We start from the raw sequence: 57053 nt of genomic DNA, 5'->3' as shown, positions 1-57053 counted from the left end.
GACACACCGGCTTTGCGGGCGGTCACTGACGATGTGGGTGCGCATGTCTCGGAGATGACAGTCGGCGACATGGGCATCCGGACCACTTCGGGGTCGGGCGACCTCGGTGATCTATACCTGGCCGCCGTCGAACGAAACACGCGTCTCACAGCGCTCCTCACCGGCGAGGAGCTGAACTCTCGGCGAGCTGCACCGATGGACAGGGCATCGTTCCCGCTGGTGGCGGACCAGTACGGAGGCGGATTCGAACACCGATACCGGCGAAGTGCCGACCTGCTGGTCGCCGCCTTCGCCGAAGTCCTCGACACGCAACGGGTCGTCGACCTCGACGGCACCCACACAACTGTGCAAGCTCTCTACGATCACGCGGTCCGCGATGCCTTCCTGCTCACGTGGAACATCGCGACCGCAATCGACATCCGGTACCAGCCGCGACCCGACATCGTCCGAGGGGTCGTACAGACAATGCTCTCGGACCTCGAGGATGCCGATCTGGCAACGGCAGTCGACGTCCTCGTCCAACTGACGGGTCCACACCGGGACCAGTGAGCAGTCGCGGTTGGACTGCGATGAGCCGCGTCCGTTGGGTGTCGCGGTCCGCTCAGCCTCTTCTCAGGGGTCGGAATCGGCCGCTCGAGCCGCAGGCGTAACGTCGCGCGGATGAGCGATTCCGCGGTCCGCAACATCGACCACCCCGATCAGGCGCCGGTACCCCGCAGCCGCATCGTGGTCGCGTCGATGATCGGGACGAGCATCGAGTTCTTCGACTTCTACATCTATGCCACGGCCGCGGTCCTCGTGTTCCCGGTGCTGTTCTTCCCCAAGGGGGACGACACCGCGGCGCTGCTGTCGTCGTTCGCGACCTTCGGCCTCGCGTTCGTGGCGCGGCCCATCCGCTCGATCCTGTTCGGGCACTTCGGCGATCGCATCGGACGTAAGGCGACGCTCGTCGGTTCGCTGCTCACCATGGGCATCGCGACCTTCGTCATCGGCCTGCTGCCCACCTACGATTCCGTCGGCTATCTCGCGCCCGCGCTGCTTGCGCTGATGCGGTTCTGCCAGGGCCTCGGGCTCGGCGGGGAGTGGTCGGGCGCAGCGCTTCTCGCCACCGAGACGGCCGAGAAGGGCAAACGGGCGTGGGCCGCGATGTGGCCGCAGCTGGGTGCGCCGATCGGGTTCTTCTTCGCCAACGGCACCTTTCTGCTGCTGATGCTCGCCCTCGATTTCGATGCCGCGACCGCCGACCCCGACCACGCCTTCATGACCTGGGGCTGGCGAATCCCGTTCCTGGCCAGTGCGATCATGGTGGCCGTCGGGCTGTACGTGCGTCTGAAGCTCACCGAGACACCGGTGTTCGCGAAGGCCGTCGCGGACGGCAAGAAGGTCAAGGCGCCGCTGGCAGAGGTCGTCAAGACCAGCTGGCGTCCGCTCATCGCGGGCACGTTCATCATGGTCGCGACGTACACGCTGTTCTACATCGTGACCACCTGGGTGATTTCCTACGGCACCGGCAAGGTGACCGACGAATCGGGTGTGAAGCTCTCCATCAGCTACGTCGACTTCCTGCAGCTGCAGCTCGTCGCGGTCCTGTTCTTCGCCGCGTGCGTGCCGATCTCGGGTCGCCTCGCCGACCGGTACGGCCGCCGCGCCTTCCTCATCGTGATCACCGCGGCGATCATCGTCTTCGGTCTGTGCTTCCAGTGGCTGCTCGACCCGGCGTCGATGACCGACGGCATGATGCTGTTCTTCCTGATCCTCGGAATGACGCTGATGGGTCTCACCTTCGGGCCGATGAGCGCGATCCTGCCCGAGCTGTTCCCGACCAACGTGCGCTACACGGGTTCGGGCGTGGCCTACAACGTGGCGTCCATCCTCGGCGCCGCCGTGGCCCCGTTCATCGCGACGTGGATCGTCGCCGACTACGGCGTCGGCTGGGTGGGCGTGTATCTCGCGGTCGCCGCCTGCGCCACGATGATCGCCCTGCTCAGCGTCAAGGAGACCAAGACCGTCGACCTCACCGAGGTCTGAGTCAGCCGCGCTGCCGACCGGGATTGTCGGCGGCACGGCGTACCGTCGAACGGGTGAATGCCCGTCCGGTTGCAGGTGAGGCGACATGAAGCTGACCGACGTCGTCCAGACCTCCGCGGATGTCGCGCGTGACCGGTCGCGAACCCGCAAGACAGCGGTGCTCGCGGAGGCGCTCTCGGCGACGACGGACGCGGAACTGCCGATCGTCGTCGCATGGCTTTCCGGCGAGATCCCCCAAGGGCGTCTCGGCGTCGGATGGCGGTCGTTGTCGAAACTGATTGCGGCACCCGCGGAGTCGCCGACTCTGGAGGTCGCGGCCGTCGATGCCGCACTTGGTGAGCTCGCGTCGGCGTCGGGTCCCGGTTCGACGAAGCGCCGCGGCGAGATCATCGCGTCCCTGTTCGCGGCGTCGACCGAAGCCGAGCAGAAGTTCCTCGTGGCACTGCTCACCGGCGAACTGCGGCAGGGAGCACTCGCCGGGGTCATGACCGACGCCATCGCCAAGGTCACCGGCCAGGATCTGGTGCTGGTGCGTCGGGCGAACATGCTGACCGGTTCGCTGCCGGAGACCGCGGCGCTGGCCCGGTTCGGGGCCGAAGCGTTGGCCGCGGTGGGCCTCGAGGTCGGTCGTGCCGTCGAACCCATGCTCGCGACCCCCGCTGACGATCTCGATTCCGCTCTCGCGCTCCTCGGGCCCGACCTCATCGTCGACTACAAACTCGACGGAGCGCGGATCCAGGTTCACCGCAAGGGAACCGAGGTCTCGGTGTTCACCCGCACATTGCGGAACGTGACGGCCAACGTGCCCGACCTCGTCTCGGTGATCGCCGCGCTACCGTGCGACTCGGTCATCCTCGACGGGGAGACGTTGATGCTGTCCGACGACGGCCGACCGCGGTCGTTCCAGGACACCATGAGCCGCTTCGGTTCCGGGCCCACGGCGGCGGGTGAACCCGAACGCCTGCTCAAGCCGTTCTTCTTCGACTGCCTGCATCTCGACGGCACCGACCTGATCGACCGCCCGCTGTCCGAGCGGCTCGCCGCCATCGACTCGATCGCCCCGCAGCTGCGTATCCCGGCCGTGACGCGGCCGAGTGTCGAGGAGGCGCGCAACCACTTCGACGCCGCGATGGCCGACGGTCACGAGGGTGTGATGGTCAAATCGCTCGACGGCCTGTACGTGGCCGGCCGTCGTGGAAAGGCATGGCAGAAGGTCAAACCGACGCACACCTTCGACCTCGTCGTGCTGGGTGCCGAGTGGGGGTCGGGGCGTCGCTCGGGCTGGCTGTCGAACCTGCATCTCGGCGCCCGCGATCCGGAGACGGGGGAACTCGTGATGGTCGGCAAGACGTTCAAGGGCCTGACCGACGAGCTGCTGCGCTGGCAAACCGAGGAGTTCCCGAAACACGAGACGCACCGGGACTCGTACACGATCCACCTGCGCCCCGAGATCGTCGTCGAAATCGAACTCGATGGTGCGCAACGGAGTTCGCGCTACCCGGGTGGTGTCGCGCTGCGCTTCGCGCGCGTGGTCCGATATCGGCCGGACAAGACCGCGGCCCAAGCCGACAGCATCGAGGCGATCCGCGCGTTGTTGAAGTGAGCTCTGGAAGCCACCCGTGGAAACCGGACAGCCGCCGATATATGCCGCCGGCCCGGCTCCACGGGGTGGTTTCCAGGAAACGGCCCGGTCAGGTCAGCGACAACTGCGCCACCGGAGTGGTGGTGGGCCGGTCCGAACCGCCGGGTGGTTCGACGGTGAACGCCAGCGTCGAGGCGGAGTTGATCCCGGACAAGACGGCGGTGGTGACCGGTTCGACGTCCTTGTCGGTCATCGTGCCGGCCGAGCGGGCGCCGTCCGGCCCGATGAGCCACATCTGATACACCGTCCCCGGTTGAGGCGGCGGGACCGAATCCATGACCAGTACGCCGGTGTCCGCAGACTTCGCGAGGTAGACGGTGACGTTCCCGGTCGCGACCGGACCGCCGGTCGATCGCAGGTCCTCCGCGGAGAAGACCTGCTCGGCCGGTGAAGCAAGCGGGCGCACCTCCGGTTCCGGGGAACTCGACTGTCCGATGACCCACCCGGCGGCGCCGATGGCGACGGCGAGGACCGCCGCGGCGGCGAGATATGTCCAACGGCGAGACCTGCGTCGGTCATCGGCCCCGGTCGCCGGGGAGCCGGCGGCGGATTCCGGTTGCCCGACGTCGGTGCCGGCTGATGCGGGGTCCTGCGGGGGCATCGGATGATCCGACGCGCCGGACACGACCGGCCCGGACGCGGACGCGCCCGCCGGTTCGGCGACGTCCGGCGCGTCGAGACCCGCGTCGGCGCGCGCGGCGGACAGGATGCGGTCGCGGAGCGTCGGCGGAGGTGGCGTGGCGGTCGTCTTGCTCATCGCGGCCAGCGCCTCGCGGGTCGCGCGGACCTGCTTGTCGAACAGGGCGCGGACATCGTGCGGCGCCGCCGCGACGCGCGCCTGGACGTCGCGCAGTTCGACATCGGAGAGTGCGTCGAGCGCGACCAGCGGTGCCATCTCCAGCAATTCGGCAGCGTCGGGATCGAGATGATCAGCCATCACGTGCCTCCTGCCGTCGTCGAACGATCTGTTGCTGTCCCTCCGAACGCCGCTCTCGGCGGGCGGGCGTCACGTTTCCGCGTGGGCCCGGAGGCAACGAGGCTGCGGCAAGAAGTATGACGTGCGCGGATGGTGTCCGGGGTACTCGGGCCGTCGGCTGAACGACTCCTGGTGGAGTCGGGCGCCGGTCGCGTACAGCGAGAGACAGGCCGTCGCTACCGGCGGCAGCGTCGCGTCCGTGCCGGGCCACGCGCTCGCGACGTCAGTCTGGGACCCGAGTGTCATGCCACCTGTTCGGACCCATCGGCGTCCCGGATGGGTTGGTGACGGATGGGTCGGGGGAGGTCAGCGACGTTCGGTGGATCACATCCGCACCGGCGTACCGCCGGGCATCCGCTGATCGGTCGGGACGATCTCGGCGCCGAGGGGCAGAAGCGACACCGGCACCATCTTGAAACTCGCGATGCCGAGGGGGATGCCGATGATCGTGAGGCACATCGCGATGCCGGTGGTGATGTGCCCGATCGCGAGCCACAACCCGGCCACGATGATCCAGATGACGTTGCCGATGGTCGACGCGACGCCCGCGGTCGGCTTGCGGATGACAGTTCGTCCGAAGGGCCAGAGCGCGTAGCTCGCCATCCGGAACGAGGCGATGCCGAACGGGATCGTGATGATCAGGATGCAGCAGATGATGCCGGCGACGACGTAGCCGATCGCCATCCACAGTCCGCACAGGACGAGCCAGATGACGTTGAGGATGGTCTTCATCCCACCATTGTCCATGCGGCGCCGACCGGTGGGGATGAATGCGAGACGCGCGAGGCCTGCCCGCGGCCCGGCCCGACATTACGATGACCGACGTGGCGGGAAGTCCGGGGCGGGCGCGAGAGGCGGTGTGGGCGGTGCTCGCCACGGTCGTGCTCGTGATCCGCATTCTGGCGACCATCGCGCTCGTGCTGTTCGTGATCGGATGGGCCGTCGCGGCGGTCCGCGATTCGCTCGACAACGCGTTCCTCTGGCCGTCGATCGGTGCCGGCATCGCACTGCTCGCGAGCACCTACGTCTACGGCCACCTCCGCGCGCGCTACCCGCGGCACAACGGCTGGATTCCGTGAGTTCTGCGCACCGCCGCTCCCTCGGTGCGTGCGGCGCCCGCCCTCGCTCCCTCAGCGCTGAGCGAGGCCCCGCTCAGCGCTGTTGAGTTGCGGGCTAGGCCCGCCCCCGCTCCCTGAGGAGCGGCCGGAGCTTGCGGAGGACGCGTCACGAAGGGTCCTGGCGAGGCACGCTCACCAGGCCCTTCGAGGCTCGTCGCTATCGCTCCTCGCACCTCAGGGAGCAAGAGGACACTCGCACCGCAAGGAGCATGGGGAGGCTCGCACCTCGGCGAGCATGGGGAGGCCCGCTCCTCTGGGGGTAGAGGGGGGCGTCTGGTCCCCGCAGGGACCTCAGGACGCGACGCGACCCAAACGGGCGAGCAGCGTCGTCTGACGATCGGCGCCGGCCGGGATCTCGACCTTGCGACACACGCCTTCGGAGTAGATCGCGTCGCCGAAACCGTCGACAGCGGCTTCCATCTCGGACAGGTCGTCGTCGGAGAACCGATGGTCGGCGCCGGCTGCGCGGGCGATGTCCCAGCGGTGGGCGACCATGTCGAAACCGTAGAAGCGGATGAGGGTGTCGCCGATCGTGGTCGGTCCGAAGTGTCCGTCGAAGGTGCGCTGGCCGACGGTCGGGTCGGCGAGTAGTCCGGCGACGGTGTCGCGGTGGGTGTGCCAGGCGGCGGCCGGGTCGTCGAGCGAGGGTGCCGGTCCGGCATCGATGTCGTGGCGGGAGAAGAACTCGCGCTGGGTGTCGATGACGTGGCCGACGACGTCGCGTCCGGTCCATCCCTCGCACGGCGAGTCCGCGGTCCAGGTGCCGGCGGGCGCGGCATCGAGGACGGTGGCGAAGCCGTCGGCGAGGCGGACGTAGTGGGCGAGCAATGGTGAGGTGTCGTTGATTGCGGTCATGATGAGAGTCAACCGCGAGACCACGGGACGGTGATTGATGAAACCCGACAATCCGGCGCGGCTCGACGACGTCGAGCGCGCGCACCTCATCGACCCGTCGGACGCGAGCTTCCGCATCGGACGGTGGGCGCCGAGCCCCGATCTGGACGAACTGGTGCGCCGCTTCTGGGTGCCGGTGTGGTGGGTCCCGCCCGGGGCGGAGGCGCCGCAGCGCGTCCTGCAGTACCCCGTCTGCCTCATCGTCGTCAGCAACACCTACGCCCGCTTCTACGGCGTGGTGACCGGGTTGTCGGAGACGGTGCTGACCGGCGACGGCTGGGCAGTCGGGGTGATGCTCACGCCGGGCGCCGGGGGAGTGCTGACCGGTGACGTCGGGAAATGGACCGATCGGCATGCCGAACTGTCCGAGGTCTTCGGCGACCGGGGCACCGACCTCGAGCGGTCGGTGCGGTCGGTGATGGCCGTCGAACCCGGCGTCGAGGCAACCCAGCGTTCTGCGACCGACCGCGTCGAGGACTGGCTGCGGTCGTATCTCCCGCTCGACGACGACGGCCGGCTGATCAACGCCATCGTGGAGTACGTGGAAACCGATTCGTCGGTGGTGGCGGTCGCACAGATCTGCGAGCGATTTCACCTCACCGAACGCAGCCTGCAGCGGCTGACCCGGCGTCGTCTCGGTCTCACCCCGAAGTGGCTCATCCAACGTCGACGGCTCCACGAGGCGGCCGAGCGACTGCGCGACCGGTCGGGGACGCTCGCCTCGCTGGCGGCGGAGCTGTCCTACGCCGACGAGGCGCACTTCGTGCGTGACTTCAAGACAGTCACCGGTATGACCCCGCGGACGTTCTCCGCGCGGTTCGGCTAGGCAGGGTACGTCGAGCGGGGCGCAACGACGACGACCTCGGTGGTTGTTGCCGAGATCACACCGCGGCAGGCAGAATCGTCGACATATCGGGCAATCGACTCGGCTGATCGTACGGAGGGTGCATGACGGACGCGGCTTCGGTGGCCACGCGCATCCGCCGGGCGTACGAGGACTTCCTCTCCGGCGGCAATCCGCCGGCCGATGCGGTTCGGTCGATCGTCCGCGACTCGTGGGCGAGGTCCCTGACCGGCGGAGTGGACCCCAGCGACGCGACCCCGAACGGCGATCGTGCCTCCGCGATGTCGCCTGCGGAGTTCGCCGCCTACCGCGCCGCGCATCCCATCACCGCCGTCCGGCCGTTGGTGCAGTCCCTGATGGTCGACGCCATCGCCGACACGGGGGTCGTCGTCGCCCTGACCGACCAGTCCGGGCGCCTGCTGTGGATCGAGGGCGACTCGGCCGCCCGTGATCGCGCCGGCCACATCGACTTCGTCGAGGGCTCGGTGTGGAGCGAGGAGGTCGTCGGCACCAACGCCCCCGGACTGGCACTGGCCGTCGATCGGAGTGTGCAGGTCGTCGGGCCCGAGCACTTCGCCGGACCCGTCCAGGAATGGAGTTGTGCGGCGGCGCCCGTGCACGACCCGCTGACCGGGCACGTGATCGGTGTCATCGACGTGACCGGCGGGCGCGAGGTCGCGGCGCCGTTCGCGCTGGCGGCGGTCCGGTCGGTGGTCGCCGCTGTCGAGCGCGAACTGCGGGCGGGCGCCGTCGATCTCGCCGACCCGGCCACCTTCCACCCGTCACCGGGCTCGCGGGCCGCGGCCCACCTCGCCGTGCTCGGTGACGGTCCGGGACGCTGGCATCGCGCCGCCGACGGGCCCGGCGCCCGCACCCTGTCGCGCCGGCACGCCGAGATCCTCGTTCTGCTGCAAGCATTTCCGGAAGGTCTGAACACCGAACAACTCGCCTTGAAGCTGGCCGAGGACGGGCTCGACCCGGTCACCGTGCGGGCCGAGATCTCCCGACTCCGCCGCGACCTCGGTGCCGACGTCGTCGCGAGCCGGCCCTACCGGCTCACACTCGACATCACTTCCGACGTCGACGATCTCCGGTCGCGCATCTCGTCGGGTTCGGACCTCGCGTCGGTCGTCGACGACCTCGGCCGCGGCGGACTGCTCGCCGAATCGAGCGCACCGGGCATCGTCGACATCTTCGAGGAACTCCGCGAGGACCTGCGGTCGCGGCTCTTCGCGACCGGCGACGTCGCGGCCCTGCGGCGGTGGACGTCGTCGACCCACGGACGCGACGACCTCGCCGCCTGGCGGCGCCTCGAACATCGCCTGCCCGCCGGCGACCCCGACCGTGCCGTCGTTGGCGGCCGCATCCGACTCCTGGACAAGAGGTACGGGGCGTAACCGGTCTGAGCTGCGTGAACAGCAGGTGGCCAACGTTGCAACGCGCGTGCAACCAACCCGCTCCTAAGGTGTGCAGCAGATCACAACGGACGCCTTCGGTGTCCCGTGTGACATCCGCAGAGCGTCCTCAGCTGAGGCCCACACGCAAGGAGCAACCATGACCGTCTTCGCAAAGCCGGGTGCCGATGGCTCGGTGATGAGCTACGAGTCGCGTTACGACAACTGGATCGGCGGACAGTGGACCCCGCCGGTGAAGGGTCAGTACTTCGAGAACCCGTCGCCCGTCGACGGCAAGGTGTTCTGTGAGGTGGCCCGCTCGACCGCCGAGGACATCGACCTCGCGCTCGACGCCGCACACAAGGCCGCACCCGGATGGGGCAAGACCCCCGTCGCCGAGCGCTCGCTCGCCCTGCTGCGCATCGCCGATCGCATGGAGGAGAACCTCGAGAAGCTGGCCGTCGCCGAGACCTGGGACAACGGCAAGGCCGTCCGCGAGACCCTCGCCGCCGACCTCCCGCTGGCCATCGACCACTTCCGCTACTTCGCCGGCGCGCTGCGCGCCCAGGAGGGGTCGATCTCCGAGGTCGACGAGGACACCGTCGCCTACCACTTCCACGAGCCGCTCGGCGTCGTCGGCCAGATCATCCCCTGGAACTTCCCGATCCTGATGGCAGTGTGGAAGCTGGCACCCGCTCTCGCCGCGGGTAACGCGGTGGTGCTCAAGCCCGCCGAGCAGACGCCCGCGTCGATCCTGTACCTGGTCAGCCTCATCAGCGACCTGCTCCCCGCCGGAGTCCTCAACGTGGTCAACGGATTCGGCGTCGAGGCGGGCAAGCCCCTCGCCTCGAGCAACCGCATCCGCAAGATCGCGTTCACCGGTGAGACCACCACCGGCCGGCTCATCATGCAGTACGCGTCGGAGAACCTGATCCCGGTCACCCTCGAACTCGGTGGCAAGAGCCCCAACATCTTCTTCAACGACGTGATGTCCGCCGACGACGGATTCCTCGACCGTGCGCTGGAGGGCTTCTCGATGTTCGCGCTCAACCAGGGCGAGGTGTGCACCTGCCCCAGCCGCGCGCTGATCCAGCAGGACATCTACGACGAGTTCATCGCCAAGGCCGTCGACCGCGTCGGAAAGATCAAGCAGGGCAACCCCCTCGACACCGACACCATGATGGGCGCGCAGGCCTCGAACGATCAGTTCGAGAAGATCTCCTCCTACCTTGCCATCGGCAAGGACGAGGGTGCCGAGGTGCTGATCGGCGGCGAGGCGGCGGATCTCGGCGGTGACCTGTCGGAGGGCTTCTACATCAAACCGACTGTCTTCCAGGGCAACAACAAGATGCGCATCTTCCAGGAAGAGATCTTCGGCCCGGTTCTGGCGGTCACCACCTTCAAGGACTTCGCCGACGCCATGCACATCGCCAACGACACCCTCTACGGACTCGGCGCCGGAGTGTGGAGCCGCGACGGCGCGACTGCCTACCGGGCCGGCCGCGAGATCCAGGCCGGCCGGGTGTGGACGAACACCTACCACGACTACCCGGCACACGCTGCCTTCGGCGGCTACAAGCAGTCCGGTATCGGTCGCGAGAACCACCTCATGATGCTCGAGCACTACCAGCAGACCAAGAACCTCCTGGTCGGTTACGCTCAGAGCGCCAAGGGTTTCTTCTGACCCGTCGAGCCCTTCGAGGCTCGTCGCTAACGCTCCTCGCACCTCAGGGAGCGGAGGGGTCGCGCTCCTCGCACCTCAGGGAGCAGATGAAAGGTGATTGACGATGACCGCCGAGCAGAGTGTTCCTGATCGCGTGGTCGCCACAGACTCCGCCGTGCAGCTCCTGACCAAGTTGTCGGAGCTGCACGGCGGCCTCATGATCCACCAGTCCGGTGGGTGCTGTGACGGCTCGGCCCCGATGTGTTATCCGGTCGGGGAGTATCGCGTGGGCCAGCGAGACGTGCTGGTCGGCGAGATCGAATTACCCGAACCCATTCCGGCCGTTCGGGTCTGGATCAACGGTGACCAGTTCGAGCTGTGGAAACACACCCAGTTGATCCTCGACGTCGTGAAAGGCCGCGGTGCCGGATTCAGTCTCGAGGCACCGGAAGGGGTTCGTTTCCTCTCGCGGGCACGGGCTTTCACCGACGAGGAGAACGACCTGCTGGCGACGTCGCCACCACTGACGGGGGCCACCGCCGGCCCCTGAGGTCCGACCCACACAGAATGCGTCGTAGGTACCGGAAACCGGTACCCACGACGCATTCTGCGTTTGTCCGCGGTGTGTCACCACTGGTCGAAGCCGACGTTGACCTGGGGGTATCCGGTGTCGATGTGGTTGTTCATCCAGTAGTTCTGGGCGTGGGGTCCCCAGATGCTGCTCATGGCGGTGTTGACGTTGTGGGGGTGGTTGGTGAGTTGGTAGTTGGCGGTGGGGCCGAAGGCGCCGATGCGGTAGATGGCGTTGACGTCGAGGTGGTTGGTGAAGGGTGCGGTGGCGGTGATTGTTTCGGTGGCTCCGGGGTAGAGGATGTGTTGGGGTGCGTTGATCCATTGGCCGCCGTCGGCGTTGGCGCCTTGGAGGTATTCGGGCTTGTCGGTGTGGTTGGTGATGGTCATGGCGACGGTGGGTTCGCCGGGGCGGGTGATGGGGAGGGTGCCGGCGTGGGCTGCGCCGGCGGCGCCGAGGGCGATGCCGGTGGCGGCGGCGAGTCCGAGGGTGGCGGTGGCGATGCGGGTGGTGGTTTTCATGGTGGGCTCCGGTGTGGTGTGGGGGTTGTGTTGGTGACACCACTGACTCTGCCGGGGATGGGTGGTCGGGGGATTCCGCTGACCGGGTGATGGGTGGGGTGAATGGCACGTCCACCGATCGGGGGACGTGCGGTGGTGGTTGCCGGGTGGCTTCGACTCGGCTCCTCGCTGCGCTCGGTGCCGGCTCAACCAGCGGTGGGTGCCGGCTCAACCAGCGGTGGGTGACGGCTCAACAAGCGGTGCGCGGTGGTCGCGGGGTGGCTTCGAGAACGATGATCCGGGGTTGCGCCGGTTCGGGGTAGCGGAACGCGCAGGCAACTACCATCGAGGGATGTCGAACGCCGACGGCTCTCCGCCTCCCCGCCCGCGCGTCGCCGTCACGCCGCTGCGCCCGCAGCGGCCGGTCGGACGCTCCCCGGTCACTCGCTATGTGATCCTCGGCTGGTTGGTGTCGGTGGCCCTGGTCGTGGTGACCGTCGGCCTGACGCTGGTGTCGCTGAACGACATTCGGTCCGTCCTGGCCGCCGATCTCGTCCGGACCAATCCGGGCAGCGGGACCGATGCCGCACGCGCCGTGGACATCTCGTTGATGGTGGGCGGGGCGATCGCTCTGGTCGTCGTGCTCCTCGGGCTGTTCGGGTCCGCGCGACTCTGGGACAGTCGACGGTCCGGCCGGAGCATCCTGACGGTCGGTGCCGTCGTCGCCGTGGCCGGCGCCGTGGCCTTCCACCTCACCGTCAGCCCGTCCGCGACGGCACTCGCCGACGCCGGACTTCCGATTGTCGCCCAGTGGATTCCGGTGGCGGCCGCGCTCGTCGCGGTCGTCGCCACCGGAGCGTCCTACACCCGGTCGGTCACGGCATCCCTGCGCTGAAACCCTCGCCGCCGGTCCGGACCGCCTCACCGAGTTGGGCGACGATACCCTCGGCACTACGCACCGCGACCTGACACGCCGACGCCGAGGCCGGCGCGAGGAGCGGATGCCCGGCACGTGCCCGCCAGGTCCGCGCGGCGTCGATCGCCGCGTCCCGCAGTGTGTACAGGTCGGCGGTCGCGGGCAGTCCGAGGCGGGCCGCGGGATCGATGCCCGACCCGCCGATGAGCCGGGTGATCTCGGCCCTCTGATCAGGGGGGAGGTCAACGCCCCCGGCCCGGATGGTGCCGAGCAGACGCAGCTCGCGGAAACCGTGGACGTCCGCGAGTTCCCGGCGAACCGCGGCCCGGACTTCGCGCGCCCCCGCCGACGCTGACGCGGCCAGGAGGTGATCCATCGTCACCAGCGCCGAATGCGACTTGAGCTGGTCCGCGCGCTGCCCGAATTGGGTGTCGATGATGGCGCTCAGCTCCGAGAGTCCGCTGCGCTCGACGAGTTCGGCGGCCAGCGCCGACGACGAGCCGGCACCGAACCGGATGAGCGTGACCGCCATTCGGATGCCGAAGGCGCCGAAGCGTTCGGCCAGCGAACGCCGCAGCTCGGCGGGTATGTCGGGCAGGATGTCCGGACGGGAGAACCGGTCCATCGTCAGCAGGGCCGCCTCGAGGTCGGGTGCCGGGGTCGCGGCCAGCTGTGCCAGCGAGCGGAACTCGACCTCCCGCATGGTGCGGGCGGCCAGTGCCAGCAGTCCCGCCACCGGCACGACCGCCTGGCACAGGCCCGTGCGTTCGAGCTCGCCGGCGAACCGTCCGGCGATCTGGTGGGCGGAGATCATCGCATCCATCCGGCCGGCGCCGAGCTCGTCCGCCCGGGAGACGACGCCGATGACACCCAACGGGCCCGACGATCCGCCGATGGCCGACCCGATGCGGCGCAACATCGTCGTGTCGGTGGCGGTCAGCGAACGCAACAGGTAGACGACGGCGTCCACGCCGGACTGGCCGTCGTCGGGGGTGAGGAGCCGGATGGTCGACGCGGACAACTCCGTCGACAACGACGCCGTGCCCGGGGTGTCGACGATGGTCGTCGACTGTAGGGCACGGGCGGGCCACTCGACGTCCAGACGGTCGACGTGATCGGCGGTGAGCCGCCCGAAATCGAAGCCCAGTCGACCGCCGATGCGGGTGACCGGGATGCCCACCGCGCGACCGTCGTCGACGTGTGCGGTGACCGACGGCGACCGGCCGTTGCGGTACCAGGTGACGACCCGCGTGCACTCGGTGGCATCAGTAGGGGCGATGTCCTGTCCCACAAGGGCGTTCAGCAGCGTCGACTTGCCAGCTTTGAGCGAACCGGCCAGGGCGACCCGCACCGGTTGGTACAACCGGTGGGCGCACACGTCGAGCTCGGCCTGTGCGTGCGGGTCGTCGGCGAGGGCGGTGCGGGTGGCGTCGAGAAACCCTCGGACGCGGGCAATGTCGGTCATCGGCGCGGAAGCTCCGCAGCGGGCTCGTCCGGGTCGAGATGATCGGCCGCCTTGCGCAGCGCGGCGACCGCGGTGAGCCGGGACTCGAGTTCGGCGACGCGCCCGGATCGCTCCGAATCGGCGAGGGTCGCGGCAGACTGTGCGGCACTGAGGGATTCCGAGATCGAGCGTGCGGTCTGTTCGGCGACCGAGGTGAAGTGATCGCGGAGGACTCGCTGGATGACGCGCAACCGATCGCGGGACTCCTTGCCGACCTGGAAGCTGACGTCGTCGGTGAACGCGCGCACCGCGACCTTCGCCTTGGCGCGGCGTTCGAGGACCTTCGCCTCCTTGTCATCCCGGTACGCCTTGGTGCCCAGGAGCAGTCCGGCGCCCACGGACACCGGGTTGATGAGCGCCATGCCGACCATCGTCGAGATGAGTCCGAACATCAGCACACCGCCGTACGACCCGCGCATGCCGATCAACAGCTTCTGGGCGAGACCGACTCTGCCGCTGTCGAGTTCGGCGAGCTCGGCCACCGAATCGAGCACACCGGTCAGATCGGCGACGTCGATGTCGGGCAGCGAGTTCTGGCCGGCCGCCGCGAAGTGGTCGGCCACCCGCTCGGCGAGCCACACCGATCGCTCATGCGCCCAGACGAAGTTGTCACCGATGACGGCGGCGGTCTGATCGGCCAGCCACTCGCTCAGCTGTTCCCAGTCGACCCCCGGATCGCCCTCGTCGATGGCCCGCTCGGCTTCCCGGGTCACCGCGCGGAGACGGTCCCGCAGGTCGTGGTCGATGTCGGCGGCGAGGTCGGCGATGCCGTCGGCCAGCGTCTGCTGCCACTGAGCGGACTGACGCCGCATTGCCTCCGCGTCGGACTTGGCCTCCTGGAGTGCGCCGACAGCGCGGCCGGCGGTCTCCGGATCGCGCAGGGCGGCGAGTTCGCTGCCCAGGGTGAGCGCGAGGTGTTCGCTGACGACCCGCAGATCGGTGGCGACGGTCGTGCGGGTCGCCTGCCGTGCGGTGGACACCACGCGCTCGCGCAGGTACCGGTACAGATCGAGGAACCCGGCCTCCGCGTTGAGTTTCTCGTCGCCGAGCCGCAGCGCGTGGGTGCGCAGCACCGATGAGACGGGCAACAGCGGGATGTCGAGGTCCGCGGTCTGCAGATGGGTGCGGTCGGCGTCGAGGATGGCGCGCCAGTGCGGGTACAGGTCGGTCTTCGTGATGAGGCACGCGATGGTCGGGCACAGTCCGGCGACCTGCTGGAGGAAGGACATCTCCGGCGCGGTGAACTCCTGGCTGGCATCCGACACGACGAGTACCGCGTCGGCTGCCGCGACCATACCCAGAGTCGCTGCGGCATAAGGGTGTCCGTGGCCGCCGACGCCGGGGGTGTCGACGAGGACGAGGCCGTCGGCGAGCAACGGGCCGGGTGCCTCGATCTCGAGCCGAAGCACTTCGCGTCCACCGGCGAGCGGGGAGTCCGGGGTGATGCCGGCGATGGCGTCCATCGGCACCGGGATGCGGTTGTCGGCGGCCGGGCCGTCGACGATGAGATGGGCCGACGGTTGCGCGGCGTGCGAGATGACCGTCGGCACCGCGGTCGTCTCGTCGTCGCCGACCGAGCACACGTCCAGGTTGAGCAGTGCGTTGACGAACGAGCTCTTGCCCTGTTTCAGCTGACCCACCACGACGATCCGCAGGCGGGGGTCGGTGATCCGGGTGCGCGCGCCGTCGAGGCGACTGACGAGATCGTAACGGCCCGCCTCCCGGGCCACCTCGGACATCGTGGTCAGCAGGTCGCCGATGGTGTTCGGCACCTGCGTCCGTGCCGGGGTCGCCACTGCCGGGGTCGCCGGGGCTGGGGCCGTGGTCGCGGGTGGCCGGGGCGGGGCAGCGGCGTGTGCCGGTGCGGTCGGGGCTGCTGCCTTCCACGTGGAGGAGGGATCAGGTGCGTCCCGATCGGCGGCGTGCCGGCCGACGCGAGGTGGTTCGGCGGGTGGAGTGGTCATGGTGTCCTCACGGTAGCGGTGAGTCGGCCCGTCCGGTCGGCATCGCCGGGGCTCCGCACTCGTTCGGGCGGTGCGTGCGAGCATGCCGGGCGAAGGCGGGGCCGGACGAGGACCGCCCCGGGGCCGGCCCACGTCCAGGGTTGCTGGAGCGTGGGACGATCCCGGGGCGGGTTTGCCGACGTGACCCGGTCAGTCGGCGTCGGGTCCGGCGTCCGGGGTGTTGACGCCGATCCCGGTGTCTGTGTCGCCACCGAGGCCACCGGTCAGGCCTCCGGTGAGACCGCCGGTCAATCCGCCGGTGAGGTCGGCGGTCGTGTCGGCCACGCCTCCGACGGTCGAGTCGACCGCGCCGCCGACGGTGGTGTCGACCGAGCCGCCGAGTTCGGCACCGGTGTCGGTCACGCCGCCCAGGTCCAGGCCGCCGTCCGCGCCGGCACCGCCGCCGGCGTCCACGCCACCACCGACCACTGCGCCGCCGGTCAGACCACCGGTCACCCCACCGACGATGTCGGTGGTCGTGTCGAGGGTGCCGCCGACCCCGGCCTCGAGTGAGCCCGCGGCGTCGCCGACCACGTCCACTGCGCCGCCGGCCGTGCCGGAGATCGCGGTGGTCAGTTCAGAGGTGACGTCTGCGGGCAGCTCGGTGTCGAGCGCACCGCCCAGGCCGAGGTCGCCGCCCAGACCGAGATCCCCACCGAGGCCTCCGCCCACGCCTGCGCCGGCGCCGAGAGCACCGTCGAGAACCGGACCGGCGGTGGCGCCCAGATCGGCCTCGCCGAGCCCGGTGCCCAGGCCGGCGAGTCCGGTCTCGAGGGTCCCCTCCAGGCCGCCCTGCAGAGTGCTGTCCAGCCCGGCGACCAGGTCCGTGCCGGTCTCGGCGACGGTGCCCAGGCCGGCCAGTGTGCCCGCGTCCAGGTTGCCGGTGAGGCTGTCGACCACTGTGCCGCCGAGGGTTTCGGTGACCAGGAGCGGTCCGCCCACGGTGATGGTGCCCTCGGGGGAGAGGATGAGGCTCGGGTTGACGATCGCCTCGAGTTCGCCGGTCAGTGCCCCGCCCAGGCCACCCGTCGCCTCCAGGGTCGAGTCCAGGGTCGCGACGAGGCCGTCGGTGGCCGACAGATCCACGTCGAGTGCGGAGCTGAGAACGGTGCTGAGGGCTGCCGGGAGTTCGGCCCCGCCGGCCAGCTGGCCGGCCAGCGAACCACCCAGCTCACCGCTCAGCGCGGTCCCGAGGACGGCGCCGAGGGACGCGCCGAGGTCGGCACCCACATCCCCGCCCGCAGCCAGCACGGCCTCGAGGGTTCCGCCGAGGTCGGCGGCGGTCTCGGTCACCAGGCCCAGTCCCGCGCCGGCGTCGAGTGCGGCGTCCAGCGCCCCGCCCAGCTGTGTGATGAGGGCGCCGTCGACGCCGAGTGCACCGCCGAGGTCCGCGGCCAGCAGTTCGCCGACGTTCAGGCCGGCACCCGCGGCGGCGTCGAGGATGCCCTCGACGCCTGCGGCTGCGCCAAGCACCCCGCCCAGGGTGGCGCCGAGTTCGCCCGCGAGCTCACCGCCGCCACCGACGATCGCGCCGAGTTGCGCGGCCAGGTCGGTGGCCAGTCCGCCCTCGAGCAGACCCGTGAGGTCGGCGCCGAGGACGCCGCCCAGTTCGAGGGCGCCACCCAGCGCGGCCCCCAGGTCGGCGCCCGCGGCGGCACCGAGGACGCCGGTGAGCACGGTGCTCAGCGCGGTGTCGAGGCCGGCGCCGGCCGACAACAGTCCGTTGAGCGCGGCTCCGAGTTCGGTGCCGAGGCCGCCCACGACCCCGAGGCCGCCGCCGAGAGCGCCCTCGACCGCGCCACCGAGACCCGCGCCCAGTCCGGTACCGAGTCCCAGTCCCGCTTCGAGAGCGCCGCCGACGCCGGTTTCGAGCGCCCCGCCGAGACCGAGACCGGTTTCGAGGGCGCCGCCGAGTCCGGCAGTGAGATCGGCGGCCAGGCCACCTTCGAGGGCTGCGGCCAGCGTGCTGCCCAGGGCCGCACCGAGACCGGCGGCGGCTTCGCCACCGACTTCGAGGCCGGCGGCCAGAGCGCCGGCGAGAGTCGTGCTGAGATCGCCGCCGGCTTCGATCAGGGCCTCGACGTCGACGATCCCGCCGGCTTCGAGGACGGATTCGAGCGCCGCGGCGAGTCCGGCCTGAGCGCCGCCGCCGACACCGAGGACGGCGGTCAGGGCGCCACCGAGGACGGCGTTTGCGCCGGCCGCGCCGGTCAGGACCAGTCCGCCGGTCGCCGCGGCCGTCGATGTCAGGGCCACGCCGAGTGCGGTGCCGACGGAGGCGGCAGCGGTGCCGCCCGCGGCCAGGGTCGAGCTGAGAGCGCCGCTGAGGGTGGCGCCGAGTTCGCCGGACAGGTCGGCGATGGCCTGCGCGTCGAGCAGACCCGACAGCGTCGCCGAGAGGTCACCCGCGACATCGAGAGTGGAGGTCAGAGCGGCGGTCAGATTGCCGGACAGTTCGGCGCCGAGACCGAGCGCGCCGGTGAGTACCGCCGAGAGTGCGCCGCCCGCACCGAGACCGGCACCGAGCGCGGCCGCGAGGTCGGCGCCGAGTGCGCCGCCCGCGCCGATCGTGGCGCCGAGCAGACCGCCCAGCGTCGCGCCGAACGAGCCGGCGAGTTCGCCACCCAGTTCGAGCGCCGCCGACAGCTGCGCGGCGAGACCGCCCCCGAGTCCGAGCCCGAGGTCGGCGCCTGCGGCGAGGAGTGCGTCGAGCGAAGCCCCGAGCTGGGCGACCAGGGCGCCCTCGGCGCCGATCGCACCGGCCAGCGTCCCGGCGATGACCGGTCCGATGCCTGCGGCGAGCTCGAGGCCACCGTCGACGACCGTCTCGAGCGCGGCTCCCAGCGCGGCACCGAACTGCGCGGCGATCGCGCCGCCGGCGCCCAGGCCCGCGGACAGCGCCGCGCCCAGGGCGACGGCCAGCTGGCCCGCGAGGTCGAGGTCACCGAATGCGATACCGCCGAGGTCGAGATCGGCCAGGGACAGACCCGAGAGGTCGATGTCGCCCAGTCCGATGCCGCCGAGGAGACCGCCGAAGTCGATGTCGCCCAGATTGATTCCACCCAGATCGAGTCCACCCAGATCGAGTCCACCGAGGTCGAGGTCGCCCAATTCGAGCCCACCGATGCCGCCGAGGTTCACGTCACCGAGGTTGACGTCTCCGCCGCCGACGTTGATGTCGCCGAACTCCAGGCCGCCCAGGCCGACTCCGACGCCACCGCCGCCGATCACGCCGCCGCCGATCACGCCGCCACCGACCGCGCCGCCGCCGATCACGCCGCCGCCGGCCGCCCCGCCGCCGGCACCGATGATCGCACCCAGGCCACCGCCCGCGGCCAGACCGCCTCCGGCGACCAGCGGGGCGGCTGCGGAGATGTCGGCGGGGGTGACGCCGGTGAGTCCGGCGCGATCGATCGCGGCCTGGGGATTGCCGCAGTAGGCGTTGAAGGATTCCTCGTCGCGAAGCAGACCGAGGATGAAGTCGAGTACCGCGTTGGTCGCCATGGCGTCGTTCCTTGCGTCGGGGAGATCGCAGTTCGATCCCGTGTCGAGTTCGACCGTATGGACTTCGGGGCCCGACGACATCGGGGTAAATCCCCAGTCCTGCCGACGACCGGGGGGTGGGTCATCCCCCCAGGGGGATTTCGACCGGGGACGGGGTCCGGGCGCCGCCGGCATAGGGGGGTCGGGACTTTCCCCCTAATCCCCGGCCAGGGCTAACACCAGGGGGCCGGTCCGCGACACACTGGGTGAAGTGCGCCGCCGGGGCCGGGGCACGTGACATCGGCGGTCTGCTCGTGAGACGCGCGGCCCGCCATCTACCACCGTCTGCAGGTGCGAACAGGAGTGACCGTCATGGCCATCGGGATCGGTGTGAAGATCGGGTCCGCGAACAGCGTGGCGGTAGCCGCCTCGGAACAGTCCTGGGAGGGCGCGGTCTCGGTCGAGACGTCCGCTCTGGTGGATGCCGACGACTTCCTCGGACGGGTCGGCGACCCGGTTCCGATGCTCGACGACCACGGCCGCACGATCGCGGCCGCCGACCTCTACGCCGACGCGGTCGCGGCGCTGGTCGCCCGGCTCGACCTCGGCACGGACAGCGTCGACTCGACACCGTCCGACGACGTGCACCTGACCGTCGTGCACCCCGACAACTGGTCCGATCAGGCCGTCGAAGACGCCCGGGCGGCACTTGGCGCCCACCCCGACTCGGTGCCGGCGGACGCGATCACCTGGGTGCCCGAGTCACGGGCGACCCTGGCCGCAGCCGAACACGCCGAGGGCGCCTTCGGCGACGGCGCGGTCGTCGTCTGCGACCTCGGCGCCACGGGGCTCACCGTCTCCGCCCTGGCCACCGGCTCCGATCCGGCCCCGGTCGGCCGTCCGTTGCATCTGGACACCGTGAGCGGCAACGAGTTCGACCGCCTGCTGCTGGCGCACACCCTGCGGGTGACCGGTGCCGACGCCGAGGTCGACGCGGGTCTGGCCGACCCAGCCCGGAGCGGCGCCATCCTCGACGACGTGAACCGGCTGCGGGAAGAGTGCCGCCGGGCCAAGGAGTCTCTGTCGGTGGACACCGACACCGTCGTCGACGTGCGGATCGGGCAGGTGAGCACCGAGGCGCGGCTGGTCCGCGACGACATCGAGGACCTGCTGCGCGCACCGGTCATGGAGGCGGTCGCGCTGGTTCGTGAAGCGGTCTCCGCGTCCGCCGTCGGCCACGACTCGTCGGGCGCGCACGCGGCCCCCGGGATGAAGCCGGCCGGGGTGTACGCGGTCCTGCTCGGTGGCGGCGGTGCGGCGATCCCGCTCGTCACCGAGATGCTGTCCTCGACCCTGCGTCTGCCGGTAGACCCCGACCCCGACCCCGCGTCCGCCTCGGCAGCCGGCGGTGCGCTGATGGCCGGCACGACGCTCGCCGCCCGCCGGTCGGCGATCGCGCCGGCCGCCGCCACGACCGCGGCCCTCGTCTCGGCCGCGCCCGAGGAGCGGCCGCTCCGCGAGATCGTCCCGGCTCCGAGCACCCCGGTCGCCGAGCCCGCTCCCCGGTTCTCGCGTCGTAAGCGGGGCACCCTCATCACGGTCGGCGCCGCCGCACTGGCGCTCGTCACGGCAACCGGCCTCTCCGTCGGCACCGGACTCGTCGGCTCGGTCGGCGAGGCGACGCCCCCGCCCGCGGGAGCGGCGACCACCACGGCCACCTCGACGCAGAACCCCGGTGGCGCCCCGGGCACCACCGCGACCGGTGCGCGTCCCGGCACCACCGCGACCGGTGCGCGTCCCGGCACCACCGCGGCACCGGTGACCGGTACGGGGACCCGGGCTCCGGGTACCGCAACCGATTCGCCGCGGCGGACCGCGGCCGGCGCCCCGTCTGCGGGCGCCCCGTCTGCCGGCGCCCCCGCGCCCGGAAGCACCCCCGGCCGGCCTGCACCGGCGCCCGCACCAGCACCAGCACCAGCACCAGCGCCGGCGCCCGCTCCGGCTCCGGCACCAGCGCCTGCACCGGCGCCGGACTACCCCGAACCGGACACCGGCGGTGGCGGCATCACCCCGGGCGGGGTCCTCGACGGCACCGGCCGGGTGCTGTGCGGCGTCACCGGCGTCGTCGGCATCGACTGCTGAATCCGTTGACTCCCCGGTCACCCCTGGACCGTTCGATGACGCCGAGGACACCGGTCTCCACGATCGGTGACCGCCCGGACCCGTCCTCGGCCGCGTCGCGCACCTCGTCGTGGGTGGCGGGCATCGTCGATCGCGCGCACTCGGGCCATCCGCTGTGCGCCGTGGCCGTCGGCACCCCCGGCAGCGGACGCTCGGCACTGCTGAACGCCGTGCACGAACAACTCCGACGACGGGACCTCCCGGTGAGTGTGGGGCTGCCCGCCGCGGACGGCGCGGGTCCCGTGTTCGTGCTGGCCGACGACATGCATCTGTGGCCGGTGGTCATGTTCGAGACCGCGCTGGGCATGCTCGACGCGGGAACGATCGGGCTGATCGCCACGATCGAACCGCGGGAACTGGACCCGAACGTCCGCCGGTTGCGCGACCGCGCCCGACCGTTCGGGGCGGTCCTCGAACTCGAGGCGCTGGGTACCGCCGATGTCCTGACCCGCGCGTCCCGCGCCGGGCTGACCCTCGCGCCGACCACGGCATCGCTGATCCGTCGACGCTGTGGCGGTGCGCGAGCTCCCATCGACACTGTGCTGCGGGCGCTCCGGAGCACTTCGAGCAGCGCCTCGCGCGTCATAGACGAGCCGGGGGCCGACGAAATCGCCGTCATCGATCGGGTGTCCCGCGAGTGGCACCATCGGCTGCTGCGCGGACTCGATCCGCTCACGCTAGCGGTGCTGGCCCTCGCCTCGGTCCGGGCGCCCCTCGACCCCAACAGCGTCGCCGAAGCGGCGGGCACCGACCGAGCCGCCGCGCTCGAGGCGGTCGACCGGGCTCGCGGGTGCGGCCTGTTACGCGGCGCGGACGTCTTCGTCTCGGCTGCGGCCGGTCCACTGCGTGATGTGTTGGGAGACAAGCAGATCGACGAGCTACGACGCAACTCGGTCGTCGTCGGACTGCGTGCGACCGAGCTCACCCCCGACACCGCGCTGCTCGCGGCCGAGGCCGGTGTCGACGACCCGCGGATCGTCGACGCGCTGCTGGCCGGCGCGGTCGACGCGACCGCGGCGCGGGCGGTGGTCCTCCTGCAGGCCGCCGATCGGGTGGAGCCGGGGCGTGATGACGTCCGGCTCCTGATGGCCCAGCGTGCCCTGGCATCGGGGGATCTCGACGGTGCGGGTGCCGCGGCCGACCGTCGGCTGGAGTCGGCCGCACCCACAGACGAATGGGTCGCGGAGTGGGTGGAGCTCGCCGCCGCAGTCGCGGCGCGGCGCGGACTCGCCTCGCACGCCGCCGACCTCTACCGCTGGACGGGACCCGATCTTTCTGCATCGCAGTCGTTGTCGGCTGCAGTCGCCCTGCTCGCGGTCGGAGACCGCGCGGCGGCCACGGCCATCGGCGCGGCCGATCGTGGCCGCGCGCCGGTGGCGAGTCGGGCCACACGGTCGCTGGTGGTCCGCGGGCTGCTGGCCACCCTCGACGACACGGCCGAGATGAGTACCGGCGACGCGGTCGACGTCGTGGTGCGCGGGATCTCAGCGGGAGCGACGTCGTCCCGAGGCCCGTCTGCGGCCCGAATTCTGCACGCGGCCGCCGCGGTGGCGTTGAACCTCGGCGACACCGTTGCCGCGCAATCGATCCGGACGGTGGCGGCGGAGCCGGCCCGCACCATTCTCGACGCCGAGGCCGCGCTCACCGTCGGCGATCTCGAAGCGGCGGCGCGTCTGCTCCCGACGGCGGAACCGCAGGGGATGTCCGAACGCTTTCGGGTGCAGGCCATCCGGCTCGGGTTGGCCCGGCGCCACGGTGACCTGTCCGCGCTGTCGGCCGCGTGGCAGGACGGCCTGTCGCTCCTCGCCGCCATCGAGGTGGACCTCTACCTGCTGCGTCCGCTCGGCGAGTTCTGGATCGCCGCAGCGCGACTGGGTCAGATTCCCGCGATTGCGCGGTATGTTGACGCAGCCGACCGGTTGCTCGCGGATCTTGGCGACCCCCCGGCGTGGTCGGCGTCGTGGGACTTCGCGGGCGTCCAAGCCGTTGCCATCACGCGCGACCAGTCCGCTGTGGCGCACCGGTTGACTCGTCTCGACCTCGCCGCGGCGCAGAACCGCACGGCCGGGTCGTTGTCGACCGGTGCGCGCGCCTGGGTCGCGCTGAACGACGCCGGCGAATCAACGGAACCCGTCACCGCCGCCGTCGAAGCGCTACGGAGCATCGGATTACACTGGGAGGCAGCGCGTCTCGCGGGTATGGCCGCGTCTCGCGCCGACGATCCCGCGACCGCGGCCGGTCTTCTGGACACCGCTCGCTCGGCCGGCGAGGATCGGCGGCTGACTCCACTGGTCGGCGGGCCGCTCACCGATCGCGAAGCCGAGGTCGCCCACGAGCTGCTGCAGGGTTTCACCTACCGGGAAATCGGTGAGCGCCTATACATCTCGGCGAAGACCGTCGAGCATCACGTCGCCCGGATCCGACGCCGGCTCGATGCCGGGTCGCGGTCGGAACTGATGGCCGCCCTCCGGGCGGCCGGGTATCGGTGACCACGGCGCCGTCCACGCGCTGAAAGCCGCCCCAGGGCGGGCCGACGCTTGCGTTACGCCGCCTGTCCGATTCTCTGGGGTGGTTTTCCCAGGCGGATCCGATTGTCCGTCAAGTGGTGCCGACAACCGTCACCATGACTGCGACGGATGATGCGGCGATCGCTGCTGCCGTCCGCACGACCGCGGTGTTCACCGCCTCGGCGCCCCAGATCCCCTGCTCGAGTTCCTTGCCGTGGCGGTACACATCGCCGGACCACGGGATCGTCGGGTGCAGGTGCGACAACACACCACTGGCCGACAACAGGGCGGCCACCGCGGCAGTCCGCGCGTCGGGGTCGGCACCCTCGACGAGTGCCGCGCGAACCCGCTTCTGGAGCGTCTCCTCGTAGCCTGCGTCGCCGGGCAGGAGTCGTATGGTCGGAAACAGTCCCAACAGCTTTCGCCGTTCCTTCCGGATGAGGCCGCGTTCCAGTAGCCGGTCGACGACCGTGCCGCGGAGATCGGCACCGATCGTGGGGAGCAGCGCCTGCACGCCACGCGGCCGCTCGGCGATCGTCCGGTACGCGGCGGCCAGCAGCGGATCGAACGGCGCATTTCCCGGCACTGCCGTGATCCGGGCGCCGGTGAGTCCGCCGCCGCCTTCGTCGATCTCCACGGCCCCGCGGAGGCCCAGTTCGACGAGGACGGCTCCGCCCAGTGGGTAGAACAGGGTGCCCTCGCCGGCGATCGCGCCCGACTCGTCGTCGAGCAGCATCAGCAACAGGTCTTCGACGATCAACGGTGTGGTGTCCATCGGGTGCTCCTCGATCTGCGATGAGTGTGGCGGTTGGTTCCGGGCCCTGATCCTTCCCGGTCGTGACGACCCGTCACAAGGTGCATCGCGCGCCGGGTGCGGGTGGCGTCAGATCGAGCAGGTAGGCGTCCACCGCTGTGTTGACGCAGTCGTTCGTACCGGCAGCCGCCACCGTGTGCTGCGTGCCCTCGACGGTGAGCAGCGAACCCCCGAGCGCGTCCGCCACGGCGACGCCGCCCTCGTACGGGGTGCTCGGGTCACCGGTGATCGAGATCGTCAGCGTCTCCGGGAGGCCGGTCACGTCGGTGGCGTACGGCACGCCGAGAGTCGGCTCGCCCGGCCAGGATTCACAACCGTCGCGGGCGCCGTCGTACCCGGTGCCCGGGTCCATGAACGGTGCGGCCTCCCAGATCCGCCGGCGAAGTTCGCGCGCGTCCTCGGGGGACAGACGATCCTCGTCGGCACAGTTGATCGCGTGGTTGGCTTCGGTGAAATTGCTCCAGCGTCCGTTCTCGTCGCGACCGCCGAACGAGTCGCTGAGCAGTTGCAGGACGTTGCCGCGGCCGTCGGCGAGCTCGGTGAGACCGGTCCGGATCGCCGGCCACGCCGCCGGGTCGTAGAGGCCGGCACCCACGCCGCCGACCGCGGCGTTGAAGTCCAGCGTGCGGCCCTCTCCGCTGGGAACGGGTTGTTCGACCAGCGGGCGGACCAAGCCGGAGAACACCTCCGTCGCCCGGCTCGGGTCGGTGCCCAGCGGACAGTCGGCGCGCGTCGCGCAGTCCGCAGCCATGGCGTCGAAGGCCCGCTGCATGCTCGCGAAGGTGTGGGTTCGCGTGTCCGCGTAGGTCGTGCTCGGGTCGATGCCACCGTCGAGGAGCATCGCCCGCACCTTGTCGGGGAACATCTCGGCGTACACGGCGCCGAGGCGGGTGCCGTAACTCTGGCCGAAGTAGGTCAGACGGTCGTCACCGACCACCTCGCGCAGCACGTCCATGTCCCTGGCGACGTCCCGGGTTCCGAGCCGGGACAGCACGTCCTCACCGCCGGACCCCTCTGCGCAGCGCTGGACCGAGGCGCGGGTGTCCGCCGCTGTCCAGCGTCCCTCGGCGGCCGGGACCGCGCCGGGTGCCTCGCCGGCGTCGAGCTGCTCGTCGGTGAGACAGTCGACGGCCGGGACGGACGCCCCGGTCCCGCGCGGATCGAATCCGACCAGGTCGAACTGTTCTGTCGATGGGCGATCGGCCCAGGTGGTCGCCAGCGTGGCGGCCATCGCCGTGCTGCCGCCCCCGGGACCCCCGGTGTTGAGGACGAGCGAGCCCTCGGACTCGCCGCGCGCCGGGATCCGCATCACGGCGATCTGTGCGGAGCGTCCGTCGGGATCGCGGTAGTCCAGTGGCACATCCATCCGCGCGCACTGCGCCGCGGGTGCGGTGGCGAAGAGCTCGGCTTCGGTCTGGGTCGACGGATAGTCGTCGCACGGTCCGAAGGCGAGTTCTTGCTGGTAGAAGCGGTCCAGGTCACCCTCGCTGGAGGTGGGCGCCGAGCACGCGCCGACCGCGAAGGCCAGTGCGAGGGAGGCGCCGAGAACTCGCCGACGGGGCGATCGCGAGCGGAGATTCGAGGTGTCGTTTCGCATGTGTTCCATCCTCACCGCCGAACGGCATCGACGACAGTGCACCCGATCAGCGAAAGCCCATGCGGAACGGCATGTCTTGGACATGACAGATGTCATGGCCCGACCATGACATCCATCGCGAAAGCTGATGATGCACAGCACTACCGACTCCACGTCTCCGGCGCAAAGGTGGAGGCATGAACGATTCGATACGGAACACCGTCATCAGCGCACGCGGCCTACGCCGTGTCTACGGCAGTGGCGCAACAGCATTCGAGGCCGTCCGTGGCATCGATCTCGACGTCGCGGAGGGGGAGGTGTTCGCTCTCCTCGGTACCAACGGGGCGGGCAAGACCTCGACCTTCGACCTTCTGGAAGGTCTCGTCGCACCGACGTCCGGCGAGGTCGAGGTCTTCGGACTCGACCCGCGGCGTGAACGGTCGAAGGTCCGGCCGCAGATCGGCGTGATGCTGCAGTCCGGCGGTCTTCCCGCCGATCTCACCGTCGCGGAGACCCTCGAGATGTGGCGCGGGACGTGCTCGCACCCGACGACGGTCGACGACGTGCTCTCGAAGGTCCGGCTCACGGACCGGGCCGACGTCCGCGTCGCCGCGCTCTCGGGCGGCGAGCGGCGACGGGTGGACCTCGCGTGTGCGTTGTTGGGCCGGCCCCGGCTCCTGTTTCTCGACGAGCCGACGACCGGCCTCGACCCCGAGAGCCGTCGCAGCACATGGCAACTGCTCGCCGATCTGAAGACGTCCGGTGTGACGATGGTTCTCACCACCCACTACCTCGACGAGGCAGAAGCCCTCGCAGACCGGATCGCGATCATGCACCGGGGCGAGATCGCCCGGCGCGGAACGCTTCGCGAGATCGTCGACCGGCATCCGGCCCGGATCGCCTTCGACCATCCCGGACTGGTGCTGCCGGAGTTCCGCGGCGCTCAGGTCGATGCGTCGGCGCGCGTGCAGGTTTCCACGCGCGACCTCCAGGGGCATCTCGACGAATTGCTCACCTGGGCACGCGTCAACGCGGTGCCGCTGGCCGGACTCGAAGCTCGGGCGGCCTCCCTGGAATCGGTTTTCCTCGACATCGCCGCGGGCGACGACGACCCGGCCGACCTCGCCCTCACGAACGGAGCAGCAGCATGACCACCGCAGACACCTTCCCGACCGCCCCGACGCGCAGGCGTCGACCCCTGACCGCGCTGTCGGTCGCGGAGTTCCGGCAGTTCATCCGCAACAAGACACTCGTCGTCATGGGGATCGTCTTTCCGATCGGCGTCCCGCTGGCCACCTTCTTCCTCACTCGTGGACAGTCGGGGACCACACCCCAGCTGACATTCACGACGCTCGAGACGTTCGCGCTGGTCGCCCTGCTCTTCGTGCAGTACTACTCGGTGCTGTCGATGATCACCACGCGGCGAGGCGAGGGCGTTCTGAAGCGTTTGCGCACCGGCGAGGCGGCGGACTGGCAGATCATGGCGGCACCGGCGGTACCCGGCGCGATCCTCACGGCGATCGGCACACTGATCGTGGCGGCGGTCATCTATGGGGCCGGCGCCCCGGCCCCGGTCAACCCCGTCCTCATCGTCGTCGCCCTCATCGCCGGGGTCGCATTGTTCTCCCTGCTCGCACTCGCGACGAGCGCCGTGACGCGCAACGCCGAAGCAGCGCAGATAACCTCGCTCCCGGTGATGGTCGTGGCGATGGTCGGACTCGCGTCGATCCGCGGGGTACTGCCCGAACGGTTCGGTGAGATCGCCGCCTGGACCCCGTTCGCCGCGATCTCCGATCTCATCTCGCTCGGAACCGTCGGACGTGGCGCGACCGTTGCGGAGTCTGTTCCCGCCGCCGACTTCGCGGGCACCTTCGGCGAGATCGGCCAGCCTCTTGCGACACTGGTGGCATGGACCGTTCTGGCGCTCGCACTGACCGCGCGGAGCTTCCGGTGGGACGATCGCGGCTGAGCCGGACAACCGACTGGTGGCGCGCCCAGTCCGATACGCAGCGCTACCGGCTCTACACCCAGGTGACACTCCAGCTGGTCGTCGTCGGTGTGGCGGTGGCGGTGAGTGTCCCGGCGCCAGCCGTGTGGGGGATGATCGGGACGTGGGTCGCCGGATTCGCCGCCGTGCTCGCTCTCGAGTCCCAAGCGGATTTCGCGATCTGGTCACCGATGCGGGCACGACGGCGGCTGTTCGGCGTCGCAGTCGGTCTGATGGTCGGGGTCTGGATCGTCTACGCGGTCCTCGCCCGGGTACTCACCGGACACAGTGATCTCGAGACCGCGCGGCCCGTCGGCGTGTACACCGCCCTTCTCGCGGGCATGGCGGTACTGCCTTTCCTCCGGCACCGGTGGTGGCTTCTGGTCGCGATCGCCATCGCGACCGGGATCGCCTATGCGGGTTCACCACGTGGGGTGCTGGGGATCACCGCGGTGGTGGCTGCGACGGGTACGCTCCTGATGGTCACGACGCTGCTGACCCGGTGGGGCCTTCAGGTCATCGACGATCTGGAGAGAGCCAAGGCGGTGGAAGCCCGGCTTCGGGTGGCGGAGGAGAGATTACGTTTCTCTCGCGACCTGCACGACGTGGTCGGCCGGGGATTCTCGGCGATCGCGGTCAAGAGCGAACTGGCCGGGACCCTGTTGCGGGCGCGGTCGACCGACAAGGCAGAAGTGGAGATCGACGAGATCAAGGTGCTCGCCGTGCAATCCATGGAACAGATGCGAGCACTGGTCCGCGGCTACCGCGACATCGACCTGGTCGGCGAGGTCGCGGGAACACGGTCCCTGCTGTCGGCGGCGGGATGCGATCTCGTGGTCGAGGGCGATCCGGCGCAGGTGCCCGACCGGTTCCACGAGGTCGCCGCATGGGTGGTCCGCGAGGGGACGACAAACATCGTCAAACACTCCTCGGCGTCGTCGGCGTGGCTCACCCTCGGCCCCGCGGGCATGTCGCTGCGGAATGACGGTGTGGCTGTGCATGACTCGTCGACAGACGGACCACGCTCGGGGCTACTGGGACTCGCCGAACGTCTCGAGATGGTCGGTGCGAGCCTGCACACCAGCCGGGCAGACGGTGTGTTCACACTACAGATTCGCTGGGAGCCAACATGATTCCTGTCCTGCTAGCCGACGACGAGACCTTGGTGCGGACCGCGATGGCCACCATGCTCGACCTCGAAGACGACATCGAGGTCGTCGCCCATGTCGATTCGGGTGAGCAGCTCGTCGCGCTCTGGCGTGCCCGGCGCGACACCGGCGAACCGACCGCGGTCGCGGTGATCGATCTGCAGATGTCAGGCATGGACGGTATCGACACCGCCATCGAACTCCTCGAACTCACCCCTGATGCCGGAACACTCATCGTCACCAGTCACGGTCGGCCCGGCTATCTGAAGCGAGCGCTGACCGCAGGCGTACGTGGCTTCCTGCCCAAGACCACCCCGGCCGCCACGCTGGCGCAGGTGATCGCGACCGTGCACTCCGGCGGACGCTACATCGACCCAGAGCTCGCCACCGAAGCCATCAGCACCGGTGACTCGCTGCTGACCGCCCGCGAGGCCGACGTCCTGGAATTCGCTCTCGACGGTGCGTCGGTCGAGGAGATCGCCCGCCGGGCACACCTGACCGCGGGCACGACGCGCAACTACCTGTCGTCGGCGGTGTCGAAGCTGAATGCGTCCAACCGGTACGAGGCCGCGATCAAAGCCCGCGACCTGGGCTGGATCTGAGCGTTCGCCGAACCGGGGCAGCCAGAAGACGGTCTGCGCCGGGGCTTCGCGATTCGGCACCAGACGGCCGGCCGCTGATCGAGAATCGACGCGAGGCGACCGCCGCCTTCCTGGAGAAACGAGCACCGAGGTACCGACGACGATGACTTCTGACCTGTTCGATGTGAGTGGTAAGACCGTGCTGGTGACCGGCGGGACGTCGGGTATCGGGGCGATGATCGCCCACGGACTGCACGACCGCGGGGCACGGGTCCTCATCACCGGTCGCAATGACGACGCGCTGGCCGAGGCGCGCGCCGCGGGACTGACTGCGTTACAGGCGAATCTGTCGACGCCCGAGGGTGCACGAACCCTCGCGCAGCAGGTGGCGTCGGAGACCGACACCCTCGACGTCCTGGTGAACAACGCCGGCGCGACCTGGGGTGCGCCCCTCGAGGAGTTCCCGGACTCCGCCTGGGACCGGGTGCTGAAGCTCAACGTCCAGACGCCGTTCGTGCTCACGCAGACGCTGCTGCCGTTGCTGACCGGTTCTGCGACTGCCGAGAATCCGTCGCGGGTCATCATGATCGGCAGCGTCGACGGGATCCGGGTGCCGCGCACCGCGTCGTACTCCTACTCGTCGAGCAAGGCGGCCGTCCATCAGCTGACACGGCATCTCGCGCGGGACCTCGGACCGCGTCACGTCACCGTGAACGCCATTGCGCCAGGGCCTTTCGAGTCCAAGATGATGGCACCGATCCTGGCCGAGCTGGGCGAAGAAGTCGCGGCAGCATCGCCGTTGGGCCGTATCGGTCGAGCCGACGACATTATCGGCACGGTCGTGTACCTCGCCAGCCGCGCCGGCTGTTACCTCACCGGTGCCGTCATTCCGGTCGACGGTGGGATTGCGACGACGCTCTGAGTCCATGAGTCCAATTGACGGAATACGGCACACAGTCAACGAAATTCGATGCACAGTCAATGGGATTCGGCGCACAGTCACCGGGTGGTGCGGAATAGGCAGATAGCCGGGAGTTCCGGATTTAAAAGCGAACATGCGACATGGTCCACTGATGCACTGTGCGTGCAGGTCAAGTTCGCTGTGTAAAGCTGTTCCTCATTCAGATGCCTTTAATCGCGCTGGTATCTGATTGATCCCTTTGTTAGCTTGCGGGAGTTCGATGGACCCGAACGACAAAGGAGGAAAGAACCAGTGCGAAGGAATCTCATTCGTGTGACGACGGCTGCCGCGACCCTCGGGGTCGCGGCTCTGATCGCTCCCGCGGTGGCAACCGCAGCCCCCGTATCGGAGGCGAACTGTGCCAAGGTCTCCACTCCGGCCAATCCGGCGGGGTGGGGCAACACGTTCGGTGACGAGCGCGGCCAGGCGGGCAAGGTGACGGCGACCAATGTTGTCGATCAGGACGGGTCTCTCGAGTTCGTGACGACAGAGCAGACACCGCGCCAGGCGTCGTACAAGAGCGCCGGGCCGCTCAAGCTGACGGACGCCATCACGAAGCCGCTCACGTTCAACAAGTCCGACGGGCAGGCGAACTGGCAACTCCGCGTGACCGGGGCCAACACCGGTGAGAGCAATGGATTTGCGACGCTCGTCTGGACCGCGCCGGCTGGTGCGGGCAAGGCGGATGCCGGCGGATCTGACCAGTGGTGGTCCACCCGAGATCTCGGCACGATCAAGAGAGGCACCAACGCCACGCTGGATGATCTGGTGAAGGCCGCCAATTCAGAGGGCCATACCACCGTGGTCGACCACTACGGAATCTCCAGTCAGCCCAACGAAAAGACCGGCAAGGTCAATGTCGACAACGTCTCGTTCAACGGCTGCACCACCAACTTCGCCGCATCGGGTGCCGGCGGAGCCTTCGGATCGCTGGAGAACATCTTTCCCTGATCCGTGAGTTCGACTCTGCAGCAGGCGCTCCGCGGCCGGTGACCGGTCGCGGAGCGCCGCCGTCACGGCGAGAATGTCGTGACGGCCGGGCTAGTCGTACAGAACCGCTTCGCCCCGCTGGCGGAGTGCTTCCAATCCTGCGCGGAACTGTCGGAGGTATTCCGGCGAGTGTCCCACCCAGTCGGTCATCTCGCCGACGACCCGGACCGGTCGGGCGCTCCGGTAGGAGTGGGTGGGGTTGCCGGTAAACTTCTTGTCGGTGACGTTCGGATCGTCGTGTACGTCGTCCTGCGGTTCCACGATGTAGACCCGGGGGCGCCCGTCACCCACCGCCATCTCGGCCGCGAGCACCGCGCCGTCGAGCACCTTCGTCATGTAGACGTAGTTGGAGATGTGCTCCGGACGGTAGTTCGAGCGATGCCCGGGTGTCAGGAAGTCGCCCACCCGGAGGTCCGCCTTGGTGCCGTGGAAGAAGTTCCCGGACTCGTGAACTCGAAATCGTTCCGGCGTGTCCGTCCTGTGTGAATCGTTCGCACCGTTTGCCATAGATCGCCTCCCGCGCGTCGGTCGTCGAGCGATTGTGCACGGGCAGCGGGGTCTTGCCGCAAGCCCCTGCCGCCGAGTTATGGTGGAAGTGGCGGGGTTCGGGAGCGGACGGCGGATGGGTTGCGGGGACAATCGGTCGGCCGGCTGAAGTCAGCGGCGTCCACCCGCCACGGCGCTGGTGATGGCCATTCGCAGTTGTTGTCATCCCACGTTCACGTACTGGACGGCATCACGTTCCTGCGGGACATCTCCAGGTCGCGTGAGAGGCAGATAGTGGGGGAATGGATGAACTGTCGCCGGTGCCGCACTCTCTTGTAGAGCGTGGTCTCGCAAGGAGCGTCGCGGAGGCGTCGGCACTTGTGATGGAAGGCCTCGTGAGCTGCAACGGCCTGCCGGTGCTGCGTCCGCACAGGATGGTCGGTGTCGCCGACGAAGTATCAGTGGACCGCACACGGGTCGACGGATGAGTCGAGCTCGCACGCGACCTCCGGGTTGAGTTGACGACGTCGACCCGCAGGTTTCGGTCACATGGTGCGGCCCTGCCGCCGACTCCGCAACCACTCGCCGGAACTCCCCCTTCGAACAGGGCGGCGGCCCCGTTGCCACTTGTCTGCAACGGGGCCGCCTCTTCACCGACAGAGTCGGTGGTCGCTCAGCTCACTGCCAGATCCAGATCCAGCGTCGCTGACGTTGGTCGTATCGCCGGACCCGACGACGTCGCTGGTTGGGATTGTTCTGGTTCCGATTGCGATTCGCCACTGGAATCTCCTTGTCGCTCACTCCGGGTTACTGCCTTACAAGAACAACTATGCGCCGCAGACCTTGTCGGTAGTTCACACGAACCTGTCGGGTACCTGGACGTATCAGCTCGCACTCGCGAGACCCGAACGTCTCTGCCACCCACTCTTGCCCGTGAGCCGTCAACGGGCTGGACATGGCGTCTGTCATGTGTCCAGCTCGAGATGGTGACGGGCGAGTCTTACGTGAATACTGTTGCAGCCCAGTATGTGCCGGCCCCCAGGACGGCGGCAGCAGGAAATGTTGTGACCCAGGCAGTCGCCATGTTTCCCGCGACGGCCCAGCGCACGGCGCTTGTACGCTTGGTTGATCCAGCACCCATGATCGCTGACGAGATGACGTGAGTGGTGGAGATAGGTGCTCCCATTCCGGCGGAGGCGACATACAGAACGGATGCGGCGGTTGATTCGGCGGCGAATCCCTGCGGCGGGTCGAGTTCGATGATCTTGCGACCCAGGGTGCGCATGATCCGCATGCCCCCGGTCGCCGTTCCCACCGCCAGTACAGCAGCGGTGAGCAGGAAACACCACAGGGGGATGGAGTAGTCGTCCTGATATCCTGCGACCACAAGAGCCAGCACGACAATCCCCATCGTCTTGGCCGCGTCCTGCATGCCATGACCGAATGCCATCATCGCTGCCGAGAATGTTTGTGCCCGACGGAAATTCCGGCTGGTCTGCGAGGGTGATCGCTTGCGGAACGCCCACATGATCGTGAGCATTGCGGCGGCCCCGAGAAGGAACCCGACGATCGGTGAGATCACCATCGGCAGGACGATCTTGTGGAGCACTCCGCCCCATAGCACGTTCATTCCGCCGGCGAGGGCAGCGCCGACCATCCCGCCGAACAGTGCGTGCGAGGAAGACGACGGTAGGGCCAGCCACCAGGTGATCAGATTCCAGGTGATGGCACCCACGAGCGCGGCACCTACGAGGATGAGTGCTTCGGCACTCACATCCAGTTCGATGATTCCCGAACCCACCGTGCTGGCGACTTTGGCGCCGAAGAACGAACCGGCCAGATTGCCCACCGCGGCCGTGGCCAGTGCCGAGCGGAGGGTAAGCGCCCGGGTGGACACCGAAGTCGCTATCGCGTTCGCCGAATCGTGGAAGCCGTTCGTGAAGGTGAAGATCATCGCCAGGACGATCACGACGAGCAGCGCGAACACCTCAGGTCACGACTCTTTCAACACTATGGCCTCGACGACGTGTGAGATCTTCTCGAAAGAGTCGGCGGCGTCTTCGAACTCGTCAGCGACGTCTTTGAGCTTCATGACCGTCAGGGCATCGAGATGGCCGTCGAAGAGGTGGGCCAAGAAAGTGCGGTAGGTGTGGTCAGCCCGATTCTCGAGTTCGTTGATCTCGATCCAGTACTTCTCGAGATCGTTCAGCCTCGCCAGGCGAGGCATCGCTTCGGCAGTGACCGCCGCGCATGTGTCGAGGTTGACGATTATTTCCTGCAGGTGCCGCGGTAGCTCGGACACCCCGTAGAGGACCATGAGGTGGGTCGCGGCCTCCATGTGGTCCATGACGTCGTCGAGGCATGAGCCCAGTAAATAGATGTCCGAGCGGTCGAACGGAGTGATGAAGCTCGAGTTCAGAGTGCGGAACAGTTCGTGGGTGATGCGGTCGCAGTCGTGCTCGAGTTCGACCATGAGACGTGCCGTCTGGGTGACATCGGGCTCTGGCGCGAGTAGTTGAGTGAGGGTCTTCGTCCCGCTGGCCAAGCATTGTGCCGACGAGTTGAACAGGTCGTAGAAGAGATCGTTCTTGGGTTTGAAACGAGAGAACACGGCGCCTCCTCTCCTAGGTCTGGCGGAACTCTCTGAGACTGGTGGTGCGCTGATCGACCCAGGACCTCATCGAATCGACGCTGTCTTGCAGGGATTCTGCTGTGAGCTCATCCGACGTGGGGATGGTGCCGGCCAACTGATCGAGGATCCGCAGTGCTGTTCCGTTGCTGTAGATCTGTTCGTACAGCTCCCAGTAGTTCTCTTCGTAGAGATGCGTATAGGCGTCGGACTCGAGGAAACGCTCTTTGAGCTGATTGCCCGTTCTCTGCGGATTGCCGCCGCGCATATTCTTTGCCCGATCGTCCTCATTCTGGGGGTCGATCGCGGGTTCAGCACCGTCTACTGCTTGGTCACCTGCCTGGACTTCGGGTTTTCTGCCGGAACCCATGGAAACGGTCTCGTTCGGTCCGACGGTGGAATCGCCGTTCATGGCCAGATTGAGATCCCATGACACCACCGAGAATTTCTTGGTGTCGAGGTCGTACCAGAGGTAGTAGTTCTGGCCTGGTCCACTCATGTCGTCAGCATTGACCAGCAGATTTTGTGTCGCCAGATACCTCGCTAATGACTTGATATCGACGTGATCGGCGAGATGGGTGTCGAATTCACTCTCGTTGGCGGAGTCCAGCCATTTGAGAAAATTGATGAGCGGCTGGAGGTTACCGCTATCGACTGCGTTGATCTGTTTGAATTGGTCGGCGTACGCGGACTGGTCATCGCCCCGGTATTCCAATCGCGAGGATGCGTCTGCCTTGTAGAGGTAACCATCCGAGTCGAACAATGAGTTGGCGTAGGTGTCGTCGGGATGCTCGAGTACCAGACGCGTCGCCGAGGGACTGTCATTCACCGAATAGACCGTGTACGCATAGCGCTGGGACGGCTGATTCGTCTCGGCGGTCAGTGACAACGCCATCGACTCGTTCAGTACCGGAGAACCAGGACGTACCGACAACTCGGTCATCCCCTGGTAGGCCCTGCCGTCAGCGTTCTCATCGAAACTGATGAGCAACGGCAATGACGTTGGGTCATCGGCGGACGCCTGTGCAATGTCTCCCATTCCGGGCGGGCCTTGTCCGCCTTCGAACTCCGCAGGCACGTCATCGCCCTCAGGCGCCATCTTTCCGAAGTCGCCCCCCCGTACTCCCATCAGGGTGGAATTGCCTTTCAGACGGACTGAGACATCAGCGATCTCTGTCCCGTCGATGACCACATCGGCGGTGATCCACTTCTTGTCGCCACTCTTGCGAAACGAGGAGATCATGTCATTGTACTCGGCATCGCTCATCTCGACCGAAAGCTCATGTGTTACCGAGTCGTCGAACAAGTTGACAGTACCGCTGATGTTGTCGGTGATCTCCGATGCGATCACATCGGTTTCGCCGGTGATGTACGGACGGACGGACGTGGTACCGAACACGGTGGCCACGATCACCACGAAAAGCACGAAGGCCGCGGGCAACTTCCAGTGCTGGCGCACCGATTTGGGAATGCGGTGTCGCCACCGTCGTCGAGGCGGCACCGCGGTCGGACCGGTCATCAGAGATCAGTCTGGTCGTAACCGGTGAGGACGGTCACGCGCTGGCCGGTGTTGACCGCGCTCAGCTCCGCGATCAACTGGCCCGAGGAGACCCCCTTCTTGAGCATGGCGGTGTAGTACAACTCGGTCAACGCCCCGGCACGCACTGATTCAGTGGACACCAGCTCGTACTCGCTGCAGTGCTTGATGAGGACGTCCTCCACCCGGGAGGTGTACTCGGGCTCTGGCGGGACCTGCACCTTGACGACTTGCCTGCTGACGTCGAGCTTGAACCAATTGAATTTGTTCATGATCAGCAATACGAGACAGATTGCGACGGTGGCGGCTATTGCGAGCACATAGAACCGGGTGCCCGTCGTCATGCCGATCGCCATCACGAGGAAGATGAACCCGACATCGCGGGTTTCTTTGATGGCGTTGCGGAATCGAATCACCGAAAGGGCGCCGACCAAAGCAAAGGCGCGTGCGATGTTCGAACCGACCACCAACATGATCAGGGCGATGATCATGCCGCACAGCACGAGAGTCTGAACGTAGGACTGACTGTAGGAGACATTCTTGTGGGTGTAGCGGTAGACCCACGCGATGATGGACGACAATACAAAGGACAACGACAACGACACGATGATGTCAAAAGCCGTGAAGGTGCCGCTCAGATCTTGGAAATCAAGGTTCATGAATAATCCTGCTATCTATCTCGGGGGGAAGAGATCACACAACGTTGCATGGCAAGCGAGAGAAGGCCGACGTCGATTGTGGATGCGCACGTTGTCCAATCAACTCGCCAGGGTCGACTTGGTGGTCGCGGAGTCGAACAGGCCGACCGGCACGCGTGTGTCGGCTCCCTCGGGAAGGACCAATTCGGGCGCGCCCATACGGGACCGGGGCGCGAGACCGAAAGCCTCGACCGACTGACAGTATTTCGAGATGCGGATGACAGACATGTCCAGCCTGGCCGTGAGATCGGTCGCCCAATAAGGCACGCGTTCGTTCGCCTTCAGCTCGACGATCGCCAGCTTGGGCGGGATGATGAAACGATTCTGCGCGCGGGATGCGAAGTGAAAGTCGCGGTCGCGGCCGTGAACCTTGTGATCGATCGTCACACGCAGACCAAGATCAGCATCACGTCCGACAAACGCCTCCCGTAAGTAGCCGGTCGTCACGATAGGACGGAGGTCCAGGTTGCCGATCAAACCGGACACCTCATTGACGAAGGGGAGCTGCGAGTTGTCACACTCGATCTCTTCGCGGCCGTTGAGCCACCGTTGCGCGAGTCCGTACGGCATCGCGGTGCGCCGTTTCTGAGTGACTCGATTGACGCGCTGCTTTATCTCGACATGGACTGATGTGTCATCGGTACAGTCCGCCGGGTCGCCGTACAGGCGCACGCGCACCTTGCGCCTGAACTTCAGTCCCTCGATCTTCTCCCAGTAGAACCGCAGGTCGGAAGTGTCGTAGTACAGAGAGGTCACCGGATAGCCGCCGTGGGGAGAGAATGGGTCGCTGTCCATGCGGGCTGCCAGCTCGCGCCGCAGCGTCGGCACGTTCATCTCATCGACGAAGTATTTGATCTCGTAGCGGTTGAACGCATGTAGTTTGCTCGCGGTCTGTTCATAGCCGGTCGGTTCGGTCGGTGCGTCCTCTGCTTCATCCCGCTCTGCCCGGGATCGTCTACCCAGCCTGTCGAACACGCCCACGTTGCACTTGCCCTTCCATTCCATCGCCCACCGAGAGGTGCGCACGCAAAATCTCTTCACACATCACACGCGTTCACCTTCGGGTGCGGCGGACCGTTCCTGCCGACCAGCTGGTCGTGAATCGGTCTGCCTCGCATCCCGAGGATGTGTCAGTTGTGTGCAGATGAACAGCACATGACTGCAACGAGTACAACGGAGAAATGTTCGGTGACCGTGTGGCGAGCCTTGGAGTTTGCTGTCAGCCGTAGGGAAGGACGACGCGGAACGTCGAGCCGCGGTCTGTGTCGAGCAGCTCGATGTAGCCGCCGTGGGCGGCGAGGATGGCGGTGACGATGGACAGGCCCAGACCGGACCCGGCGGCGCGTTCTCGTGACTCGTCCGCGCGGTAGAACCGCTCGAACACATGGGACGATTTTTCCACCGGGATGCCGGGACCGTTGTCGCACACGTAAACGGTCACGCTGCCACCGCCGCTGTCCTCGGCGCCGGCGTGGGCCCTGACCGGCGTGTCGAGGAAACCGTCGGCTTGCTCAGACTCCACAACTACGACATTGACCGCGTCATCGGTATGGACCAGTGCGTTTCCGATGAGGTTGCTGAACACCCTCCGCATGGCAACCTCGTCGCCACGAATCACCAGCGGCGTCTCGGCACCTTCGATCGTGAGGTGCCGAGCGGGGGCCGCGAACCCGGCCTCCTCGACCGCATCGCGTACGACTTGCCCTACGTCCACATCGCGAACACTGAGAGCGGGTCGCTCGTCGTACTCGGCGAGCTCGATGAGGTCGTCGACGAGCTTGCTCATTCGCACCGCTGCAGCCTCGATGTGTGCAACGATCTCGTTGCGTGTCGAATCGTCGGGAGCGCCGTGCCGATAGAGTTCTGCATATCCGCGAATCGCCGTGAGCGGTGTCCGGAGATCGTGCGAGGCGTCGGCGATGAAGGTCCTCATCCGTTGTTCGGAGCCTGCGAGTCTGCTCATGACCTCCGCCAGACGATCCAGCATGGTGTTGAAAGCGGACCCGAGTCGAGCGATCTCCGTGTGCTCAGCGACAGAGACCCGACGTTCCAGATCGCCATCGGCTATGGAGGTTGCTGCGAGTTCGATGCCTTTGAGCGGTCGGAGTCCGATCCGGACCACCAGCGCGGCAATGAGTGTCATCCCCGAGAGGAGAGCGGCTCCGACGATCAGCTCGATCGAACGAAGCCGCCCGACGGTGTCATCGACGGTCTCCAGCGAGATCGCCACGGCCCCGGTCTCGGGCGGGCCCGCGGCCGTCGATGCCGCACGCACGAATGTGCGTACTCGCCACTGCACATCGGATTGCTCGTCACCAACCGTGAATGTCCCCGGTCCTCGGGCGCGGACTGTATCGACGCTCATGTCCGGCAGGCGAGGGTAGGTACTCCGCCCCACGGGCGCACCAAGACGACTCACCGGTCTGCCATGAGTGTCGAAGTACATGAGCCGGAACTCCGAGGGGGCCTGATCGACGTCCGGCAACGGGCTCGGCGGTGGTTGTTCGGAACCACTGATGTCGTTGGCTATCACCTCGAGCTGACCGTCGAGCCGATCATCCTGCAGGCGCTGGAGGACCAGGGTGTTGATCACCCCGAAGATCACGAATCCGGTTGCGGCGACCGCCATCAGGGCAATGACCAACCTGGCGCTGAGGCTCCACTTGACCGGTTTGGGAAGGAATCTCACGACCGGCTGGGGACCGTTCGCAGCGTGTATCCGATCCCTCGGACGGTATGGATCAGTGGTGGACGATGGTCATCGATCTTTCGTCGGAGTTGGCTGACGAAGGTCTGTACCACTCGCTCGTTCTGTCCCTCGCCGTATCCCCACACGTACTCGAAGATCTGGGACTTGCTCATCACCTTTTCCGCATTCCGCGCCAGGTAGTCAAGAACACTGAATTCGGTTGCCGAGAGCCATATCTCATCTCCAGCACGAAACACACGGTGAGCGTCGAGGTCGATCTCGAGATCGTGATAGACCAGTCGCGCTCTAGACGTCACCTCACCTCGCGTACGCCGCAGGATCGCTCGTATGCGCAGGACGATTTCGACGATACTGAAAGGTTTGACGACGAAGTCGTCACCACCGGATTCGAGTCCGTCGATGCGATCCTGCTGTGCACCCCGAGCTGTCAGGAACAAGATCGGGACGTCGCTACCCCCGGAACGCAGTGCCCTCGCCACCTCGAAACCGTCGATGTCGGGCAATCTCACGTCCAGCACTATGAGATCCGGGACCGCGCTCAAGGCGACGCCGAGTGCAGCTCTGCCGTCGCCCGCCTCGATCACCTGGAAGCCGCTCATCCGAAGCGACATGCACAGCAGGTTGCGGATGGATTCTTCATCATCGACCACGAGCACCGTGGGCAGCGGTTGAGCGAGATTCTGACGCACGTGCCGAGCGTAAACGGTCGTAGCGTGCGATTCCGGTTGCTGCCAGCCAGTATGCCGTTTGCACAGCGAACTCGCAGATTCACCATCAGTTCACCAGATGTTCGCCTGGTGTCGTGGTTGCGTCATCACATCTGCGGCGCAAGCCCACGACGAAGGAATTCTGCATTGGTCGACGATCGATCAAACCTCATGCTCTGCTGGAAACCTCTGGTGTCGACGGTGGTCATGGCAATGGCTGTGACCAGCTTGCTGACGGTTGCCCGACCGGCATCTGCAAGCGCCGACACGACGGTCTCCCTACCCGGTGGCCAGCGGACGGAGAACGGCTACATGATCCAGAGGAGCGGCGAGCGCGCAGTGATCTCGCCGGCCCTCAACGCCAATGGCACCGGAAGGACCGCCTGGGTCAGTGGGAAGGTGTCGGCGACGTCGCCCAACGGCGTCCCGGCCGAACTGGAAGTCGGATACCTCGTCGGTTGTCAGGTCGACATCTCCGGCTTGGAGGGGAGTCTTGGCGGCGAGTTGACGCTGGACTCGTCAGCGCTGTCTGCGGGCCTGTCGATTCCGTTGAAAGCCGGCGAGGTGAAGTACAGCCGGGTCACCGACATCGACCTTGTCGACGGCAGGGCCTCCATTCGCTACGCGAGCCAGGGCCTGGAGATCACCGGATGTGGGGGTTATGCCCAAGCGCGTTCGGTGACGAAAGTCGAAACCGACGAGGGAGCCCATCGCTACGTCGGCTGGCTCTACGGACGTCCGTTCAGTCTCGGCTGATCCGCCACACCTACGTAAAGGCCCACAATTGCACCCCATCATCAAGCGATCACTGACCATCCCGGTCGCCGGAGCCGTTGTCGCAGCAGGAACGGCGTTGAGTCACTCGCCGGCCAACGCCGACACCCAGGTGAACCTACCCCGCGTTCAAGCGGTCGACCGACTCTCCGACGGCAGCACCATCACTGTCACCGCCGACGATCGTGCTCGGATCTCACCCTCGATGGGCGCCACACCTCTGCACCGCAACGTCTGGGTTTCCGGCACCGTCCGTGTCGAGGGCAGCAAGACCATGACAAACGGACGGTTGGAGGCCGGCTACATCATCGGCTGCCAGGTGGCGCTCGGCGCAAGCACCGACGCCAAGAGCACCTCGGAGGCCGGCGACAGCACCGTCGAGATCGGTGCGTCGGCCGGTGGCGACATCACTCTGGGTCCGGGAGACGTTGAACGCCAACCGATCCTGACGTTCAGTCAGAAGGATGAGAACGGTGACACCGAGCAGGTCGGCTACTACACCTTCAACGGCCACTCGGCGAGCCTCACCTTCACCGATAAGACGTTCGGCCTTACCGGTTGCGCCGGCTACGCGCAGGCCCGCCTGTATGTCAACGTGACTGCCTACGAGAAGGGTTCGAAAACCAAGACGACTCTGTACGGCAAACCCTTCAGCATCGGATGAAGCCCGGGCCGGCGGTCGGCATCGAGAGGTCGACAACGCCACTGGCGTTCCGGAACGTGGTCGCAACAGCAGGGATCGATCAGAAGTACAGGCGTTGTTCGTCAGACCGAGCCTCGGGCCAGCGCTCCGTTGACGCGTTCACGAGGCCCGGCTCGTCTCCGATGCACCCACCTCCACAGGTACGTCGCCTGCATAGCGGATGACGGAAGTGACCCGCCCGAGACGCCGTTCGACGATCCCGATCGCGCCCGCGAGCTGATCTGGGTCATCGACGTCGGCGACGAGCGCGACTGTGAGGCCGTTGTTTCCCACCATGAAGGGAAGAATGACCGAGTATCGACTACTGACGACACCCAACGGTATGTCGCAGTCGAACAGCGACCGAGCGTAATCGAGCGCCGCGGGGTCGTCGAGGACTACGAGGGGGACTGAGGCGCGGTGTGTGGTTCTTTTCATGTTCTGAGGATCGACCCGAGATGTCAAAGCGCACTGCGCTGTGGCTGTGTGTTTGCTGTCAGACAACCCGAGTTCGATGACAGCGTTCTCCCAGCTGCACGCAAGGCACCCCCCAGGCGGCGACCATAGCTTCGTTCCTGGCCGACAACGATGCCGGTCATCTGAATACGAGGAGAATTCATGTCTCAGCCAGGACGGCAGTCCGGACAGGGCCAGCGCCCCGGTCAGCAGCAGCCCGCTCAACCGCGCCAGCGACGTCGCCGCCGTGTATGGAACCGGCACCAGCATCGTTGGGTCTGGACCTGGTACTGATCCCGCGCGCGACCTAGCCCATCCCGCCGAGACCTGGGGACATCCGACGCGGTGTCCCCAGGTCCGGCACCCTCACCACCAATGGACTGATAGATGACCGCACGCGAGGCCTACCTCCGATTCCTGCCGGCTCTCCGAGGCGAGGGCCCGCGATTTGCCCTTGCCGCAACACTTCTGCTCATCGCCACCGCGTGCGAGGTGATCGCGATCTTCGTTCTGTCCGACGTGATCGACGGCGCGCTCTCGGCCGACAGCGCACTTCAGTTCGCCCGCCTCGCCGCGCTTTGGCTGTTGATCACAGCGATCTCAACTGCAGCGGACTACTACGGCCAGGTTGCCGCGGTCGGCGTCTCCGAACGAGTGGTCCTGCAGTTGCGCGACAGGCTATTTGCTCACGTCCAGCGACTCAGCCCGGTGATTCACCGACGTTTTGGCCTGGGCGACATGGTCACCCGTCATTCGAGCGACCTCGAAGCCGTCGAGTATTTGATCGGTTCCGGGGTCATGCAACTGATCGTGGCGGTCACCAACACCATCGGTTTGGTGGTGGCGGCCCTCATCATGAGCTGGCAGGTCGCTGTGGTGGCGATCGCGGCCGTGCCTGCCCTGTGGGCGGTCTCGGCATTCTACGGACGTCGACAGACGCTGGTCACCCGTGACGAACGAATCGCCAACGCCGGCATCGCGGTCGCTGTGCAGAGCGCGTTGAGTGGCCACGAGACGGCCGTAGCCTACAACCAGCAGAACCGTGAACAGGCGCGCCTGCACCACTACGGCTTCACCTGGCTCGGCGCCCGTCTATCGCAGACACGGATCGAGGCCGGGTTCGGGGCCGTCATGGGCTTCGGGCAGGTCGTGGTCACTCTGGCGATCGCCGTCGCAGGAGTCTGGCAAGTGCGCCAGAGCGCACTGAGCGTTGGCGAACTGATCGCCCTGACCGGATATCTCGGCATGCTGTATCCAAAGATGCAGGAACTCGCCGAGGTGCGACTGTCGCTCGCGTCTGCGGCGGTCAGCGCAGAACGGATTGGCGAGCTCCTCGACCTCGAACCCACGGATGCCGACTGTGACGATGCGATCACCGATCTGGGACCGGATCACACGGTATCGGTGCGGGAGGTCACCCTACGTCGGGGAGAGACGACGGTACTCGACCGCGTCTCGCTCGATCTGCATCCGGGAACGATCACAGCACTCGTCGGACCCAGCGGCGCAGGCAAGTCCACACTCGCGTCGTTGTTGTGTCGATTCGACCGCCCCGACGCAGGAACGATCACTCTCGGCGAATTCGATTATGCCGCCCTCTCAGGCCGCGCCATCCGCGATCATGTGACCTTGCTACCCCAGCAGCCCATCATCAAGGCGACAACCGTCGCCGACAACATCGCCTACGGGCGACCGGACGCCACCCGCGCCGAGATCATCAGCGCTGCAATTGCTGCCGACGCCGACCCGTTCATCAACGAGCTCCCCGACGGTTACGACACACCTCTGGACGAAGACGGCCTGACCCTCTCGGGGGGTCAGCGCCAGCGAATCGCGATAGCGCGGGCAATCCTTCGCGACAGTCCCGTCCTCGTACTCGACGAGCCGACATCAGGGCTGGACGACGAGACCGCGCAGCGGATCCTGGAGCCCCTCCGACGTCTCGCCCATGGCCGGTCCACCCTCCTCATCACCCACGACCCCCGTGTCACCGAGATCGCCGACGAAGTCGCCGAATTGCGTGATGGGGTACTGACGTCCCGGCGACGAGACCACGCGCTGGTCGGTTCATCGGACGTACTGTTCGCCACCGGGCAGACTTCGTGAGCTGTCGGCTCGAACCTCACGCGCGCCGGATCAGGAACTCGCCGCACCTGGCCATGTGAAGTGTGCCGGCTGCCGGCTGCCGGCTGCCGGGTCGTGAGTCGTCGACTGTGTTGCGAAGATCCCGGCGCTCAGGAAACCACCAGCCAGATGACAGCGGCGACCGAGTTCGTCGACGGACAGTGATGGCAGTTGTTTCCTGTTTCCGCAGCATCGAAAGGAGGACCGCGGTGTATTGTGCTCGCCCGCTTGCCCGCCCGCCCGAGACGACCACCCGGGACACCAGAGGCGTCGGTGTCAGACATGCGGATGTGGAGGGCCGCCACTCAGTGGGTGACGATGCGGCGAGTGGACGATGACACATCTACTGGCAGAACGCTATCCCTTGAATGAGTTGTTGCGCTGCGGCTGGCGGATCGTCGACCTGGGCCCGCCGAGGTCGTACCGCGAGTCCGACGGCTTCGTGCGCAGGGTTCTTCTGGTCGACGACACACAGCGTCTGTTATGTGTCGACCTCGAAGCGGGCTGTGGCGGCATCTGCGGAGCGGCCAGTTTCACGACGGAGGTTCCGGAGTCTGCGGATAGCGACCCCGCTGTGCTCATCGCCACGACCGAAGAAGCAGTGATCGCCCTTGCGCGAAGTGCGCCGGGGACGAGCTATGAGCGATTGCTGCAGATACCGGCGGTGCGGACTATCGGCCAGCCGGCTCAGGGCGACCGTCGATAGCGGCGTCCACGCAATCGCGTGGAGCAGGCGGGCGTCCCCGGTTGGCAGTCTGCCTCATACCGCTCGAGCGGGAACCTCCACGATCGCGACGGTTCCGCCGCGGGGATGGTTCGACAGCGACCACGTGCCACCGGTTCCCTCGATGCGCACGCGGCGCGAGGCAAGCCCGATGTGGCCCTTGGCTTGTCGTCGACGCATCAATTCGTCGACGCCGATGTCGGCCGGCAGTCCGGTGCCGTTGTCGACGACGACGAGGCGTGCCCGTCCGTCGTCGAACTCGGCGGTCACCTCGACGGTCGTCGCGGCCGCGTGCTTGATCACGTTCGTCAGCAGTTCGCGGGCGGTGGCGAACAGAAGGGGGTCGGCGGACGTGCGCAGGTCGGGCGGCCAGCCGGCGGTGTCGACCGAGATCGTCGGAGCGCCGGTGCGGCTCCCGACGGAGGAGGCGAGGTCGGTGAGGGCCACCGACAGACCGGCCTGTTCCAGAACCGCCGGGTGCAGCTCACTCAGCGTCGACCGCAGCAACTGCGCCGCGTCGCGCAGCGCACCGTCCACGCGGTCGAGGGTCACCGGATCGGCGGAGTCACGGAGCGTGGCGAGCTCCTGACGCGCCGCCAGTACGTACTGCAGAGCCCCGTCGTGGAGGTTGTCGGCGAGATCCCGGCGTTCGCGTTCCTCGATCTCCATCGTCGCGTCGAGCAATCGGGCGCGTTCGGCGGCGAGCGCCCCGATCGTCCTCACCCGGGATCGTTGTAGGCGGGACAACAGGATCGCGCCGACGGCCAACGCCGCGACGACGAGGATGCGCAAGACGATCACCGACCACGGCTCGCCGTTCGACGTGCGGGCCAGCATGGATGAGGCGGCGTAGACCGCGGTCGTGACGATCACCACGACCGCGCAGGTCCTGGGCTGCAACGCGATCGCCGCGATCATCGGCACGAGGACGAATCCGCTGAGGAGAACGTCGGTGGTCCAACTCAATTCGTTGGACCGGCTGGCGGCGACGGCGAGCGCGGTGAGCAGGAGGAGGTCGATCGGCAGCGCGATCCATGAGTATCGGATCATCGCCGATTCATGGCGGACGACCACGACCGCCCCGCCGATGCACCAGGCCGCGTAGAGAATCGCCGTCACGACGCTGAACGTCTCCGCGTGCGCGGGTGGGTCGAGGCTGACGGTCAGCAACACGAACAGCGACAGGAACAGCCGCAGGACCACCTGGATCCGGATGCCACGGATCGCGTGGTCGATCAGGATGTCGTGGATCCGCGGCTCGTCGGCGAACTCGTCGAGACCCAGATAACGTGTCGCCCCCGCGATCTCGACGCTGCCACCGTCGTCGTCGCCTGGCCTCGAGGGCTCCGCGCTATTCGAGGAGCCCACGGCGCATCGCCTCGGCGACCGCGGCCGCACGGTCGGACACGCCGAGCTTCTCGTAGAGGCGCTGGGTGTGCGTCTTGACCGTCGACGCACCGATGTAGAGCTCGGCGGCGACCTGTGGAATCGACTGTCCGCGTGCAAATCCCGTGAGCACCTGGCGCTCCCGCTCGCTCAGGGCCGGTTCATCACGCTGGGTCTGCGCGCGGATCTCGCCGGCCAGTCCCGCGGCGAGTTCCGGCGGTACCACCGTCTCTCCCTTGGCCACCCGGGTCACCGCGCCGACGATGTCGTCGCGATCGGCGTCCTTCGACAGATAACCGGCCGCACCCTCTTGCAGCGCCCGGAAGACGATCGGACCGTCGGTGACCGCGGACAGCAGCAGCACCCGGGTCGGCAACCCGTCGCGTGACACCGCATGGGCGACCTCGACGCCGGTCATGTGCGGCATTTGGTGGTCGACCACCGCGACGTCGGGTTTCTCCCGACGGATCAGCTCGAGCCCGGCCAGGCCGTCGGCGGCCTCGCCGACGACCCGTACCCGTCCACTGGCCGTCAGGCCACGGGATACACCGTCGCGGAAGAACGGGTGATCGTCGACGACGACCACGGTGACGAGGGTGTCCATTGGAACAGGATAGGTGTGGCGGGCGGCGACGTCGGTCCGATCGGCGCGCAGAGCGTTCCGGGGTTACGGCCACATGTCCGCCTGTGACGATTCGTTTACAGCCCTTGCCCGATCGTGTACGGGTCGTATACAACTGGTGTACGGCCTTGATGTGGTCCGCTTCACACGCAGATCAATGGTCTCGGGGTGGCTCGGTGGTTGCAGCAACAACCACCGAGCCGGACAGCTCCACCTGCACGTCCGGACGTTCGCCTACTGGCAGGTAGGCGCCGGCCGTGCAGTCGTCACGCAACGACGATTCGACTGAGGAGTCGACATATGGCAACTGCCACCACGAAATCTAGCAGTCGTAGATCCCACACCAGCCTTCCGGTGATCGCCGGTTCCAGCCTCGCCGGAACCGCCGTGGAGTGGTACGACTTCTTCCTGTACGGCACCGCGGCCGCGCTGGTGTTCAACGAGGTCTTCTTCCCGGCCGACGACCCGCTCGTCGGCACCATGCTCGCCTTCGCCACCTACGCCGTCGGCTTCATCGCCCGGCCGCTGGGCGCCGCGGTGCTCGGCCACTACGGCGACGTCAAGGGCCGGCGCGCCACCCTCATCGCGAGCCTCATGCTCATGGGTGTCTCGACCTTCCTGATCGCCTTCCTGCCGTCCTACGCCGCGATCGGTGTCGCCGCGCCGCTGCTGCTCGTCTTCCTGCGTCTCGTCCAGGGATTCGCGCTCGGGGGTGAATGGGGCGGCGCGGTGCTGCTGGTCAGCGAGCACGGCGACTCGACGCGCCGTGCGTTCTGGTCGTCCTGGCCCAATCTCGGTCCGCCACTGGGTAATCTGATGGCCGCCGGCGCGCTTGCGATCCTCTCCGGCGTGATGTCCGAGGAAGCGTTCCTGTCGTGGGGCTGGCGAATCGCTTTCGCGCTCTCGGCCGTGATGGTGATCGTCGGGCTCGTCCTGCGCCTCTACGTCGCCGAGACACCGCTCTTCGAGAAGTCGCAGCAGACAGCGAAGTCCGAGACCCGCCGCATGCCCTTGGGCGACGCTGTCCGCGGCTACTGGCGCCAGATCCTGCTCGCAGCATTCACCCGCTTCGGCGAGAACGCCGGCTTCTACATCTTCTCGCTCTTCGTCATCACGTATCTGACCCAGATCCTCGACCTCGACCGCTCGACCGGACTGATCGCCGTGATGATCGGAATGGTCGTGGCGCTGGTGACGATCCCGCTGTTCGCGATCCTGGCCGACCGGATCGGCCGGCGCCCCATCTACATCTCGGCGTCGCTGGCCACCATCGTCTGGGCGTTCGCCTTCTTCGGGCTACTCGACACGAAGAACACCCTGGCGATCATCATCGCCGTGTCCGTCGGGCTGCTGATCTTCGCGGCCTACAGCGCGGTGATCGGAGCGTTCTTCTCCGAGCTGTTCCCGACCGAGGTCCGCTATTCCGGTGTCTCCCTGGCGTACAACCTCGCCTCGGTGCTCGCGGGATCGCTCGCGCCGATCATCGCGATCGCTCTCTACAACTGGTTCGACACGGGTTTCGCCATCGGTGCCTACCTCGCCGTCATGGGCCTGATCTCACTGATCGCCGCCATCGTCGCCCGCGAGACGCAGTCGGTGGACCTGGCGACGGTCGGCGATACCGGGCGAGACGATGACTCCGGTGAGAACCCCTCCGCCGCAGCCGAAACGACCACGATCGACACGAAACAGCAGCCGCCCGCTGCCGTTGCTCCGTGACGCTCTGAGAGGAGACAACACCATGTCGACATCGCGCTCCGGCACGGCCACCGCGCCCGAACTCGCCTACGAGTGGCTCAAGCAGACGATCATCACGCTCCCGCGGGACGAAGAGATGTTCCTGTCCGAGGCTCAGGTGGCGGCGTCGTCGGGAATCTCGCGCACCCCGGTCCGGGAGGCCCTGATGCGGCTCGAGGCGGAGGGATTCATCCGCCGGGTCCCACACAAGGGTGCGTATATCCCGGCGCTGTCGGATCGCGATGTCGATGAGGTCATGCAGGCGCGGCGGGTCGTCGAGGAATGGTCGGTGCACGAGGTGGCACCGCGACCGGGACTCGTCCCGGACAAACTGGCGCTCCTCCTGCAACAGCAGGAGGACGACCAGGACCCCGTCGACTTCATCGCCCACGACCTCGAATTCCACACGACGATCATCCGTGCGGCCGGCAACAGCCTCATGGGTGACTTCTACAACTCACTGCGCGATCGCCAGATGCGCATGGGTGTCCGCATCGTCATGAACGACGAGCACCGCAAGAAGCAGGTGCTGGTCGAGCACCGGGCGATCGCGGACGCCATCCGGGCCGGAGACGTCGACGCGGCGGTTCGCAGTGTGCGCGAGCACCTTCGGACCACGCACGACTCCCTGCGCCACTCCCACCTATAGATCTGTACCGAGGAGCCCTTCATGAAGATCGCACTGGTCCAGGTGGCCAGTCCCGACGACGAGACCGGCGCGCATCGCCTCGAACGCGTGCGCACACTCGTCGACGGCCTGCCCGACGACGTCGACCTCATAGTCCTGCCGGAACTGTGGCGGGTCGGTTACAACCACTTCGACGACTATCCGTCGTCGGCCGAGGACCTGTACGGGCCCACCGTGTCGACGATGGCGGCCATCGCACGCCGCCGGAACTGCTTCGTGCACGCCGGCAGCATCGTCGAGGACCGGGGCTCGGAACGCCTGCGCAACACCGCTGTCCTGCTCGGACCGGACGGCACCGTCGTACACCACTACAGCAAGGTACACGTCTTCGGTTACCGCTCACAGGAGGCCCATCTGCTGGAACCCGGTGAGCAGGTCCACGCCGTGGACACCGCCTTCGGTCCGGTCGCGGCGACCACCTGCTACGACCTTCGGTTCCCCGGCCTGTGGGCCGAGATCGGTGCTGCGGGAGCGCAATTGGTGATCGTGCCGGCAGCCTGGCCGATGGCGCGTCGGGAACACTGGCAGTTGCTGACCTCCGCACGCGCCGTCGACAACCAGGTGTTCGTCATCGCATGCAACGCTGCCGGTACCCACGCGGGGGTCGAACTGGCGGGTCACAGCCGCATCGTCGACCCCTGGGGATCGGTTGTCGCCGAGGCCGGTTCGGACGAAGGGGTAATACTCGCCGAGATCGACCCCACCCTGGTCGCCGCCGTCCGGTCGGAGTTCCCGGTGCTCGGCGATCGGCTGCCCGACTATTCCGTCCTGTCCCGTAGAAAGGTCCACTCATGACCGGTACCGACACCCGGGTGCTCAGCTTCACGATCGCCGGCACCGCCGAACAGGTCGACTTCGACACCCTCCGCACACTCGTCGCCGGGTACACCGGACGCGACGAAGCCGCCGTGCGCCACCACATCGACGAACTCGCGGCGATCGGGGTGGCGCCGCCGCCCGAGGTTCCGATGTTCTATCCCGTCGAGCCGGGCAGCATCACCACCGACCCCACCACGGAGGTGCACGGTCGCGAGACCTCCGGTGAGGTCGAGCCGGTGCTGTTGCGCCGCGACGGGCGCTGGTATCTCGGGATCGGTTCCGACCACACCGACCGCCAGCTCGAGACCGTGGACATCGGCGACTCCAAGCGTGCCTGCCCGAAGCCGGTCGGCCGGCAGGTCGTCGAGATCGAGTCCTGGGCCGACTTCGATTGGGACGCATGCCGTGCCCGCAGTTGGGTCGATGGCCGCCTCTATCAAGACGGCGCGTTGTCGGGATTGCGGACGCCGCAGAACCTGCTCGGGATCCTCGCCGAACGTCAGGGCGACGACGGCGCCGACCTGCTTTGTTTCGCGGGTACGTTGCCCCTGCTCGACGGCACTTTCGTCTACGGCACCCGCTGGGATCTCGAACTCACGCTGCCGGACGGGACCGTCCTGACCCACTCCTACACCTCAGATCCGGAAGGACGTTGATGATGCGTACCGGAGCCGATTATCTGTCCTCGCTGAACGACGGGCGCGTGGTGCTCGTCGACGGGCAACAGGTCGATGACGTCACGACCCACCCGGCGTTCGCGCCGGTCGCGGCGACCATCGCCGAGATGTTCGACCTGGCCGCCGATCCCGCGCAGAACATGCAGTACACCGCGCCGGAGACCGGTGCGACTGCCAACCGGACGTTCGGGATCCCGCGCAGCCGTGAGGAACTCCGGCTCCGTCGCGAAGCCATCGAGACCTGGGCCCGGCACACCCACGGCTGGGTCGGTCGCAGCCCCGACCATGTCGGGACCTTCCTCGCATCCTTCGCCGCCCACCCGGAGGTCTTCGCCGGCGAGGGCCGCGACCTGTCGGCCAACGTGACGGCGTTCCACCGGCGTCTGCTGGATGAGAACCTGTATGTCTCCTATGCGATCATCCCGCCGCAGGTCTCGCGGGCGACCACGGCGTCGGGTTGGGAGGGCGAGTTCCTCCAGGCCGGTGTCGTGCGCGAGACCGACGAAGGGATCGTCGTGCGCGGGTCGCAGATGCTCGCCACCGGCGCCGCGATCGCCGACGAGGTGTTCGTCTCCTGTATCAAGCCGCTCGGCCCGGACGACAGCGACTTCGCCGTCTCGTTCGTTGTCCCGGTGGCGACGGAGGGCCTGAAGCTGTACTGCCGGCGGCCGTACGCGCCCGCGGCGACCAGCACCTTCGACTACCCGCTGACCTCGCGGTACGACGAGCCCGACGCCCTGGTGGTGTTCGACGACGTGCTGGTGCCCTGGGATCGGGTCTTCGTCGACCGCGACATCGTCGGCGTGCGCCGTCAGTTCTTCGAGACCGGAGCGCACGTCCTCGGCAACTGGCAGGCGCAGATCCGTTTCGCCACGAAGCTGAAGTTCATCGCCGGCGTGGCCCGGCGGGTGACCCAGGTCAATGGAGTGGACAAGATCCCCAGCGTCCAGGAGAAGCTCGGCGAACTCGCAGCCGTCGTGTCCGGCGTCGAATCCGCGGTGCTGGCAGCGGAATACACGGCGGAGCCGGACGCCTCCGGACAGTGGCTGCCGGGCCGGCAGGCCCTGTACGGGTCGATGGGTCTGCAATCGGAGACCTATCCGCGCGTGCTCGCCATCCTCCGCGACCTGGTCGGCGGTGGGGTGCTGCAGCTGCCCTCCAGTGTGCACGACCTCACGAGCTCGTTGACCGCCAAGGACATCCAGCACTATGTGCAGTCGCCGGGCGTGCCGTCCGAAGAGCGCATCAAGCTGTTCAAGCTGGCCTGGGACATCGTCGGTTCCGAGTTCGCCGGCCGGCACCAGCAGTACGAGATGTTCTACGCCGGAGCGCCGTTCGTCGTGAAGGGCGCCTACACCTATCGCAACTACGCCTACGACGACGCACTCGAGGACGTCGCGGGCTTCCTGCAGTCCTACAAGCTCGAAGACGCCTGAGAGGAGCCATCATGGCCAAACCCGAGTACGAATTCTTCCCGGTCACCGACGTCGATTACACCGTCTGCCCCGGTGGGGATCCGAAGATCACCGAACGCATCCTGTCCCGGGACCCCGACGGCAACGTCGCCACCCGCATCCTCCGCTACGAGGCGGGCGCCGACTCCAGCCCGATGGGCGTGCAGAAGCACGACTTCTGGGAAGAGGTCTACATCCTCGAGGGCTCGTTCGTCGACCTGACCCTGGACCAGACCTTCTCGGCCGGTGAGTACGCCTGCCGCCCACCGGGAATGCCGCACGGACCGTGGCGGACCGACGAAGGTGTGCTCGCCTTCGAGGTCCGCTACCGCAGCGCATAGGAGACGATCATGACCCTGCCGGCCTTCTCTCGGCCCACTCCCTCTGACATGCGACGCAGCATGGGGAGGTTCACCACCGGTGTCGCGGTCGTCAGCGCCGAGGACTCCGACGGCGAACCATGCGGCATGACCATCAGTTCGCTGACGTCGGTCAGTCTCGACCCCGCGATCATCCTCGTGTCGCTGACCCACGGATCCCGGACCACGGACGCGGTGGAGGCCGGCGGGCGGTTCGCGGTGTCGATCCTGTCGTCTCGGCAGGAGGCGGTGGCCCGGCGCTTCGCGACCCGGGGCGGGGCTCGCTTCGAAGGGCTGCCGTGTGACCGCACCGCCTGCGGACTGCCGGTGGTCGCCGATGCGCTCGCGCACCTGGAATGCACGGTGCACAGCGCGCACGACATCGGCGACCACCGCGTCTTCTACGGCGACGTGTCCGAGCTGCGATGGCGCGACGGCACCGGCCTGGTGTTCTACTCCGGCCGGTTCGGCGACTTCCGCGACTTCGGTCACGACGAGATGCCCTGGTTGTTCTGAGCTTGTCGACCAGGAACCCGACGCCCCACCACCCCGCGCCCGGTCGCGCAACTCGACGCGATTTGGCAACCTCGGATCGGGGACCGATACCGAGGATCGGAGTGGGGGATGTATCGACCGGACCTGCACCTGGGAGCGCTGAGAGGCCCGCTCCCGCGATCGCCGCTGCATGTGCTGCGGACCTATCTGGCGGTGACGACGCTGCTGTACGCGGTGGGCGTGGCTCTCACGCTGTTCCCGACCGACGACTCGGCGACCCTGTCCGACCCGACCGGGGGACTGGTCGCTGTCGCGCTGGGGCTCGCGGCGCTGGGGTGGCTGTCGGTGCGGCCGCAGCGCCCGCTACCGGCCGTGATCGCGGCGGGTGCCGCCACCCCCGCGGTGATGGCGTTCCACGAGCTGATCAGTGCCGAGTTCCTCTGCATGATCGCGGCGATGTTCCTGGCGATGTACGTCCGTGCCACTCTTCCGCGTCGGCAGGCGTGGGCGTTCATCGGTCTGCTGACCGCGGGATGCGTCGTCGCGCTTGCCGTGGCGCCCGCACCGAAGTATCTCAGCACCTACATCGTCGTCGCCGTCGCCATCCCGGCGGCGGCCGAGTCGTTCGGGTTGCTGACGCGGACGCTGCTCACCGCGGTCTGCTCTGACCCGCTGACCGGTGTGTTCAACCGCGCAGGCTGGGAACTCGCGACCGCGGGGCTCCTCGACGGACGGCGGTCGGCCGCGGCGGTCACGGTGATCTCGTGGTCAGTCGACGACTCCGGGACGACCGACGACCCGCGCGAGAGGGAGCAGCGACTGGTTCGCTGTGCCCGGACCTGCGTCGAATTGCTTCCCGCCGATTCCGCCCTGGCACGCCTGGCCGATTCGGAGTTCGCGATCTGCGTGGTGCACGACGACGATGGTCCACCCGGGCAGGCGGCGGCGTTGATCGAGGAGCTGCGTCGACACCTGCCCGATGCCTCACTCGCGGCGTCCACCGCGCCGGCGCCGGCAGCGGACGTCGCCGCCCTACGCGCGCAGGCGTCGTCCCGCCTGGCGTCCGTCAGACGCAGCGAGCCCGGGCCGGCCCGACGTTCCGATCACCCCGACATGCAGTGAGGCGGGCGGCTCATCCGGGCAACCACCATGTCGAGCCCGCCATCGAGTTCTGCGATCGCGGTCGTGCCGGTGCACATCGAATACGATGCCGCTCATGACCTCGGCCATCGTGGTGGGGGCGGGCCCCAACGGGCTCGCCGCCGCCATCACCCTCGCGCAGCGGGGCATCGAGGTGACCGTGCTGGAGGCGGCCGAGACGATCGGTGGTGGCGCCCGCTCGTCCGAGCGGATCCTGCCCGGCCTGATGCACGACGACGGCGCGGCCGTCCACCCGATCGGGCTGGCATCGCCGTTCTTCCAGAGCCTCGGACTCGCCGACCACGGCCTGGAATGGGGCTGGCCGGAGATCGACCTCGCACACCCGCTCCCCGGCGGACGGGCCGGCGCCATGATGACGTCGCTGGACGAGACCAGTCGGCTTCTCGGGGTCGACGGCCCACGGTGGCGGAGCCTCTTCGGTCCGTTGGCGGAGAACTTCGACGGCCTGGCGCAGGAAGTGCTGGGCCCGCTCCTGCACGTGCCGCGTCATCTCGGCCCGCTTGCCCGGTTCGGGCCCGCCGCTCTCCTGCCCGCAACCGTCCTGGGACGGGTGTGGCACACGGACGAGGCGGCGGCCCTGTTCGCCGGGAACGCCGCCCATGGGTGGTACCCGCTCACCCGGCCGACCACTTCTGCGTTCGCGCTGATGTTCGCCGCCATCTCGCATCGGTACGGCTGGCCGATCATCAAGGGCGGGACGGCCCGAATGCCGGAGGCCCTCGCCGCGGTGCTGGCAACGCTGGGCGGCCGCATCGAAACCGGCCATCGGGTCAGCTCCCTCTCCGACCTCCCACCGGCGGATGTGGTCGTGCTCGACCTGGAGCCCGGCGCGGTCGCCGACCTTGCGGGGGACGCACTCCCGAGTCGAGTCCGTAAGGCGTATCGACGGTTTCGGCGGGCGCCCGCCGCGGTCAAACTCGACCTCGCCGTCGACGGCGGAATTCCGTGGCGGGACGAGTTCTCCGGTCGGGCGGGCACCGTGCACGTGTGCGGCTCCGCCGCCGAGGTCGTCGCGTCCGAGGCCGAGATCCATCGTGGCCGGATGCCGGAGCGGCCCTTCGTCCTCGTCGCCCAGCAATATCTGGCCGATCCGGCGCGGTCGGTCGGTGACGTCCATCCGGTGTACGTCTATGCACATGTGCCGCATGGCTACAGCGGCGACGCCACGAACGCCGTGCTCGCGCAGCTGGAACGATTCGCGCCGGGGACGCGCGATCGGATCGTCGGGTCCGTCGTGCGCACGCCCGCAGATCTCGCCGCGAGCAATGCCAACCTCGTCGGCGGCGACATCATCGGCGGGGCAAACGATCCCCTCCAGGTCGTGATGCGCCCCCGGATCGCGGCCGACCCGTATGCCACCGGAATCCCGGGTGTCTACATCTGCTCGGCGTCCACGCCACCGGGCGCCGGAGTGCACGGAATGTGTGGCCACAACGCGGCTCTGAGTGCACTGCGCCGGCTCGGCCCGTAGATCAGAGTCGCGATTGCCCGCGAGAACCCCCGGCGCTGCCGCTAGTGGTGTGTCTCGGTTTTAGCTAACTCCTTGTTCGAGTGCGGCGCGGGCGCGGGCGACCTTGGCCAGGATCGACCTGGAGGTTGCGGTCCAGACATATGGTGTCGGGTTGTCGTTGTGGGCGTTGAGGTATTCCTCGATGCTCTCGATGAGGTCGGGCACGCTGGCGAAGATCCCACGGCGGATGTTCTTGTCGGTCAACTCCCGAAACCAGCGTTCGACCTGGTTGAGCCACGACGACGAGGTCGGGGTGAAATGGAAGTGAAAACGTTTGTGCCGCTCCAACCATCGCAGGACTTCGGGATGTTTGTGGGTGCCGTAGTTGTCCAGGATC

52 protein-coding genes (1 of these 52 running past the window's edge) are annotated in these 57053 nt (G+C 67.7%); 31 read left to right on the top strand and 21 right to left on the bottom strand.

Going from position 1 to position 57053, the window contains the following annotated elements; all coding sequences use genetic code 11:
• The 3 genes from AS181_RS20820 to AS181_RS20810 form a co-directional block, all read left to right on the top strand.
• Positions 1-549 carry the 3' portion of a hypothetical protein gene (locus tag AS181_RS20820; RefSeq protein WP_058253399.1) on the top strand. 3 nt of this gene lie to the left of the window's left edge, so only the last 549 of its 552 coding nucleotides appear in the window; its start codon lies beyond the left edge, outside the window; its stop codon occupies positions 547-549.
• A gap of 111 nt (positions 550-660) precedes the next feature.
• Positions 661-2028: an MFS transporter gene (locus tag AS181_RS20815; RefSeq protein ID WP_058253398.1), complete on the top strand. Its 1368-nt coding sequence runs from the start codon at positions 661-663 to the stop codon at positions 2026-2028.
• A gap of 85 nt (positions 2029-2113) precedes the next feature.
• Entirely contained in the window at positions 2114-3631 is a 1518-nt protein-coding gene (locus AS181_RS20810) for an ATP-dependent DNA ligase (RefSeq protein WP_058253397.1), read from the top strand.
• An 88-nt stretch (positions 3632-3719) separates the two neighbouring features.
• On the opposite strand, the gene AS181_RS20805 is transcribed toward AS181_RS20810, so the two are convergent.
• Together AS181_RS20805 and AS181_RS20800 are read right to left on the bottom strand one after the other, a co-directional pair.
• The gene (locus AS181_RS20805; protein ID WP_058253396.1) at positions 3720-4607 is read right to left on the bottom strand and encodes an anti-sigma factor; all 888 of its coding nucleotides are present in this window, start codon (positions 4605-4607) and stop codon (positions 3720-3722) included.
• Between the two features lie 363 nt (positions 4608-4970).
• On the bottom strand, positions 4971-5378 hold the full coding sequence (locus AS181_RS20800) for a YccF domain-containing protein (RefSeq protein WP_058253395.1): 408 nt from the start codon (positions 5376-5378) through the stop codon (positions 4971-4973).
• Between the two features lie 92 nt (positions 5379-5470).
• On the opposite strand from AS181_RS20800, the gene AS181_RS20795 reads away from it, so the two are divergent.
• Positions 5471-5725, top strand: coding sequence for a hypothetical protein (locus tag AS181_RS20795; protein WP_231742593.1), 255 nt, complete (start codon positions 5471-5473; stop codon positions 5723-5725).
• 330 nt (positions 5726-6055) lie between these two features.
• Here AS181_RS20795 and AS181_RS20790 read toward each other — a convergent pair whose 3' ends face one another.
• Complete coding sequence (locus AS181_RS20790) at positions 6056-6619, bottom strand: maleylpyruvate isomerase family mycothiol-dependent enzyme (RefSeq protein WP_058253431.1); 564 nt, start codon at positions 6617-6619, stop codon at positions 6056-6058.
• A gap of 37 nt (positions 6620-6656) precedes the next feature.
• On the opposite strand from AS181_RS20790, the gene AS181_RS20785 reads away from it, so the two are divergent.
• The 4 genes from AS181_RS20785 (at position 6657) to AS181_RS20770 (ending at position 11109) form a co-directional block, all read left to right on the top strand.
• On the top strand, positions 6657-7484 hold the full coding sequence (locus tag AS181_RS20785) for a helix-turn-helix domain-containing protein (protein ID WP_058253393.1): 828 nt from the start codon (positions 6657-6659) through the stop codon (positions 7482-7484).
• A 122-nt stretch (positions 7485-7606) separates the two neighbouring features.
• Entirely contained in the window at positions 7607-8899 is a 1293-nt protein-coding gene (locus AS181_RS20780; RefSeq protein WP_058253392.1) for a GAF domain-containing protein, read from the top strand.
• A 157-nt stretch (positions 8900-9056) separates the two neighbouring features.
• Positions 9057-10580, top strand: a complete 1524-nt coding sequence (gene adh / locus AS181_RS20775) for an aldehyde dehydrogenase (RefSeq protein WP_058253391.1) — start codon at positions 9057-9059, stop codon at positions 10578-10580.
• 103 nt (positions 10581-10683) lie between these two features.
• Complete coding sequence (locus AS181_RS20770; protein ID WP_058253390.1) at positions 10684-11109, top strand: DUF779 domain-containing protein; 426 nt, start codon at positions 10684-10686, stop codon at positions 11107-11109.
• A gap of 77 nt (positions 11110-11186) precedes the next feature.
• Here AS181_RS20770 and AS181_RS20765 read toward each other — a convergent pair whose 3' ends face one another.
• Entirely contained in the window at positions 11187-11651 is a 465-nt protein-coding gene (locus AS181_RS20765; RefSeq protein ID WP_058253389.1) for a hypothetical protein, read from the bottom strand.
• Positions 11652-11982: 331 nt separating this feature from the next.
• Here AS181_RS20765 and AS181_RS20760 point away from each other — a divergent pair, with 331 nt between their 5' ends.
• On the top strand, positions 11983-12525 hold the full coding sequence (locus tag AS181_RS20760) for a hypothetical protein (protein ID WP_058253388.1): 543 nt from the start codon (positions 11983-11985) through the stop codon (positions 12523-12525).
• Here the strand turns inward: AS181_RS20760 and AS181_RS20755 are convergent.
• From AS181_RS20755 to AS181_RS25665, 3 genes are all read right to left on the bottom strand, one after another.
• Positions 12506-14011: a dynamin family protein gene (locus AS181_RS20755; RefSeq protein ID WP_058253387.1), complete on the bottom strand. Its 1506-nt coding sequence runs from the start codon at positions 14009-14011 to the stop codon at positions 12506-12508. The genes AS181_RS20760 and AS181_RS20755 overlap by 20 nt on opposite strands.
• On the bottom strand, positions 14008-16014 hold the full coding sequence (locus AS181_RS20750; RefSeq protein WP_058253386.1) for a dynamin family protein: 2007 nt from the start codon (positions 16012-16014) through the stop codon (positions 14008-14010). Before AS181_RS20750 ends, AS181_RS20755 begins: the two co-directional genes overlap by 4 nt.
• A gap of 189 nt (positions 16015-16203) precedes the next feature.
• Positions 16204-19557 (bottom strand): IniB N-terminal domain-containing protein, encoded by a 3354-nt coding sequence (locus AS181_RS25665; RefSeq protein WP_058253430.1) that lies wholly within the window; start codon positions 19555-19557, stop codon positions 16204-16206.
• A 351-nt stretch (positions 19558-19908) separates the two neighbouring features.
• Between AS181_RS25665 and AS181_RS20740 the strand changes: the two genes are divergently transcribed.
• Together AS181_RS20740 and AS181_RS20735 are read left to right on the top strand one after the other, a co-directional pair.
• Positions 19909-21678 (top strand): Hsp70 family protein, encoded by a 1770-nt coding sequence (locus AS181_RS20740; RefSeq protein ID WP_058253429.1) that lies wholly within the window; start codon positions 19909-19911, stop codon positions 21676-21678.
• Between the two features lie 35 nt (positions 21679-21713).
• The gene (locus AS181_RS20735) at positions 21714-24206 is read left to right on the top strand and encodes a helix-turn-helix domain-containing protein (RefSeq protein WP_058253385.1); all 2493 of its coding nucleotides are present in this window, start codon (positions 21714-21716) and stop codon (positions 24204-24206) included.
• A gap of 109 nt (positions 24207-24315) precedes the next feature.
• On the opposite strand, the gene AS181_RS20730 is transcribed toward AS181_RS20735, so the two are convergent.
• Together AS181_RS20730 and AS181_RS20725 are read right to left on the bottom strand one after the other, a co-directional pair.
• The gene (locus AS181_RS20730) at positions 24316-24999 is read right to left on the bottom strand and encodes a GOLPH3/VPS74 family protein (RefSeq protein WP_058253384.1); all 684 of its coding nucleotides are present in this window, start codon (positions 24997-24999) and stop codon (positions 24316-24318) included.
• A 73-nt stretch (positions 25000-25072) separates the two neighbouring features.
• On the bottom strand, positions 25073-26635 hold the full coding sequence (locus AS181_RS20725) for an alpha/beta hydrolase (RefSeq protein ID WP_058253428.1): 1563 nt from the start codon (positions 26633-26635) through the stop codon (positions 25073-25075).
• Between the two features lie 176 nt (positions 26636-26811).
• Between AS181_RS20725 and AS181_RS20720 the strand changes: the two genes are divergently transcribed.
• From AS181_RS20720 to AS181_RS20695, 6 genes are all read left to right on the top strand, one after another.
• Positions 26812-27765 carry an ABC transporter ATP-binding protein gene (locus AS181_RS20720; RefSeq protein ID WP_058253383.1) on the top strand — a complete coding sequence of 318 codons (954 nt, stop codon included), beginning with the start codon at positions 26812-26814 and terminating at the stop codon, positions 27763-27765.
• A complete protein-coding gene (locus tag AS181_RS20715) occupies positions 27762-28583 on the top strand; it encodes an ABC transporter permease (RefSeq protein ID WP_058253382.1) in 822 nt (273 codons plus the stop codon). The genes AS181_RS20720 and AS181_RS20715 overlap by 4 nt, the downstream gene beginning before the upstream one ends.
• Entirely contained in the window at positions 28565-29734 is a 1170-nt protein-coding gene (locus tag AS181_RS20710; RefSeq protein ID WP_058253381.1) for a sensor histidine kinase, read from the top strand. Before AS181_RS20715 ends, AS181_RS20710 begins: the two co-directional genes overlap by 19 nt.
• A complete protein-coding gene (locus AS181_RS20705; protein WP_058253380.1) occupies positions 29731-30351 on the top strand; it encodes a response regulator transcription factor in 621 nt (206 codons plus the stop codon). The genes AS181_RS20710 and AS181_RS20705 overlap by 4 nt, the downstream gene beginning before the upstream one ends.
• A 142-nt stretch (positions 30352-30493) precedes the next feature.
• Positions 30494-31252, top strand: coding sequence for an SDR family oxidoreductase (locus AS181_RS20700; protein ID WP_058253379.1), 759 nt, complete (start codon positions 30494-30496; stop codon positions 31250-31252).
• Positions 31253-31564: 312 nt separating this feature from the next.
• Complete coding sequence (locus AS181_RS20695) at positions 31565-32242, top strand: hypothetical protein (RefSeq protein ID WP_058253427.1); 678 nt, start codon at positions 31565-31567, stop codon at positions 32240-32242.
• 90 nt (positions 32243-32332) lie between these two features.
• On the opposite strand, the gene arr is transcribed toward AS181_RS20695, so the two are convergent.
• Positions 32333-32788 (bottom strand): NAD(+)--rifampin ADP-ribosyltransferase, encoded by a 456-nt coding sequence (gene arr, locus AS181_RS20690; RefSeq protein WP_058253378.1) that lies wholly within the window; start codon positions 32786-32788, stop codon positions 32333-32335.
• Between the two features lie 281 nt (positions 32789-33069).
• On the opposite strand from arr, the gene AS181_RS24710 reads away from it, so the two are divergent.
• The gene (locus AS181_RS24710) at positions 33070-33255 is read left to right on the top strand and encodes a S4 domain-containing protein (RefSeq protein ID WP_078111926.1); all 186 of its coding nucleotides are present in this window, start codon (positions 33070-33072) and stop codon (positions 33253-33255) included.
• Between the two features lie 512 nt (positions 33256-33767).
• On the opposite strand, the gene AS181_RS20685 is transcribed toward AS181_RS24710, so the two are convergent.
• The 7 genes from AS181_RS20685 to AS181_RS20655 all read right to left on the bottom strand — a co-directional run bounded on the left by AS181_RS20685 (position 33768) and on the right by AS181_RS20655 (position 41030).
• The gene (locus tag AS181_RS20685) at positions 33768-34721 is read right to left on the bottom strand and encodes an inorganic phosphate transporter (RefSeq protein WP_058253426.1); all 954 of its coding nucleotides are present in this window, start codon (positions 34719-34721) and stop codon (positions 33768-33770) included.
• A gap of 39 nt (positions 34722-34760) precedes the next feature.
• On the bottom strand, positions 34761-35378 hold the full coding sequence (locus tag AS181_RS20680; protein WP_058253377.1) for a DUF47 domain-containing protein: 618 nt from the start codon (positions 35376-35378) through the stop codon (positions 34761-34763).
• 13 nt (positions 35379-35391) lie between these two features.
• Positions 35392-36915 (bottom strand): CotH kinase family protein, encoded by a 1524-nt coding sequence (locus AS181_RS20675; protein ID WP_082652996.1) that lies wholly within the window; start codon positions 36913-36915, stop codon positions 35392-35394.
• Positions 36915-37592, bottom strand: coding sequence for a DUF4956 domain-containing protein (locus AS181_RS20670; protein ID WP_058253376.1), 678 nt, complete (start codon positions 37590-37592; stop codon positions 36915-36917). The genes AS181_RS20675 and AS181_RS20670 overlap by 1 nt, the downstream gene beginning before the upstream one ends.
• A 99-nt stretch (positions 37593-37691) precedes the next feature.
• On the bottom strand, positions 37692-38612 hold the full coding sequence (locus tag AS181_RS20665) for a polyphosphate polymerase domain-containing protein (protein WP_058253424.1): 921 nt from the start codon (positions 38610-38612) through the stop codon (positions 37692-37694).
• A gap of 238 nt (positions 38613-38850) precedes the next feature.
• Positions 38851-40260 carry a sensor histidine kinase gene (locus tag AS181_RS20660; protein ID WP_139114242.1) on the bottom strand — a complete coding sequence of 470 codons (1410 nt, stop codon included), beginning with the start codon at positions 40258-40260 and terminating at the stop codon, positions 38851-38853.
• Positions 40261-40316: 56 nt separating this feature from the next.
• On the bottom strand, positions 40317-41030 hold the full coding sequence (locus AS181_RS20655) for a response regulator transcription factor (RefSeq protein ID WP_197414696.1): 714 nt from the start codon (positions 41028-41030) through the stop codon (positions 40317-40319).
• 165 nt (positions 41031-41195) lie between these two features.
• On the opposite strand from AS181_RS20655, the gene AS181_RS20650 reads away from it, so the two are divergent.
• Complete coding sequence (locus AS181_RS20650) at positions 41196-41804, top strand: MspA family porin (protein ID WP_175404370.1); 609 nt, start codon at positions 41196-41198, stop codon at positions 41802-41804.
• A 97-nt stretch (positions 41805-41901) separates the two neighbouring features.
• Positions 41902-42486 carry an MspA family porin gene (locus AS181_RS20645; protein WP_175404369.1) on the top strand — a complete coding sequence of 195 codons (585 nt, stop codon included), beginning with the start codon at positions 41902-41904 and terminating at the stop codon, positions 42484-42486.
• A 138-nt stretch (positions 42487-42624) separates the two neighbouring features.
• Here AS181_RS20645 and AS181_RS20640 read toward each other — a convergent pair whose 3' ends face one another.
• Complete coding sequence (locus AS181_RS20640) at positions 42625-42942, bottom strand: hypothetical protein (RefSeq protein WP_058253372.1); 318 nt, start codon at positions 42940-42942, stop codon at positions 42625-42627.
• Positions 42943-43347: 405 nt separating this feature from the next.
• On the opposite strand from AS181_RS20640, the gene AS181_RS20635 reads away from it, so the two are divergent.
• Positions 43348-45066: an ABC transporter ATP-binding protein gene (locus tag AS181_RS20635; RefSeq protein WP_058253371.1), complete on the top strand. Its 1719-nt coding sequence runs from the start codon at positions 43348-43350 to the stop codon at positions 45064-45066.
• A 352-nt stretch (positions 45067-45418) separates the two neighbouring features.
• The gene (locus AS181_RS20630; protein ID WP_058253370.1) at positions 45419-45790 is read left to right on the top strand and encodes a hypothetical protein; all 372 of its coding nucleotides are present in this window, start codon (positions 45419-45421) and stop codon (positions 45788-45790) included.
• Positions 45791-45844: 54 nt separating this feature from the next.
• On the opposite strand, the gene AS181_RS20625 is transcribed toward AS181_RS20630, so the two are convergent.
• Entirely contained in the window at positions 45845-47176 is a 1332-nt protein-coding gene (locus AS181_RS20625; RefSeq protein ID WP_058253369.1) for a sensor histidine kinase, read from the bottom strand.
• Positions 47160-47798 (bottom strand): response regulator, encoded by a 639-nt coding sequence (locus AS181_RS20620; RefSeq protein WP_058253368.1) that lies wholly within the window; start codon positions 47796-47798, stop codon positions 47160-47162. The genes AS181_RS20625 and AS181_RS20620 overlap by 17 nt, the downstream gene beginning before the upstream one ends.
• Before the next feature lie 318 nt (positions 47799-48116).
• Here AS181_RS20620 and AS181_RS20615 point away from each other — a divergent pair, with 318 nt between their 5' ends.
• The 9 genes from AS181_RS20615 (at position 48117) to AS181_RS20575 (ending at position 56677) form a co-directional block, all read left to right on the top strand.
• Complete coding sequence (locus AS181_RS20615; protein ID WP_082652994.1) at positions 48117-49535, top strand: MFS transporter; 1419 nt, start codon at positions 48117-48119, stop codon at positions 49533-49535.
• Between the two features lie 22 nt (positions 49536-49557).
• Complete coding sequence (locus AS181_RS20610) at positions 49558-50202, top strand: GntR family transcriptional regulator (protein ID WP_058253367.1); 645 nt, start codon at positions 49558-49560, stop codon at positions 50200-50202.
• Between the two features lie 21 nt (positions 50203-50223).
• The gene (locus AS181_RS20605) at positions 50224-51036 is read left to right on the top strand and encodes a carbon-nitrogen family hydrolase (RefSeq protein ID WP_058253366.1); all 813 of its coding nucleotides are present in this window, start codon (positions 50224-50226) and stop codon (positions 51034-51036) included.
• Complete coding sequence (locus AS181_RS20600) at positions 51033-51716, top strand: DUF2848 family protein (protein ID WP_058253365.1); 684 nt, start codon at positions 51033-51035, stop codon at positions 51714-51716. Before AS181_RS20605 ends, AS181_RS20600 begins: the two co-directional genes overlap by 4 nt.
• On the top strand, positions 51716-53173 hold the full coding sequence (locus AS181_RS20595; RefSeq protein WP_442902803.1) for a 4-hydroxyphenylacetate 3-hydroxylase family protein: 1458 nt from the start codon (positions 51716-51718) through the stop codon (positions 53171-53173). The genes AS181_RS20600 and AS181_RS20595 overlap by 1 nt, the downstream gene beginning before the upstream one ends.
• Before the next feature lie 11 nt (positions 53174-53184).
• Positions 53185-53532, top strand: a complete 348-nt coding sequence (locus tag AS181_RS20590; RefSeq protein WP_058253363.1) for a cupin domain-containing protein — start codon at positions 53185-53187, stop codon at positions 53530-53532.
• A gap of 9 nt (positions 53533-53541) precedes the next feature.
• Positions 53542-54066, top strand: coding sequence for a flavin reductase family protein (locus AS181_RS20585; RefSeq protein ID WP_058253362.1), 525 nt, complete (start codon positions 53542-53544; stop codon positions 54064-54066).
• Between the two features lie 108 nt (positions 54067-54174).
• Entirely contained in the window at positions 54175-55167 is a 993-nt protein-coding gene (locus AS181_RS20580; RefSeq protein ID WP_058253361.1) for a hypothetical protein, read from the top strand.
• A gap of 94 nt (positions 55168-55261) precedes the next feature.
• Positions 55262-56677, top strand: a complete 1416-nt coding sequence (locus AS181_RS20575; RefSeq protein WP_058253422.1) for a phytoene desaturase family protein — start codon at positions 55262-55264, stop codon at positions 56675-56677.
• A 60-nt stretch (positions 56678-56737) separates the two neighbouring features.
• On the opposite strand, the gene AS181_RS20570 is transcribed toward AS181_RS20575, so the two are convergent.
• Positions 56738-57053: transposase (locus AS181_RS20570; protein ID WP_175404368.1), on the bottom strand; the 316-nt coding region annotated here is incomplete at its 5' end.

Origin of the sequence: Gordonia sp. SGD-V-85, from assembly GCF_001456905.1 — a bacterium.
GTDB classification, from domain to species: domain Bacteria; phylum Actinomycetota; class Actinomycetes; order Mycobacteriales; family Mycobacteriaceae; genus Gordonia; species Gordonia hongkongensis.
Note: the sequence above shows the minus strand (reverse complement) of the source record. Positions and strands in the feature narration are given on the sequence as shown.

What these genes read in the sequence shown, in the direction of transcription:
- adh (WP_058253391.1), top strand. Translation starts at nt 9,057, where the DNA reads ATGACCGTCTTCGCAAAGCCGGGTGCCGATGGCTCGGTGATGAGCTAC.
- AS181_RS20600 (WP_058253365.1), top strand. Translation starts at nt 51,033, where the DNA reads ATGACCGGTACCGACACCCGGGTGCTCAGCTTCACGATCGCCGGCACC.
- AS181_RS20815 (WP_058253398.1), top strand. Translation starts at nt 661, where the DNA reads ATGAGCGATTCCGCGGTCCGCAACATCGACCACCCCGATCAGGCGCCG.
- AS181_RS20685 (WP_058253426.1), bottom strand. Translation starts at nt 34,721, where the DNA reads ATGATCTTCACCTTCACGAACGGCTTCCACGATTCGGCGAACGCGATA.
- AS181_RS20750 (WP_058253386.1), bottom strand. Translation starts at nt 16,014, where the DNA reads ATGACCACTCCACCCGCCGAACCACCTCGCGTCGGCCGGCACGCCGCC.
- AS181_RS20635 (WP_058253371.1), top strand. Translation starts at nt 43,348, where the DNA reads ATGACCGCACGCGAGGCCTACCTCCGATTCCTGCCGGCTCTCCGAGGC.
- AS181_RS20765 (WP_058253389.1), bottom strand. Translation starts at nt 11,651, where the DNA reads ATGAAAACCACCACCCGCATCGCCACCGCCACCCTCGGACTCGCCGCC.
- AS181_RS20580 (WP_058253361.1), top strand. Translation starts at nt 54,175, where the DNA reads ATGTATCGACCGGACCTGCACCTGGGAGCGCTGAGAGGCCCGCTCCCG.
- AS181_RS20805 (WP_058253396.1), bottom strand. Translation starts at nt 4,607, where the DNA reads ATGGCTGATCATCTCGATCCCGACGCTGCCGAATTGCTGGAGATGGCA.
- AS181_RS20720 (WP_058253383.1), top strand. Translation starts at nt 26,812, where the DNA reads ATGAACGATTCGATACGGAACACCGTCATCAGCGCACGCGGCCTACGC.
- AS181_RS20785 (WP_058253393.1), top strand. Translation starts at nt 6,657, where the DNA reads ATGAAACCCGACAATCCGGCGCGGCTCGACGACGTCGAGCGCGCGCAC.
- AS181_RS20715 (WP_058253382.1), top strand. Translation starts at nt 27,762, where the DNA reads ATGACCACCGCAGACACCTTCCCGACCGCCCCGACGCGCAGGCGTCGA.
- AS181_RS20595 (WP_442902803.1), top strand. Translation starts at nt 51,716, where the DNA reads ATGATGCGTACCGGAGCCGATTATCTGTCCTCGCTGAACGACGGGCGC.
- AS181_RS20660 (WP_139114242.1), bottom strand. Translation starts at nt 40,260, where the DNA reads ATGGCGGTCGCCGCAACCGGATTCGTGATCTTCGGGGTGATCAACACC.
- AS181_RS20610 (WP_058253367.1), top strand. Translation starts at nt 49,558, where the DNA reads ATGTCGACATCGCGCTCCGGCACGGCCACCGCGCCCGAACTCGCCTAC.
- AS181_RS20810 (WP_058253397.1), top strand. Translation starts at nt 2,114, where the DNA reads ATGAAGCTGACCGACGTCGTCCAGACCTCCGCGGATGTCGCGCGTGAC.
- AS181_RS20760 (WP_058253388.1), top strand. Translation starts at nt 11,983, where the DNA reads ATGTCGAACGCCGACGGCTCTCCGCCTCCCCGCCCGCGCGTCGCCGTC.
- arr (WP_058253378.1), bottom strand. Translation starts at nt 32,788, where the DNA reads ATGGCAAACGGTGCGAACGATTCACACAGGACGGACACGCCGGAACGA.
- AS181_RS20630 (WP_058253370.1), top strand. Translation starts at nt 45,419, where the DNA reads ATGACACATCTACTGGCAGAACGCTATCCCTTGAATGAGTTGTTGCGC.
- AS181_RS20590 (WP_058253363.1), top strand. Translation starts at nt 53,185, where the DNA reads ATGGCCAAACCCGAGTACGAATTCTTCCCGGTCACCGACGTCGATTAC.
- AS181_RS20615 (WP_082652994.1), top strand. Translation starts at nt 48,117, where the DNA reads ATGGCAACTGCCACCACGAAATCTAGCAGTCGTAGATCCCACACCAGC.
- AS181_RS20800 (WP_058253395.1), bottom strand. Translation starts at nt 5,378, where the DNA reads ATGAAGACCATCCTCAACGTCATCTGGCTCGTCCTGTGCGGACTGTGG.
- AS181_RS20705 (WP_058253380.1), top strand. Translation starts at nt 29,731, where the DNA reads ATGATTCCTGTCCTGCTAGCCGACGACGAGACCTTGGTGCGGACCGCG.
- AS181_RS20740 (WP_058253429.1), top strand. Translation starts at nt 19,909, where the DNA reads ATGGCCATCGGGATCGGTGTGAAGATCGGGTCCGCGAACAGCGTGGCG.
- AS181_RS20675 (WP_082652996.1), bottom strand. Translation starts at nt 36,915, where the DNA reads ATGACCGGTCCGACCGCGGTGCCGCCTCGACGACGGTGGCGACACCGC.
- AS181_RS20700 (WP_058253379.1), top strand. Translation starts at nt 30,494, where the DNA reads ATGACTTCTGACCTGTTCGATGTGAGTGGTAAGACCGTGCTGGTGACC.
- AS181_RS20730 (WP_058253384.1), bottom strand. Translation starts at nt 24,999, where the DNA reads ATGGACACCACACCGTTGATCGTCGAAGACCTGTTGCTGATGCTGCTC.
- AS181_RS20670 (WP_058253376.1), bottom strand. Translation starts at nt 37,592, where the DNA reads ATGAACCTTGATTTCCAAGATCTGAGCGGCACCTTCACGGCTTTTGAC.
- AS181_RS20605 (WP_058253366.1), top strand. Translation starts at nt 50,224, where the DNA reads ATGAAGATCGCACTGGTCCAGGTGGCCAGTCCCGACGACGAGACCGGC.
- AS181_RS20790 (WP_058253431.1), bottom strand. Translation starts at nt 6,619, where the DNA reads ATGACCGCAATCAACGACACCTCACCATTGCTCGCCCACTACGTCCGC.
- AS181_RS25665 (WP_058253430.1), bottom strand. Translation starts at nt 19,557, where the DNA reads ATGGCGACCAACGCGGTACTCGACTTCATCCTCGGTCTGCTTCGCGAC.
- AS181_RS20620 (WP_058253368.1), bottom strand. Translation starts at nt 47,798, where the DNA reads ATGGACACCCTCGTCACCGTGGTCGTCGTCGACGATCACCCGTTCTTC.
- AS181_RS20755 (WP_058253387.1), bottom strand. Translation starts at nt 14,011, where the DNA reads ATGACCGACATTGCCCGCGTCCGAGGGTTTCTCGACGCCACCCGCACC.
- AS181_RS24710 (WP_078111926.1), top strand. Translation starts at nt 33,070, where the DNA reads ATGGATGAACTGTCGCCGGTGCCGCACTCTCTTGTAGAGCGTGGTCTC.
- AS181_RS20780 (WP_058253392.1), top strand. Translation starts at nt 7,607, where the DNA reads ATGACGGACGCGGCTTCGGTGGCCACGCGCATCCGCCGGGCGTACGAG.
- AS181_RS20735 (WP_058253385.1), top strand. Translation starts at nt 21,714, where the DNA reads ATGACGCCGAGGACACCGGTCTCCACGATCGGTGACCGCCCGGACCCG.
- AS181_RS20770 (WP_058253390.1), top strand. Translation starts at nt 10,684, where the DNA reads ATGACCGCCGAGCAGAGTGTTCCTGATCGCGTGGTCGCCACAGACTCC.
- AS181_RS20575 (WP_058253422.1), top strand. Translation starts at nt 55,262, where the DNA reads ATGACCTCGGCCATCGTGGTGGGGGCGGGCCCCAACGGGCTCGCCGCC.
- AS181_RS20640 (WP_058253372.1), bottom strand. Translation starts at nt 42,942, where the DNA reads ATGAAAAGAACCACACACCGCGCCTCAGTCCCCCTCGTAGTCCTCGAC.
- AS181_RS20725 (WP_058253428.1), bottom strand. Translation starts at nt 26,635, where the DNA reads ATGCGAAACGACACCTCGAATCTCCGCTCGCGATCGCCCCGTCGGCGA.
- AS181_RS20585 (WP_058253362.1), top strand. Translation starts at nt 53,542, where the DNA reads ATGACCCTGCCGGCCTTCTCTCGGCCCACTCCCTCTGACATGCGACGC.